We start from the raw sequence: 54482 nt of genomic DNA, 5'->3' as shown, positions 1-54482 counted from the left end.
AGCTCTGAAATGGCGCCGCGCCGGCCCAGCCATGCAGGCGATAGGTTGTTCTGGGCCTGCGGTGGCGTGACGCTTTCATCGAACGGGCGGCCCCCGCCGAAGTTCTCCAGGATGGTGGCGTTGAGCACTCCGCGTACTTTGTCCAGTCCTGTTTCGGCGGTCGGGAGGTTGGGAGCCGGCTTCCTTACCTGGCGCATATCGTCGCCAGCAAAGGGAGAGAAGAGGGGGTTGGGCTTGCCTTTGTAGAGCGGGGCGGTAAATGCAGGCGGGTACGTCCGCTGGGTCGACCAGTCCCAGTAGGGCATGGCGAACCGGGTGTATCCGGTCATCGCGATGACGGCTTTCTCGTACATGTCCAGATACGCCCGGTGCCAGGGCAGGAAGTACCAGTTGCCGTGCTGGCAGTGGTTGAAGCTGAAGGAACCGCCATGGATGTCGGCGAACTTGATCCAACTGGTCGCATTGGACTGGTTGCGGCCACGCATTTGTTCAACAAATGACCTGTATGCGACGAGGTCAGGGTCGTCCAGGGACATGTTCGCGATATTGCGGCGCACCCTGAGGTTCTGTTGTGCCGAGGCACCTTTCGAGCCTGCCAGTCCGCTTGCCACGGCCAGCGCGGAAGCGGTTCCCACCATCATCGATCTTCGGTTAAGCACGTTCTCTCCTTGGAAGGGCCGTAATACCCCCCGCAAGGTCGATTCAAGGTTACGGCACCGGTGGCATCAAGCCGGGATTTACGTCGGACCATGCACGGCCGCGCATGGGGTCGGCGCGCCGCTGCACTCGCTGTCCGGCGGCGACAATCCGCAGGCTCGTTAACGTCTGTCCCTCCACGGCCAGTGGTCTACCAGCGCGCTTCCAGGTGCTTGAACGCGCGTGGCAGCAACACGCCATCGGCATCGAATGCGTCAACGCGGCGTCCGTCCACGCGCACCTCGCGCGGCCGCACGCGGCTGGGCCACCACATCCGCACGGCGGTTCCTGCATGCAGCCCTTCGCCCAGCGTCACCGTCAGCACGCCGTCGCGCTGCCGCGCGTCCAGCTTCAACGTGCCAGAGGCGGTCGGCAGGCGTTCCACCGACAGGCCATCACCCGCAAGCCACGAGGCCGGGGTGCCGGGCAGCAGCGACAGCGCATCGTCGTCCTCGCGCATCAGCATCCCGAACAGGGTGCGGCCATATTCCGCGCCGATCCACGTGTGCGGCATGTCGCCCAGGTAGCGCGGAAAGCGCAACCGCGAGTGCACCACTTCGGCCAGTACCTGCCATTCCAGCGGACGTCGGTCGTGCAGCAGGCCGATCAGCAGTTCGTTGGCCGCCTCGGGCTGGCCGAGGTGCACATAACTGAGCACGTTGCGGATTTCGTAGGGCGTATAGGCATACAGCGCGCCGGGCTGCGCGCGTTTGCGCACATCGTCCAGGTAACGCGCGAAGGTGGTGCGCAGCGCGGCATCGGGCAGCACGTCCTGCGCGCCGGTGGGGTCGAGTGCGATCGAAACACCGGTCGGATCGCCATCACCCAGGTCGGCCGAAGACGGAATGAAGTCGATGCCTTTCCACGCCATCGTGGCGCGGATCGAGGCGGCCACCGCGTCATGCAGCAGGCGGCCCTGTTCGCGCGCCCAGGCGGCGGTTTCCGGGTCACCCAGTGACTCGGCCAGCCATGCACCGTCGTGCCAGCCCTTGATGCCCCAGTAGTCATCCCAGTAACTGTGGGTGGGCGCGGGATAGCCTTCGTGGCTGATCGACGGGGCCAGGATGCCGGCGAAACGCTCCGACGCAGGGTGGCCGGCCATGTAGCCCGGCACCAGCGTGCGCTCGCGCAGCTCCTGCAGGAAACGCATCGCCGCCTTTACCTGGGGCAGGTAGGTGCGCACCGATTCCGGGCCGCCATCCAGTCGCGCCACGTCGGCGACCAGGCTGATGTACTGGCCCTGGCTGTCGTATTCGATATCCGAGCCGAAGCCGGTGTTGACGCTGCCGTCGTTGTTGAGGATCGGCGAGACCAGGCCGTTGGCATGCACGCCATGCGCGCTGTACCAGGCCAGGTAATCGCGTGCCACCGAAGCTTCGCCCATGCGCAGCAGCACCGCCGACGTGGCCATGCCATCGCGGATGAACGAGCGGTTGTAGTTGCGCGGGCCGGGCTGCATCGCCGGGCCGGTCTGGTTGATCAGCATGTACGCAGCCTGCGCGCGCAGCATGTCCACCAGCGAATTGTCCGGCAGCCGCAGGCCGACCTGGCCGAGCCGCGCCTGCCAGTCAGCGGATGCGCGTGCGGCAAGTGCATCGAAGCGGGCGTCGGGCTCCTTGGCGGCGTCGGCGAACTGCAGCGGTGGCGCCTGCGGCAGGCTGCCATCGGCGGCCGCTGGCGCGGTGCCCAATGGGAAGGCGACCACGACGGAACTGGATGCGCCGGGCTTCAACGCCACGCGGTAGGCGAGGGCGGCTGCGGCGAGGCCATCGGCATCCTGCGCGCTCTGCGCGTGGGGCAGCCGGCCGCCGGCAATGGCCGCACTGATTTCGCTGCTGCCATCCGCGCCGAACGGTGCCGCGCCGGCTTCGTCCACCGCGGTGAGGGATTGCAGCAGGCGGCGGCCATTCACGCTGACTGTCCGTCCCTCCACGGCGATCTCGCGGATGGGCGACAGGCCGCCGTTCTGCCACGGTGGGTTCATCTGCATCGGGCGCACGGCGAGTGTCAGCGTGCCGTTGATCGCGCTCGTGCCGGTGTTGTGCAGGCGATGACGCACCAGCGTCACCGGCTGCCCGCCGAGTTCAATGGCGAACGCTTCGCTGCGCAGTTCCAGGCCTGGCTGCGGCAGCCAGGACGCCGAGGGCATCGGCTTCCAGCCATCGCGCAGTGCGTGGCGTACCGGTTGCCCCGTGGCGCCCGTGGCGGCGCCGCCGTCAGCGCGCCAGATCGGTTGCACCAACGGAGCCCCCTTGAACGCTTCGATGTTGCCGTACTCATCGAAGATCGATTTCTGCACGCCTGCGTGCACACCTACTGCCGTCCAGTAGGTCTGCTGCAGTAGCAGCGAGGCCGGGGCCAGCGCACGCTGGGCGCCGCTGGCGGCGACCTGGTAACGCTTCATCGGGGTCATCACCGCAGCCGGTCCGAGCAGGCGGATGCGCTGGACCGACGGTGCGTCGCCCTCCACCCGCAGTCGCAGGCTGTGCGCATCCACCGCGGCGTTGCCAGCCAGCCAGCTCTGCTGTCGGCTGCCCGCCTGCGGGTCGCGGGCCAACAGGGTCCACTTGCCGTCTGCGTCCTGCACCTCCAGCTGGGCGGCGCCGTGCACGCTGTCTGCCCAGTCCACCACCAGGCCAGCGGTGGCCAGTGCGCGGGGCAGGCCGATGGCCAGCACATGCCGGCCTTGGGCGTCGCTGGGAATCGTCACCGCGCTGCCGCCCTGCCAGAGTGCGGCGGACGGGGCGGCCGCAAGCCCCGCCACGCGCGCGCTGTCGCGGGTATCCAGCGGTTCCATTTCAAGAATCGATACGCCCCAGTCCGAGGTGCGTTCGGGGCTCGCCACGCGCAGGTAGCGGGCCCGGCGCGGGCCGAAGAACAGGGTCTCGATGCCGCCCAGCGAATCGCCCATTGTGTAAGCCACGTCCCACTGCTTGCCATCCAGCGAAGTCTGCAGGGTATAGCCCTCCGGATTGGAGACATCCCAGGTGATGCGGACGCCGCCGAGCAGTGCCGGCCGGCCTACATCGATCTGGAACCAGTGTCCTGGGCTGAAGGCGCCGCCAGTGACGGTCTTTGGATCGTTGTCGATCAGGTGGCCGATTGCCATCGTCGCCACCTGCTGCGAGGAACTGCTGGCCTGCCATTGGCTGCGCGGCGCCAGTTCCTGCGCGCTGCAGATCCCGGCCCATGCAAGGGTGGGCAGCAACAGCAGGCGTGCCACGCCCGCCATCACAGCTCGGATCGTCTTCCTGTTACCGGCATGCAGCATCATTTTTCCGCTCCTCGGCGCATTTGAAACCCCACGGGGTGAGCAGACGCTAACAGGCAGTGGAAGCGCTTACACGACGCGCTGCGGTACGCTGCGGTCCCGGCCCAAAGCGGATCAGGAAAGGGGCCGGGGGTGGCAGGCGGTCCGCGTGAGCGGGTGTCGAGAGAAGGCTCGCAGGGGATTGCGCGGACCGCTGGCTGAACGCGCCAGATTGCGCCGTATGTCCACGCGTGCGTGCGAGCGATTTCTGGTAGCCGGGGTGTCGCCGACACCGCATCCTGCGCGGGCTCGGTCGTCCAGCGTTCGGTTGAAGTCAGGCCATAGCCCGCACCTCTCGACGATCCTGAGCCGTGTGTGTCGTAAATGGCTTGTCGGTGAGCCGGTCCATCGGGCCGGGAGCGACCCACGATGTCGCCCGAGGGCTGTTTCTACATCCCGTTTTTCCGCTTCTGGGATAGTGCGGATTCAGACCAGTCCTATGGCGGATTCCTCATGAACCAGGTGCCGATCGTCCACGCAACGGAGATGTTGGCCCGTGCGTTCGGCGTCGTCGCAGCGAGCGTACGGCGACAGTCCAGCGGGAGTGAAGACGTGACGGCGAGGTTCGACGTCGTCGATGTCGCGGGACGACAGTGGCGGCTTGAGGCAGCGCCCGCACGCCGTCAGGCTGGCCACGACGCATGGCCCCCGGGCGCGACCCGCTGGGGTCGGCATTGGATGCTGAGCGAAGTGCCTGCCGCGCAGGACGGGCAGGGCGGCGCAACGCCGCCGCAACCGGATCGGGTTGAGCCGGCCCCCTCCTGCAGACCGCACGCCTGGGAGTGCGCCGACGGACGCGCGCTGGAACGGGTGGGCAGCTGGCTCGCGCAGCCGGCCGGCCTGCCGACGGCAACGGATATCCCGGGACAGGCGTTCGTCGACACGTGGCTGAGCAACCGCCAGCACATCGCCACCATGCACGCGCGTGCCGAAGCGCTGCACGATGCGCTTGCCCGGCATGCGTCGGTAGTGGGCCCGACCCCTGCGGGCGGTGCCGCATCGCGGGTATGCAACGAGGCCTATCGCCACCAGCGCGTGCTGAGGCACCTCGTGGAAACCCAGCAGCTGCTGCTGGGGCCGCAGGCGGCGGTGCACCCGGTTGCGGTACGCCGGCAGGCGCTGCGGCGCCTGAATGGCCTGTTGGAATCCGAGCGGGCCCGGCTGCTGCAGGAAGATACGTTATGGCAGGCCGGGGCCGGCTGATCCATCGCGCGCGGCGGGGGACTATTCGCCCGGCTTGGCCGCTGCGCTGACGGCCTCGCTTTTTGCGCGTCGCGCCAGTACGGCTTCCCGGTGGGCGATGTAGGCGTTGGAACCGAGAATGATCAGCGCACCGATGACTGTCCAACGATCCAGCGCTTCGCCGAACAGCAGCCAGGCCATCACGCTGACCAGCGGCAACTGCATGAAGCTGATCGGGGTCAGGGCGGAGACTTCTCCAAGCCGCAACGCGCGCGTCCACAGCAATTGCCCCAGCGTGCCCATCACGCCGGTCAGCGCCAGCCACACCCACGCGATGCCGGTGGGCCATTGCCAGACGAACAGCGCCGGTACCAGCGACAGCGGTACCCAGAACACGTAGGTGTAGAACACCACCGTGTCGGCGCTGTCCACGCGCGTGAGCTGCTTGATCTGGATGGCGACCACCGAGCTGAGCACGGCCGCGGCCACCGCCATCAGGCTGCCGGCGCTGAAGCTGCCGGTGCCCGGCCGCACGATCACCAGTACGCCGATGAAGCCGATGATCACTGCGGCCCAGCGCCGCACGCGCACCGTTTCACCCAGCCACAGCACCGCGGCGATGGTGACGAACAGCGGTGTTGAGTAGGACAGGGAGACCGCCTGCGCCATCGGCAGATGGCCCAGCGCCCAGAACGCGCACAGCATCGAGGCCAGACCGATCGCGCTGCGCAGGAAATAGCGCGGCAACTGCTGGGTCTTCAGCGGGGCACGGCCCGGGCGCAGCAGCATCGGCAGCAGCGCCACCAGGCCGAACGCATTGCGGAAGAAGGCGACTTCCTGGGTCGGCACGTAGGCGGTGGCGTAGCGGATGGCAAGGGCCATGAAGCCGAATGACAACGTGCTGCCCAGCATCAGCCAGGCCGCGCGCATCGGCGGCGCGCCGGTACTGGACAGCGCGGGGGTCACCACTGCGCGCCGATCAGCCGCGGTTCCGGTTCAATCGCTACCGCGAAGGTTTCCAGCACGGAGGCGGAGATGCGCCTGGCCAGTGCCAGAAGCTCTGCGCCGCTGGCACTGCCGTAGTTCACCAGCACCAGCGCGTGGCTGGGTGCGACACCGGCATCGCCGTCGCGGAAGCCCTTCCAGCCGCAGTGTTCGATCATCCAGGCGGCCGATACCTTGCGCTGGTCCTCGCGCTCTGCCGGATACACCGGAAGCTCCGGGAAGGACTGCAACAGGACCTCGACCTGGTCCACGCCGAGGATCGGATTCTTGAAGAAGCTGCCTGCATTGCCCAGCACCTCCGGATCAGGCAGCTTGCGGCTGCGGATGGCGATCACCGCGTTGGCCACGTCCACCGCGCTTGGCGTTTCCACGCCCTGCGCCTGCAGTTCCTCGGCGATGCCGGCGTAGTCCATGCGCAGTTCGTGCAGCAACGGCAGGCGCAGCTCCACGGCCGTGATCAGGTAACGGTCCGGCTGCTGCTTGAACACGCTGTCGCGGTAGCCGAAGGCGCACTGTTCATTGTCCAGCCGCACCCATTGGCCGATCTGGCGATCCCAGGCTTCGACGGCCTGGATGAACTCACCGACCTGGACGCCGTAGGCGCCGATGTTCTGGATCGGCGATGCCCCCACGGTGCCGGGAATAAGCGCCAGGTTTTCCAGTCCGGACAGGCCGTGCTGCAGTGACCACAGCACCAGCTTGTGCCAGTTCACCCCGGCTGCGGCGTGCACCACGGTGTAATCGGCACGGTGTTCCAGAATATCGATCCCCTGGTTGGCGAACACCAGCACGGTGCCCTCCACGTCGCCGGCCAGCAGCACGTTGCTGCCGCTGCCCAGCACCAGCAACGGGCTTTCGGCAACGGCCGGCAAGGCCAAGGCATCGGGCAGGGTGGCGGAGTCCTGGATTTCCAGCAGCTGCGCGGCCTGCGCCTGCACGTGGAAGGTGTTGAGCGCCAGCAACGAGGCGTTTTCGGTGAGGGTCCAGCCGGTGTTCGCCATCACAGGCCTCCCACCGCACCGCGGCTGGGCGCTTCGCGGCGGCGGCGGATCGCCTCCACGCACTCGGACACCAGCGATGGGCCACGGAACACCAGACCGCTGTAAAGCTGCACCAGCGCGGCACCGGCGGCCATCTTGGCCACCGCGTCGGCACCGGAGCTGATGCCGCCCACGCCAACCAGCGGCATGCTTTCCGGCAGCCGCGCGCGCAGGCGGCGCAGCACCAGCGTGGACTGGTCCAGCAGGGGTGCGCCGGACAGACCGCCGGCTTCGTTGGCCAGCGCGTCGCCCGCGATGTGGCTGCGATCAATGGTGGTGTTGGTGGCGATCACCCCGTCCACCTGCAGCTCGGCGAGCACGCGCGCGGCAGCATCGATATCGCGCTCGTTGAGATCCGGCGCCACCTTGACCAGCATCGGCACGCGCTTGCCGTGCATGCTGGCCAGTTGTTCCTGGCGCTCGCGCAGGCCGGCAACCAGCTGGCGCAGCGCGTTTTCTTCCTGCAGTTCGCGCAGGCCGGCGGTATTGGGCGAAGAGATGTTGACCGTGATGTAGTCTGCCAGCGGGTACACCTTGTCCAGGCAGGCGAGGTAATCGTCCAGCGCCTGCTCGTTGGGGGTGTCCTTGTTCTTGCCGATGTTGATGCCGAGCAGGCCACGGCGGTCACGCGCTGCTTCGACGTTGCGCACCAGTGCATCCACGCCTGCGTTGTTGAAGCCCATGCGGTTGATGATGGCGCCATGGTCCGGCAGCCGGAACAGCCGCGGCTTGGGGTTGCCCGCCTGCGGGCGCGGGGTGATGGTGCCGATCTCCACCGAGCCGAAGCCGAGTGCGAACAGGGCATCTATATGCGCGCCGTTCTTGTCCAGTCCCGCCGCCAGGCCGACCGGGTTGGGGAAGGTCAAGCCGAACGCGGGCGTGGGCAGCGGCGCGATACGCGGCGCCACCAGCGGCGTAGTGCCGAAGCGGTAGGCCGTATCCAGCGCGGCCAGGCCCAGGCCGTGAGCGCGTTCGGCATCGAGGGAGAACAGGAAGGGGCGTGCAAGCGAGTACATGGGCAGATCAGTCCAGCGTGCCGAGGAAGGCACGGGTTTGGTATTCAAAAGCAACGTTGCCGTCGATGGCATGCTGGTCGAACAGCGTGCGCAGCGCCGCCAGCATGGCGTCATGCTTCGGTTGGCCGGCTGTGGGGGCGTATGAAGAGGACAGCAGGCGGCCCTTCAGGGCATCGAAGTCCAGCATCTGCACGTTGGGGAAATAGCCGATGGCCTGCAGGCCGCCGGCGAACCACTCGCGCATCTGCTCATCGGTCTGGTAACGCTCGGCCACGGCGCTGTAGTCGGTGCCGAATTCCAGCAGCAGCTGCTCGTAGCCACGCAGGAACGGGGAGGCGTCCAGCAGGCGCGAGTTCCAGAACACCAGCACGCGCCCGCCCGGGGCCAGGATGCGTTTCCACTCGCCGCGCACGGCGTCCGTATCGAACCAGTGGAAGGCCTGCGCGGCGCTGACCAACCCGATGCTGGCATCGGCCAGGCCGGTCGCCTCGGCGGTGCCGTCGGCGGCGCGGAAGCGGGGGTACTCCGTGCCCAGCCACTGTTCGGCCGCCGCACGCATGGCCGCGTTGGGTTCCACCGCGATCAGCGGATGGCCAGCGGCCAGCAGGATCTGGCTGGAAATGCCGGTGCCGGCACCGATGTCGGCCACCAGCGCCTCGCGCGGCACGCCCTGTTCGTCGTGCAGCCACCGCAGCAGGGCGGGCGGGTAACCGGGGCGGAAGCGCACGTAGTCTTCGACGCGGTTGGAGAAGCGCGAGGCGGATTCCGGAGTGCTCATGCCCACCTCATGACGAAACGTGGGCCAGCCAGGCCAGGCCGCCGAAGAAGGCGAGGAAGGCGCCGATGGCCAGCACCGCGCCCAGCACCATCAGCCAGCCCAGGATCAGGCCGCCGATGGCCAGTCCGTCGCCATCGAGCTCGTGCGGGCGGCGGCGGATCTCGGCGCGGGCCATGTGCCCGGTGATGATCGCCCCGAGGCTGGCGATGAAGGGCAGCACGGTCCAGCTGCAGATCCCCAGGACCAGGCTGGCGACGGCCAGTCCACTGGTATGACGGTTAGGCACGCTCATGCGGGTCCTCCCTAAAGACCCGGTCATGATAGAGGTTGTGCCTCCATTAGCCCATCAATACCTGCCCACCATCGACATTGAGCACGTGACCGGTGATCCAACCCGCCAGCGGCGAGCACAGGAACAGCGCGGCATGGGCGATCTCTTCGGGCCGGCCGAAGCGGCCGAACGGAATCTTCGCCAGGGTGCCGTGGTACAGGTCCGGATCGTCCACGCGGCGTCGATCCCACAGGCCATCTTCGAATTCGATCGAGCCCGGCGCGATGGCGTTGACCCGGATCCGGTGCGGCGCCAGCGCCAGCGCCTGGCTGGTCGTGTAATGCGATAGCGCGGCCTTGGCCGCCGCGTACGGCGCAGCGCCGGGACGCGGTTGCTGGGCGGCGATGGACGACAGGTTGAGGATGCAGGCATCAGTGGATGCGCGCAGCCAGGGCAGGGCCAGCCGCGAGGCCCGCACCGCTGCCATCAGGTCCACCTGCAGGCTGGCGGCCCAGCCGTCTTCGTCGTCGGCCATGCCATAGCCGGTCGCGTTGTTGACCAATACGTCGATGCCGCCGAGGGCTTCGGCGGCGTGCTGCAGCCACCCACCGATCTGCTCCAGATTGGACAGATCGGCAGCGTGGGTGTGCAACGGCGTGCCCTGGTCCAAGGCATCGCGTGCCAGGTCATCCAGGCCCTGCTGGCCACGCGCGCAGACCGACACCGATGCACCTGCGCCGGCGAAGGCCAGCGCGATGCAGCGTCCGATGCCCTTGCTGCCCCCGGCAATGAGGACGCGGCGGCCCGGTAGCGCCGAGCCATGCTCGGCGGGATTGCGGGGTGCGTTCATGGTGCTGCCAAGGCCGCCGGGCCGGTCACCATCACAGGTCGAACTTGATGCCCTGGGCCAGCGGCAACGAATCCGAATAGTTGATGGTGTTGGTCTGCCGGCGCATGTAGACCTTCCAGGCATCCGAACCGGATTCGCGACCACCGCCGGTGTCCTTCTCGCCACCGAAAGCGCCACCGATTTCCGCGCCCGAGGTGCCGATGTTGACGTTGGCAATGCCGCAGTCACTGCCGGCCGCGGACAGGAAGCGCTCGGCCACCTTCAGGTTGGTGGTGAAGATCGATGAGGACAGGCCCTGCGGCACGCCGTTCTGCATCTCGATCGCTTCGTCCAGGGTGCTGTACTTCATCACGTACAGGATCGGGGCGAAGGTTTCGTGCTGCACGACTTCATCGCTGTTCTTCAGGCCGGTGACGATGGCCGGCAGCACGAAGTTGCCGGCGCGGTCGATGCGGGTACCGCCGGTCTGCACGGTGCCGCCGCTGGCCTTGGCCTTTTCGATGGATGCCAGGAACTGCTGCACGGCGCCGTCGCTGTTGAGCGGGCCCATCAGGTTGGCCGGGTCGGTCGGATCGCCGATCTTGCCTTCCACCTGCTTGTACGCCTTGACCAGCGTGGCCAGCACGTCGTCATGGATGGATTCGTGCACGATCAGCCGGCGGGTGGTGGTGCAGCGCTGGCCGGCGGTGCCGACCGCACCGAACACGATGCCCGGGATCGCCAGCTTCAGGTCGGCGGTTTCGTCCAGGATGATCGCGTTGTTGCCGCCCAGTTCCAGCAGGCAGCGGCCCAGGCGGTGGGCGACCTTCTCGGCGACGGTACGGCCGACCTGGGTCGAACCGGTGAAGCTGATCAGCGGCACGCGCTTGTCGGCCACCATCTTTTCCGACAGCGCGGTGCCGGCATCGTTGATCAGGAAGAACAGGTCCGGGAAGCCGGCTTCGCGCAGCGCTTCATTGCAGATGCGCATGGAGGCGATCGCGGTCAGCGGGGTCTTGTTGGACGGCTTCCACAGGCAGATGTCGCCGCAGACGGTGGCCAGGAACGCATTCCACGCCCACACCGCGACCGGGAAGTTGAACGCGCTGATGATGCCGACCAGGCCCAGTGGCTGGTACTGCTCGTACATCCGGTGGCCCGGACGCTCCGAGTGCATGGTGTAGCCATACAGCATGCGGCTCTGGCCCACGGCGAAGTCGGCGATGTCGATCATTTCCTGCACTTCGCCGTCGCCTTCCGGCTTGCTCTTGCCCATTTCCAGGGCGACCAGCGAACCCAGCGCATCCTTGTTGGCGCGCAGGGCTTGGCCGCACAGTCGCACCGCTTCGCCACGGCGCGGGGCCGGGGTGGTGCGCCAGGTCTTGAAGGCTTCCTGCGCCCGCGCGATCACGGTTTCGTATTCGTCGGCGGTGGTGGCGCGGACCTGGGCGATGGCTTCACCGGTGGTCGGGTTGACCGGGGTGATCAGCTCGCCGCCGGTGGCGGTGGACCACTCGCCGTTGCCCAGATAGGTACCGGCGTTGATCGCATCCAGGCCCAAGGCCTTGAGCAGCTTGGCAGACATGCAGACTCCCTCTTTTCGCGTTGTATTGGGGCGGCCGCGGGCCCTGCGGGCAGCGGCGCACTGAGCCGGAGATGGTAGCAGAGGGGCCGGCGAGGGCATGGTGCGCTGCGGTGGGGCGGGGCGTCCCCGGTGGGGCCGAGCCATGCTCGGCGGGCGCCGCTGGGCGTTGGCTGGTGGAGCGCGCGGCTGGTGGGGCCCGGGCCCGGTGGGTGACGACCGTTGGTCGTCACGCTGTTGCCGTCGGCGGTCCTCCCGCCGCTGCGCTCGCCGAACGTGGCTCGGCGCTAGCTGGTGTGGTCTTGCCTGGACCAGTCCGGTTGATCGCGGTGCCAACGCCACGCGCTTTCAATGATCGGCGCCAGCTCGGTCCAGCGCGGTACCCAGCCCAGTTGCGCCCGCGCCTTCTCACTGGATGCCACCAGGCTGGCCGGGTCGCCGTCGCGGCGCGGCGCCACCTCGAACGGCACCGGCTTGCCGGACACCTCGGCCGCCGTCGCGATGACTTCGCGCACAGAGAAGCCCCGGCCGTTACCCAGGTTGAAGGCATGCGCCCCGTCATTGGCTTCCATGAAGCCCAGGGCCAGCGCATGCGCCTGGGCAAGGTCCTGCACGTGCACGTAATCCCGCACACAGGTGCCATCCGGGGTCGGGTAATCGTCGCCGAACACCTTCAGCGCCGGACCATCGCCCAAGGCGGCCTTCAGCACATTCGGGATCAGGTGGGTCTCGCACAGGTGCGCTTCGCCGATGCCCTGGTCGGGCAGGGCGCCGGCGGCGTTGAAGTAGCGCAGCGACACCGAGCGCAGGCCGTAGGCGGTGGCCGCATCGGCAAGAATCCGCTCGGCCATCAGCTTGCTGGCGCCGTAGGGGTTGATGGGGGCCTTGGGATGCTCTTCGTCGATGAGGTCTGCGACGGGGTTGCCGAAAATGGCTGCGGTGGAGGAAAACACGATGCGTTGGACGTCATGCCGCTGCATCGCCTCAAGCAGGTTGATGGTGCCGGTGACATTGTTGCGATAGTAGGCGTTGGGCTGTCGGACCGACTCCCCGACCAGCGAACGTGCGCAGAAATGAATGACCGCATCGAAGCGGCGTCCCTTCAATGCCTGATCCAGTGCGCCGGGGTCGAGCAGATCTGCGTGGATGAACTCGCCCCAGTGCACTGCGCCGCGGTGGCCGGTGGAGAGGTTGTCCAGCACAGTGACTTGGTGGCCCTGATCCTGGAGCCAGTGCGACATATGACTGCCGATGTAGCCGGCTCCGCCGCAGATGAGGACGTTTTTCATGGGTTGCCTATCGAAGTTGCGGGCCACGCCTGGGCCTCCGCGTGCGAGCCGCCCATGCTAGCAGGGGCGGATCGCGAACGATCCGATTCGGCAGGCGGCACGTGACGTGCCGCGTCACTTTAGAGTGATGCGTGTCAATTATCTGGCGCCACGATGGTCGTTTCGATGGTAGATGTGACCCAGTTCACCAATCTGCTGCGATCTGGTACACGCCAAGTCTGGTACATTTACGTCACTTATTGACGCCCAAAGCGATCATCAAACGTAACTGTGCTGGCAGGGGAGGCCGGTGCGCTGGAGTATGTTGTGCGGGCAGACGCCGAAGAAGGAAAGACCGACGTGCTACATGGATCCGTAGAGGGTTTGGCGCCAGCGCATCCGCAGCCGCGCCGGGTCGAGGCGCGCGCTGCACTGGAGCTGGTTCTCCGGCTCGCTGATCTGCTGTCCATTCCGGGCGCAGCGGTCGTCTCCCATCTTGTCCGCTTTGGCTTCGTGGCGCCTTCCGCTTCGCAGCGCGTGGTCTTCGGCGCGGTCCTGCTGAGCACGATGGTGTGTTTCTCCGTGGCGCCGATGTATCGCCAGTGGCGTGCCCGCGGCCTGCTGGCCGACCTTTGGTTCCTGCTGCTGGCCTGGACAGCGGTCTTCGGCCTTTTCTCCACGTATGCCGTGCTGGTGGACATGACCGACTCGGTGCCCACCACATGGTTGGTCGGCTGGTACGCGATGGGGCTGGCGGCGATGACCACCACCCGCGTCGGGTTGCGGGTGCAATTGCATCGTCTGCGGGCACGCGGGCTGGATCGCGAGCGCGTACTACTCGTAGGCCTCCGCGCGCCATCGCTGAAGCTGCACCGACTGCTGCGGGGCAAACCGGAAATGGGCAAGGAGGTCATCGGTTACTTCTCCAGCCCCGGCGATATTCCAACCCGCCGCCGCGCCGACGTTCCGCGCTTCCTCGGGGGGATTGAAGACCTGCCGCAGTACATGGACCTGCATCGCGGCGAATTTGACCAGGTATGGGTGTCCCTGCAGATGGGCAGCGGCCCGCAGATCAAGGACATGCTGAAGAAGATCGAGCGCTTTCCGGTGCCGGTCCGCATCATTCCGGACATCAGTGGTTACGGCACGCTCAACCCGGGTGTCCATCTGGTCGGCAACGTGCCGATGATCGGTGTGCGGCAGGGCTTGCCGGACCAGCATTTCAGGCTGGTGAAGCGGATCGAGGACCTGCTGGTGGCCGGCATCGCGGTGGTGTTGCTGGCGCCTGTGTTCGCGGTGCTGGCGGTCGGCGTGAAGCTGAGTTCGCCGGGCCCGGTCCTGTTCCGCCAGCGCCGGCATGGGCTCGGCGGAAAGGAATTCTGGATGTTGAAATTCCGCTCCATGCGCGTGCATGCCGAGACCCCGGATACCATCACCCAGGCAACCCGCCACGATCCGCGCATCACCCGCTTTGGTTCCTTCCTGCGCCGCAGCAGCCTGGATGAGCTGCCGCAGTTCTTCAATGTGCTCGGCGGCAGCATGTCGGTGGTTGGGCCGCGCCCGCACGCGATCCAGCACAACAACCACTATGAAAAGCTGATCGGGCGTTACATGCACCGTCATTACGTCAAGCCGGGCATTACCGGGTGGGCCCAGGTGCATGGGTTGCGTGGCGAAACGCCGGAGCTGCGCTCGATGAAGAAGCGCGTGCAGTACGACATCGACTACATTCGTCGATGGAGTCCGACGCTGGACGTGCGCATCATCGCGTTGACGGCGTTCAAGGTGTTGGGGCAGAAGTCGGCTTACTAGGCCGGCTTGCTGATGCATCCTGGCCGGCCGCTGCGCTACCCTGTGCGTTGATGGCGACAGGAACCGGTTGTGTTCAAGAATATTCTTTTCGTATGCGTGGGAAACATCTGCCGCAGCCCTTCGGCGGAGGTCATGCTGCGCGACCTGGTGGCCGGCAAGGGCATCGAGGTGTCTTCTGCGGGGCTGGGGGCGCTGGTCGACCATGGCGTCGATCCCACGGCACAGGCATTGCTGCTCGAGCACGGGCTCGATGGCAGCAGCCACCGTGGCCGGCAGATCAGTGGCAGCATCCTCGGGCAGGCTGATCTGGTATTGACGATGGAACGCAAGCACGTCCGCCGCATCACCGAGATCGCACCGGAAGCCTCGGGAAAGACCTTCCTGCTGGGCAAGTGGCAGCAGGACCGTGAGATTCCCGATCCGTATCGTCAGCAGCGCGCCGCCTTCGAGCATGTGTACAAGCTGATGGCCGAAGGCGTGCAGAGCTGGGTCAAGTACCTGTAGCGCGCGTGGGTGTGCCGCGGCAGTGCCGACCCTGCCCGGCACGTCACCCGGTCAGTCGGTGATCGACTTCAGGTTGTCATAGAAGAAGCGCTCGTCGCGCTCGCTGGTTACGTTGTACAGCGAGTACTTGCGTGACAGCATCGCGCCACCGTCGCGGATCAGCGGGTTCCAGTTGATTGCCGCACGCGCGCGGGTGGAGCGGGGCAGGACGTGGTCGAACGGGATGCTGAAGTAGAGCCCCTTGTCGAAGCTGCCTTCGCCGAAGTCCGCGGCCGACACATCGGTCTTGGTCGCGTACGCGCCCATGGTCACGCCGTTGTCGAACACGCGCGCGATGTTCACCGTGGCGCCATAGTCGCCGGCCAGGTAGCGGCCGACCGACATCGAGCCGACGATGCGTTCGCGTGCATCAAAGGCGTAGTACAGCGTGGCATGGCCGGTGGTCATGCGGTAATCGCGCAGGCCCCAGTGCTGGTCGAAGTCGCGCTGCTGCACGCGGTTGATGTTCACCCCGACAGCCCAGGGCTGGTCCATCGGGCGGTACAGCAGCTCACCGCCGACGCCGGCATACATCCATTCCAGGTAGCCGGCGTACGCCATGCCGTAGACATCGCGACCGAAGCGGTGGGCGAGGTTGAGCTGCAGGTTGGGCAGGGTCACGTCATTGTCGACCATGTAGCGACGCAGGTCGGTACGCACGCGCGGCAGCCGGCTGGGCGCGTTGTACTTGAACTTGTCGTAGTTGTTCAACAGGTCCGCGCTCACCGTCCCGGTCAGCCAGATGTCCGGGCGGAAGAAGAAGCTGCCCGAATAGTTCGCCGCGACCTGGTACAGGATGAAGCCGTCCGGGCCACCGAGATTCTGCCGGTAACCCAGGCTGAAGCCGCCGCCGTACGGGCTGTGCGGGGCGCGGTAGAGCACCTCGCGGTCCACTTCGGCAGGTGCCTGCAGATCAGTGCTGCGCCGCAGGACATCGTCCTCGACCGTGCCGTCCAGGTTGCCCAACAGCGCATCACGCTTGACCGACATATCCACGATCGGCATGCCCAGTCGGGTGGTGCGCAGGGTGTACCAATCGTAATCCTCGCCCGTCGTACTGGACAGGATGCGGCCTGCCCGACCGAGGCCCTTGGCCGGACTGAAGTAACGCACCTGGTAGCCGTCGACGAACAGTTCGCTGCCACGGCGGGAAATCTGGTCCACGCGGAAGCCGGCGTTGTCGCGCAGCTGCGATGAAACGGTTGCCCAGTCGGGCTCCACCCCACCGGAAGCGCCGGTTTCAGGCCCGTCGGCGGCCAACGCCAGGGCAGGGGCCTGGGCGGCCTTGGCGCCCTGCGCGGCGGCTGCGGCCGGGTTGATCGGCGGGGGATCAAACGGCTTGGGCGCCGCGGATGCGCCGCCGGGATTGCCGCGCAGCGTAAGCGAGAACATCGCCGCGTCGCCGCGCTCCCACGCCGCCGTCAACTCGACATTGCGGTTGGGAACGTAGACGAGGCCGACATTGATCGGCGTGCGCTGGGTCAGGTTGTTGTTGCGCGGTTCCCGCTTGTAGTCGTTGCCGTCGTATTCCACTTTCACCAGCAAGGCATCCCACGGTGTCTGGTAGGTAAGACCACCAAAGATGCCGACCGGGCCGCGGAACATGTTGCTGACGCCGAACTTGCCGGCCTGGGCAATGGCGCTGGTGGCGATCGGACGACGGTCCTTGAACCGGTCATCGATGATGCCCAGCGGGTTGGAGAAGTCGCCACGGTTGCCCAGGTAGCCGGTCGCCAGGCCCAGCGAGGCGTCGACGGGGCCGAAGTTCTTGCTGGCCACCAGGTATTCACTGGAGAAGAAGCCGGTGCCGCCGATGTCGCGCACGCCGAACGCTACGTCCGGCATCCAGCGCGATTCCTGCCACAGACGCAGCTTGAAATCGATCGACTTGTCCTTGTAGTTCTGGTCGCCGGCAATGTTCGGTCCATAACGGATATTGGACACGTTGATGTAGCGGAACGTTCCTTCAAGCCAGCTGAACGGCTGCAACGTGACGTTGTAGCGGCTGTAGGGAGAGTTGTGCGACGCGGTGAAGGCGATGTCGCCCGCGGTGTTCATGCGCGCAGTGGGGGTCTGCAGCAGCCCGCTGCCACCCCATTCGCTCGCGGTGACCGGTGGAGCCTGCTGCGCGTGAAGCGCGGTGGACAGGCACATCGCCAGCAGGCTCACGGCGAGGGTGGCGGGCCCACGGGCGGGCAGGGGTTTTGCGGAAACGGTCATCAAGGATCGACAGGTTGCGTGGCGATGAACGAAGCAAAGTCTTCGTTGAAGGAGGTGTCGATGTGCTTCATCGCCGACTCGCGCACTGGCACGTAGATCGTGCCGCCGGCGGCCACGGGCTGCGGATCGGCACGGTTCCACGCCGCGATGCCCAAGGCCTGCACCAGCCCGTCCGGCTGCACGACGTACAGCGTGTCCGGATCTGCGGCACCGGAAACAGGGCAGTGCGCCAGGTAGGCCTTTGCATCCTGCAGCGGCTGGTGAGGCAGCGTGCAGGGCTGGATCACGGCGCCGACGACGTGCACGGTCTGCGGGCGCAGCGGGATGATGATGCTGTCTCCCTGCCTGGCGACGGGATTGTTGGGCGGCTGCACCTGCATCAGGCGGCGGTCCAGCACCAGCCGCACGCGGCCGGTTGCCGGATGTGCTTCCAGCCACTCGTGCAGTAGTTCGCCTGCTGCCCGCACATCGAGGTTTTCATGCTGCGGCAACTGACTCAGCGTATGCAGCAGGCCGGCGCGCTGGCGCAGCTGGTCCTGCCTTTCTTGTTCGCGCTGCAGGCTGCTGCCGAGCAGGTAGGCCGCAGCGCTGGGGCGCGCGGCGTTGAGCACGTCGGAGATGCGTCCACCCGCCTGCACTTGGACGGTGCCGGCTGCCTCGACCGCGCCCTGCACGCTGACTTCGGACACACCCGGGATCGGTGATGCGGCCCACAGGCAGGAAGAGCAGGCCAGGAGTACAAGCGTTGCCGCACTGCGAAACATCATCATTCAGTCCTGCGCCGTGCGGTAGGGTTTGAGCTGGGTGAGTTCCACGGCATAGCCGGGCGCCAGGTGCTGGCGACTCTTCCAGATGAAACCGGTCGTCGCATCCGCCCAGTACAGGTTGGTGGAACCGATGCCCCCGCCTTGCAGCTGTTCTTCGAAACGCACCAGCTGCATCTGCCTGCCGAGGATTTCCACCTTGTCCGTGCCGTGGCGGGTGAGTGTCCCGGTGACCGGCACCGACACCGCATAGGCGGGGGTTGCGTCGTACTGGCGCTGCACCTTCACCGGCGTGGTGACCTTCGCGAGGTCGTGGAACGGCGAATCGCCGACGATGCGGCTGGCGATCTGTCGACCGTTGCCGGACGTCGAGGTCACCAGGCCATCGCGGTCCAGGTGGAACACCGCTTCCCTTCCTGCGTACCAGACCTGCTGCCCATCATCGACATAGCCGAGCACCATGACCGCGCTCATGTCCGGGGCGCGCAGCTGGATCTGCGGATAGCGGTTGGCGGCGACCTGCGCAGGTGTGGCTTCAACGTCACGGTTGAAAAGCAGCCGGAACGAATCGCTGGTGGAGCGACTGGCCGATGTACAGGCGGCCAGCGCGAACACCAGCGCAGATCCGGCGACAAGCGGTGGGATGGCGCGCCAGCTGCGCAAGGCAGCGCGCTGCGAGGCCTTACGGGCCATCATGTCAGTTGCTTCCGACTTCGTTTTCCGTCCGCGCGGCGGTGTACAGGATGCTGGTGAAAGGCAGGAGCTGGTTGACGAAGCGGTTCCAACGGGTAACGCCGGCTGCACCGATGAACACGACATCGCCCGGCTGCAGCATGAACTGGCTGCCCACGGCAAAAGCGGTCGGCGAACGTGCCTCCAGCTGGTAGACCATCGACGGTTCGGCGATCAGGTCGTGCGAACCGCGGATCACGTACACGGCGTTGCCGTTGGCAGTGGCCTGGGTCAAGCCGCGTGCCCGGCCCAGGGCCTGGTTGAGCGAGACGTCGCCGGTGCGGAAGCTGTAGGCACCCGGAAGGTTCACTTCGCCAACAACGAAGATTTCCTTGCGGTCCAGGTAAGGCACGAAGATCGAATCGCCGTCCTTCAGGTACAGCTGGCGGCCGCCGTATTGATTGGCCAGTGTTTCCAGGTTGATCGTATAGGTGACCCCTGCGCGGCTAAGACGCACACCGGACAGGTCGGCCTGGGTGGGGTTGAGGCCGCCCTGGCTGATCGCATCGGCAAGTGTCAGCGGTGAGGTGCCCAGTGAGATCGGCGTGGAGCGTTCAGCGGCGCCGGTAACCCAGATGCGCTGGCTGCCGTAGTTGAGCACCGACACGTCAACCTGCGGTGACTCGATGTACTTGGCCAGGCGCTGGGTGATTTCCTCGCGCAATTGCACGGGCGTCCTGTCGCGGGCAACCACCTTGCCGATGTAGGGATAGAAGAACGACCCGTCACTCTGCACCAGGCGCCCGGCAAGATTGCCCTGCTGCTGCGAGCCTGCCGGCACCGTCAGTTCCGGGTGATCCCAGACGGTGACATACAGAACGTCACCAACCCCAACGCGATAATCCTGCGGCTGGTAGTCGAACAGATCGGCCGGCAGTACCTGCTCGGCCTGCGTTGCGCGGTCCATGGCGATCAGCTTCGGCGTGATCGTGACCATTTCCAGGCGGCCGTCGTCGCTGCGCTGCGAGCGCGATACATCGCTCTGCCGCAGGTGCTGCCCGGGGGCCAGCAGGCAGCCGGAGAGAGTGGCGGACGCAAGGAGGGCGACAGCAAGGCAGGAGAGCTTGGTTTTCATGGATCTATCTGGTTCCAGCAGGCAAAAAAAACCCTCGCCAAGCATTGCCCGGCGAGGGCTGGGATTCAAGCGGGCTGCGGATCAGCCGCCAGTGCCACCGGTACCGCCAGTGCCGCCGGTGCCACCCGTACCGCCGGTGCCACCACCGCCGTCGCCGCCACCACCGCCACCGCCGCCGCCAGCATCATTCTCACCGCTGGAGCTGTCGCCGCCGATGCTGTAGAGGACCGCACCGGTTGCGATCGCTGCCACAACGGTGCTGGCGATGGCGACCGTCGAGTAGCCGCCGGCTTCTGCGCCTGCAACTTCGGCGCTGGTGGTGGTCGAGGACTGCTCAACCTGTGCATCCTGAGCCAGGACGGGGGAAGACAGGCCGACGAGGGCCAGTACTGCAAAGATCTTCTTCATAAAACGGGGTCTCCTACTCCGTCTGGGGGGATTTGAACACCCCTATGGTCAGGGCATGCGGGATGCCTGTCAAGGCAATCACGACATGAAAGGCTTATGGCGTCAGCATTTTACGTTGCATTGTGACGGACTTCTCATGCAGCGCGCTTCGCACGTAGGCCTTCTTCGCTCCTGACAGCACGGTGGCCAGACGCACCACGGCCTCGTGCGTAGTCGCCTGGGGAAAGGCAACCGGCATGAACGCGCCTGCGATGAGCGCGGCGGCAAGCCATCTGGGCGATGCGGGGGCGGTCGCGTCAAGCCGTCGCAATGTCCATGCCGAGCCCAACGCGCCGAGCAGCCATCCGCTCGCTACTTCCGACCAGGAATGCGCGTTCAGCGGCAAGCGCGAGTAAGCAATGACCGCTGCGAGCAGCAAGCCGGCCACTGCGACCCAGGGCGCGCTACGCCTTGGCATGCAAACCGCGAGCAGCACCGGCCATATAGAAGCGGAAACGGCTGCGTGGCCGCTGATGCCGGTGAAATCAAGGCGCGCCGAACCGATGCCCCAGCCGAGGAAGGCCAGTTTGGAGGCCAATACCATGGCGCCGATGACGCAGAGCGTGACCGCCCATCGCAGGTGCCAGCGGCTGGCCCGATGCCAGTCCATGACAATCAGGACCAGCGCTGCCGGTACGAGTAAACGGCTGTCGCCCAGGATTGAAAGGAGGTGCCACGTGGACGGCATGCAGGGGAGGCACCGGGTGGGGTGGCACAGAATACGGCGCAGTTGCACCGCCCAGCTGACCATAGCCCTTACGTGGTAGTCCTGCGTGCGCTCAGGCTGTATCCTTCACACCCTCGATCTGGCCCCGTAGCTCAGCTGGATAGAGCGTCCCCCTCCTAAGGAAGAGGGCTTTCGCCATCCTCCTGCAAGTTATTGAATTGTAAAGGCGCGTGGAGTGGGGTTGACGCTCCAATGCATCAAAACACACCTAGAAACATCATGAAACACTGGCGTTCTGCCACAGGATTGCCACAGCCATAGCATGCATTGCTGTGCCGCCGCTCGGCTTCGAAAGCTGGCAATCTAGACCGCTTGTCGAAGAGCCGTGGTGCTATGTCAGAAGCCTCATTGAAGTGGTTGCGGGAGGGCTACCCGGGCCGCTACGGACTAAGCCCCGAAGAAGTCGCTCATGTGCTCCGTGGGCAGTCAACACGCGGGGTGGTGCAGCGAATCAGGGAAGGCATGAAGTCGGGCCGCTACCCGGGTGCCAGGAAGATCGACGGGCACTTGCAACTCCCAATTGAAGCTCTTGCCGAGATCTTGGAACCTTCGCCCAATCCGGCTCCTGTGGTTCCCACCGTTGATCATTCAAAGCCCATTGGTCGGCGGAAGTCAGCGATTGGTCCCCGAATTGCGTTCGTTCGTGCCAGTGACTTCTGGGAACAGGTTCTCCGCTCCATTGGTGAGCCAGAGTTCGCCGATGAGCTTGCCGGTGCCTCAATGCAAGCAATTGCATCCTTAGAGCGAGACTTCGCACTCAGTAAAGCGGAGCGAGAGCGAAAAGAGTTGCAGGGATCGACACTCTCCATCAAATAAACGTTGATCCAATAAAGGTGCGTTGATAGGATCAGATCGGTCTATCACTCTCCAACAAATAGAACACTATGAGCAAAGCACCGGGCACCACTCTTGAAGCTATCGCTTCCGCCAAAGCCAAGCTGGCTGAAGAGCTGAAGAAGCTTGAAGAGCAAGAAGTCAAGTTGATGGAAGAAGAAGCATCGAGCGCTTTCGCAAATGTCTCGGAGCTTCTGAATCGTTTTGGTCACTTCTTCTCTGCCAAGCAGAAGTCTGAAATCGCCAATCACTTCAACGCTACTTCTTCGACTGGTAAAAAGTCGTCTGGTTCCAGGAAGGAAGTTGCGCAGAAATACTGGCTGCCGCATACCCAGGAAACGTGGAGCGGCCGTGGTCGGACTCCGCGCGCCTTCGCCGCTTGGGAAGGCTCCGCTGCTTACAAAGAATGGAAAGCAGCCCATCCGGACGAAAAGTTCCCGAAGTTCCCCGGTTAATTAACGCTCGGAAAGCCGACAGTAATGTCGGCTTTTTTATATGCCAAGAATGACAAACGAGAAAGCTGAGGCAGAAGGCTTCAAGAACGCGTTGGAGTCGCTCTTCGCAGATAAAGAGGAGCGCAAAAGGATAAAGGCGACTCAGGACTATGCATCGGTGCGCAAGAAGCTTCATGAGATGGGCGGTGATGCTTTGTTGACCCTATCCATGACTGCTTTCTTCTTGGGTATCACAAGCAGTGCATTGCGAGAAGCCCGAAAGAAATATGATGATCCTTTCTTCCTGTCCAAAAGCCACACAGCTCGCAAAGATCAGATCTTGCGATGGTGGGCAACGGTCTTAAAGAAAAAGAGCGGGGTAGAAGAGGAAATCGAAGGCAGCGCTGGACTCGATCTTCGTCCCAGCCCAAACCTCTTTATCGTCTTCAAAGACAAGATTACCGGCAGACCGGTTGTTCTTTGCAATAGCCTGATCACCTCTGTCTCAGACGAGCTCTTGTCAGATACCTTACGGACTGGATGTCGTATCGTCGCCCTTACGCCTGAAAGGGCAATTGAGAAGCCCTGGGCGGTGCATGAAGAAAAGGCCGCTTACATTGAGGCCTACCGCAAGCATCTTGAAGCCAAGCATCGGCAGAAGCTCCAATGGCTGGATCGAGAGCAGGCGCAAAGCAAAGCGCTCGCTGATCGGGCAGAGCTTGACGCTTCAACGGTAAGAAGGTGATTGCACCTACCCAAGTTCACTTGGTAGACACCAGGTGTGACGGAATTATAAATACCTAAATTATTGCCAATTCTGGATTTTCTGTTTTGTTGGGTCTACCTCAGCAAATCAGGAGATCCAGTGCGACATAAGCGAGATCAGAAATATCATGCAAGAGAGCGGCATCTATACGCTCTCAAATTTAGAAGTGGGGCAGTCTACATCGGCCAGACGGTTGATATGGAACGCAGGCGCAAGGAGCACGAGTCAATCGCTGGTGGTTGGCCTCGCGCTTTCGAGTTCCAGCACCTATCGACGATTCAGGGCACACAGCTTGAAGCTGAAGATCACGAGAGAGCATGGCGCTATGTTGCTGCCTCCCACGGGCATCAAATCTTTGGCAAGCCACCCGGAATCGTTGTGGATTGCAGGCGTCAGCAGACGCCTAATAGCTTAAAGCTCGCGAAGACCCTTCGTTGGTCCACTGCTAGAAGCCCATTCGGTCAGAGAGTCCGAGAGGCAGTCCGCACTGCCTTGCTTAGATTAGGTCGCTAAAAAGTGTGCTTCGACAATTTGTTGCACGAGCTATAAATAAGCATGTAGTTCAATAATAGAAGGAACACTACATGCAAATCAAACTATCGTTGGGGCAAGAGTATCAAGTAACATTGCAAGACAAGGCTGTCGTTACACTAATTGTTCACGGTGCAAGTCCGGGTGTCGTCCAGTTCACGCTGGATAGCATCTACTGTGAGCATCCGGACATCGAGTTCCTGCACTGGAGCAAAATTGAGGAAGTTAAGGGCATCGCCAGATAACGCCTCGGCCATTAGTGAGCAGACCCAGGCAACCGCCTGGGTCTCCACGGCTCATCGAACTACACTCGCTCGATGACCTGTTGTGTATCGCCATCATATCGATAGTGAACAATTTCACCGTTGATTAAAAGCTGCACCGCCATCTCAATGGCAGGTAACGGTGCAATGAACCACTCCCGCGGAGTGTGCTTCTTGCCCAGGTCATCAACCACCTGCACGTCTAAGCAATACTTGCCAAAAAAGGTATGAAGCAAGCTTTCAAACTTTTGTGGATTGAGGTTGTAGCACTTGTAGGCGGAGATTATCTTGACGCCTGACATCAGATAGGTTGGTTCCCTTTTGGCATTCTTGATCCGCTGAGGCACCGGAACGGTGGAGTAGCCAATTTTGTAGAGGTGATCGATGCCACGAACATCATGCCGGTCGCTAAGCGAGCTGAGGACGTAGATATAACCAGTCTCTACATCATCTTCTTTGATCAGATCCAGCTCTTCTAAGGCCTTGTCGTTGTGATCCAAAATACGACGACCATTTGGGTCTTTGTAAAGTTCCGTTGCGAGAGAGCGAAGCAGCATGTTGCTCTCTGTGCCGTTCTCGAAGATGCAACGCAGGCGCGCGTTAACCTTTTTGTTCTTGATCTCTTTCTCGCCTACTTCCGCCACATAGGCCATCACTCCGTTGAGGACGAAGAAGTGACCTGACTGGATTTGCTGTTCGCCTGTGAAGGAGCGCATTTCCCTGATGCCGGCCTTCAGCTCTTTCTGGCATTCAAGGAAGAGTGATTCAAAGGCGTCGAAGTCCTCACAGGGCCTTCTTGACGCAATGCGATCTGGCATCTGAATGTGCGCGGGCACATTGCGAAGGGTAAAGATGCTCTCTGGGTCGTGATCTAGAAGGCCCATGTCATCGTCATCGAGAACGTCGGTGATGGTCTCCACGGGACGCTTAATGAGCCCCAGGTTGTCGATAGGCCTGAGCGCTTCGGCCTTTGCAGGGCTGTCGTTGATACCGCTTAGACGACTATGGAGCTTGAACTCGTGCATGTCGTGGCTGTTTGGCTCAGGGGTGCGGCCGTTGGCTTTGACGAACTCCTCGATCTCTTTGAAAGCACTCAGGAGGCGTTCGTCCTGAGTCATTGCCTCAGGAACTCGTGACTTAACTTTAAGTAGACCAAGCTCATCGTCTCCGATGAGCTGGATCAGTATCTCACGCTTCATAGGCCTTCTTTGCGCCTCTCGTTACGCAGGAAGATCAAGGCTTGGCCCATGCGAACTTCAAGAGCATCGGTTGAATCGGGGTTTGGTGGTCGCCCGTTGATCCGATTAAACTCTTTGATCTTTGGCCACAACAACACAGCTTCATCATCCGTGATTGCGATGCGTGTTGCTTCGATTGCTTCCTTGATCGTCTTTAACACCCCGACAGTCACCGACTTCGAAAGGATTTCGAACGCGGCTTGGAAGGGGTTGATGCGATCAATCAAGTCGATGTGGAGGTCATCGATGTTGATGAACTTCCCAGCCATTTTGATGAAGCGCTTGTCACCATCTTCCTTGTATTCACCGCTCTTGACGACTGAGTCGACCACCACCTGCTGACGAACTTCCTCGACTTCATCATCTGACAGGTCAGGGTAGGCCATGCGGATGATCTTGGGGATCATGACCTTATTTATGACCTCTGGGTCGATGCCGCCAGGAAGAGCTTTGACGATTTGATCGTCCTGCAAGATCCTGGCTTTGATGTCGTTGAGGTCGGCGTCAATAATGTCTCTGACGCGCTTGGTGGATGGCTCTCTGAAACCACCAATCTTCACTTCACCCGGGCCAGACGTGTCGTCTTCGCTGACCTTTGTTTTAAATTTGAAGACCGGTGCGAGCACTTGCTCCATCAGAAGAGAGCAGGTGATCGCTTTGAGCATGTTGTTGACGGCCAGCTTGACCAAGTCATCCTGGGCATCAGGCTGAGCAATGAGGTTCGTGAACTGGGCGTGCTTCTTGTTGCTGCTATCCCGTGTGCAGCGCCCAATGATCTGAATGATCTCCGTGAGCGATCCCCGATATCCGACCGTCAGGGCATGCTCACAGAAGGACCAATCGAAGCCCTCCTTGGCCATGCCTAGCGCAATGATGAGATCAAGATCTTCGGGCGACTTGATTTCGCGCAGGTAGCCCATGATCCGATCCCGGTCTTTGGAATCATGGACAAGATCAGCGACCTTAATGATCCTACCGTCATGCTTTCGTTTGACATGGATGACGCCAGTGGACGAGTCTTGGAACTCCACCGTGCCAATGGTGTCGATGATCCGATCAACTTCTTGATACTTATCCTGAGTTGACTCGCCGGACCTCGGGGTGGGGATATGGATGATTGTTTTCTTGTCTGTATCTAGAACATCGCCAATCGCCGTCAGATACTTGTTCTGATAGAAGTGATAGCCAATGCCAAGTGATTTCAGATGGGTGTATCCATTCAACTGCTCGTAATAGTTGTAGGTGACCTTAGTGAACTTGGCTTCGTCTTCTGGAAGGAGCACAGGAACGCTGTCACCCCGGAAATACGATCCTGTCATCGCGACAACGTGTGCAGTGGATTTTTGCATCACTGATCGAAGAAGGAAGCCGAGCTTGCTGTCTTCATCGGCTGAGACATGGTGGAACTCATCGATTGCGAGCAAGCAATCGTTGAACATCTCCTCTTGCATGGCCTCGAATGCAAAGCGGAGTGTGGCGTGTGTGCAGACGATGACACGATCTTCGCCTTCCATGAAGCGAATGAAGGCCTGAACCTTGCTTCCATCGCCGCCTGGTGTGCAGAGGTTGTTGTGAGGCTCAACAACCCAGTCTGCAAAAAAACCGTCCTCGGACAATTTTTTGCTTGAGAAGGACGAGCCAATGGACCGCTCTGGAACGGCAATAATTGCCTTGCGGATGTTCTGCTTGTAGAGCTTGTCGAGCGCCAAGAACATTAGCGCCCGACTCTTGCCGGAGGCGGGTGGGGCCTTCAATAGCAAGTATTGGCTATCTCGAGCATTGTATGCCCGAACTTGCATCTCACGCATACCTTGCGAGTTGGTGGTTGTGCTTTCGCCTGTCTGACCGTAACTGACTTCAACAATATTAGGCATCTGACCTTCCTGTCATTAGTGCGTATGTTGCCAATAGATGTTCAAGCCGTTCTTCCTCATTAAGGAAAGGCTTCGATCGATAGGCGGCATCAACTGATTTATCCAGCAATTCATGAGCCCGAACAAGTTCAGGAGGCATGGTTTCTGGGTCATACAGGAACTCAATGCTTTTGTCTGAGTAAAATTCCCTGACAGACAAGAGTTTCAAAGCGCATTCCGTGATTGCTTTGATCTTGGTGGTATCGGAGGTTTCAAAGGGGAAAGTGTTATAGCAAAGTGCAACCGAGTAGCGGTAATCGGTCTTCATTCTTCCGGCAACAGCTCTCACCCAAACCATGTGCATTAGAGATGAGATTAGCCCAAATACGAATGGAGAAGCATCATAAATTGCATTGGCAGAGTTCGTGATTACAACGCCAGGCCCCATGTAGCCTATAGGGATGTATTTTCTTCGCTCAGAAGTTGTCGACGGAACAACAATGGAGTCGCGCTCTTCATAAAGCCGCTGCGCAAATTTATGTGGAATTTTCGCGTATTCATTTGTGGTCTTCGCCTTTGATTCGAATCGGAAGGCTCTTACCGCTGCAATTCGATCTCTGATTGGCTTTATGGATTCGGCTAAGATGCGATTTTCATCTTCGATCCACAAGCACCAACGATTTGTCCCTTTGATGAATTCAGTGGTTCCAGTAAGCTTTTTGAATAGCGGAAGAGAATTGGGGTGGGCGTCAGTGATGGACCTCATCTCTTCATCGCTCATGATGAGGTTCCCGCCATCTCTAGCCATGCTTCCTATCATCATTGCCGGAAGATTGGAAATCCTCTCTTTTGTTTTCGCAACAGTTATGTTCTTGCCATCGGTGAGATAGCCGTTGATATTCTGGACTCGCGTGATGAGCCCATTTGTGTGGATATATTTCGGTTCTTTGCTGAAATTTCTTATGCCCGCTATGACGCAAACAACGCCGGCGTTTCTCTTTGCGCTATTGCCCCACTTGAAACTCTGCTGGGCAAAGAATATTTCCAGCCCCTTTCGCCATATCCTAGGCCACAGATATGAAACCTGCTCACCCTGAGAAATGGAGTTGGTCGTTACAAAGGCGAATCGAGCATTTCGGCCTTCGATATATTCGGCAGCTTTAAGCATCCAGCCAGTTACGTAGTCCGAATCCTTGTAGTCATCGCTGCCGTTGAACACTAGGGCTAGGTCGGCCTTGTGGCTTTCATCTTGGTTTCGAGCGCCCAAGTAGGGTGGGTTGCCAACGATGTATACCTCAGAATCAGCGGGGTCGCACACTTCCTTCCACTCTGTTCTCAGGGCGTTTTCGCAGATAAATTTTCCGCTTGGTTTAAGCGGAAGCGTCGGCATAAACTTCCCAAACCTCTTCACGTAGACCAAGTTCATTTGATGTTCTGCTAGCCACATAGCCAGCGTAGCGATTTCGTGCGCAAAATCGTCGAGCTCTATTCCATAGAACTGGGAAAGTTTGATGCCTGATAGCCCCAAATCACTTTGCTTGCTATGAACTGCAATTTGGTTAAAAATTTCCATTTCTAACTTTCTTATTTCTTTGTAAGCGATAATCAGGAAGTTGCCTGAACCGCATGCCGGGTCGAATATTTTAATATTTCTAATTCGAGCGAGCAGCTCATGAAGCTTCTTGGGGTTTTGTTTATTCGCTTCGAAGTTGGCGTAGAGGTCGTTAAGAAAGAGGGGCTCGATCACCTTCATAATGTTGTCAAAAGATGTGTAGTGCATGCCCATGTTGCTGCGATGCTCCACATCCACGACAGCCTGGATCATTGAGCCGAAAATGTCTGGATTGATTTCCGACCAGTCGAGCTCTGCCCCGCATTCGATTAGAATTGCGCGTGACTTAGCTCGGAAGGCGGGGGATGGATGTTTGTCGGCGAATAGTCCGCCATTGACATAGGGGAACTCAAGTAAGAAATCAGGAACTGACTTCCTGTCCTCCGTGTTCAATGCTTCAAACAGCTTGTCCAAATACTCTTGAACATCGCTTCCATCTTTCGATGTTTGCGACTGGATTTTATTGGTGAAAAGCTTGTCTTTGAATATTCCGGTATCTTCTGCAAAATAGCAGAACAGGAGGCGGGAGAGAAAAACATTTAGGCTATGATTTGACTTGGCATCAGGCGTGGGGTTGTCCGACTTTATAAGGTCGAACAGCTTCGCCATCTTTTCGGCTGCTTTTACATCGGCCGGGTTGTCAGGTGTAACGGTGGCCTTCTCCATATTTGCCCAGGGCAGGAAGAAGTCAAAATGCTTAGGAAGTTCAACAAAGAAAATATCTAGCTCTTCACCAGTCTTTGTATCACGAGCGTAGAGGCGCGCAAAATTGGTAACGATGACAAATCGCGGTGCATGCTTTTCTGTGGCCTGAGAAGAAATGAGCACCTTTGCGTAGCTCTCGACATCATCAAGCGGCGTGGTCGCATAGAGGACCTTCTTCTTCCATAGCACGGCACCGTCGATGGTGGAGAGGTTGTAGCTCCCCTTGTCCTTACTCTCGAGCCGAGTGATCGAGGCTTTTGGCTGTCCATATGCGGCCAGTAGTTCGTATAGGAATCGATCCTGATTCGGCGCAAGCACCAGCTGCCGGACAGACTCTCCAATCTCTGCAATTTTCATACTTCCCCCTGTCCGCCAGGTCCTCTGGCGGCCAAAATAGTTGTGTGGCGTGTCTGCTATGTCGCCAATTATGCCGCTTGGGGTGGTCCTGTGGCAGGCTCATCAGGCCGTCCTACCAGGACTGTCAGGGAGCATCAGGCTCTGGAGCCAGGCTCACTGTCCAATGTCCACCCTCCTCAAGGTGCGGAGTGAGCAGATCGTAGGTCTTTAACATGTCTACAAGCCCGGAATGCCCGTAGGCACTGGGCGAAAAGGCTGAGTCGGCACGCTTCAAATACTGGCTCAAGGCACTCACGCTGACCCTCCCGTCAGGCGTGCCTGCGGCCAGGAGGGAGACAGCTTCCACGACGAATCGTGGCCTACGCTTGATCTTGGCAGACGGGGTGGGCGCAGCGACAGATTTGGGTTGTGTAGGGGCCCGAGGTTTGGCTTCCGGAGTCTCTGCGTCAGGTGCTTGTGCAGCAGCTTGTTCGGGGCTCCATTCGAAGAACCGGTCGCACGCATTGCGCAGTGCATCTGGGGTCTTTGCTTCGCCCACAATGAAAACCGTAGCGCCGCGTTCTCTCAGTCTGCGGCTGAGATATGCAAAGTCCGAGTCGCTCGTTACCAAGCAAAAGACCTCTGCACGCCTGTCGAACAGTGCTTCTTGAGCATCAAGAGCAAGCGCAATGTCAGCTGTATTCTTCTTTGAAGCGTATTGGTATTGAAGGCATGGGGTGAACGCCTGACGGACCAACGCTTGTTCCCAGGAATTGCTGAGCGTAGCTTTGTTGCCATACCCACGGCGAAGGATCACACGACCCGCCTGAGCTGCCATCAAAAGCGCGAAATCGATGATCGCTGGGGCCACGTTGTCGCAGTCGATCATGACCGCGACGGTTGCATCTTGCTGTTGCTGTGCCATGCCTGCTCTTCCTTGTCTGGGTCCAGGCATCCTGCCGATGCCGGACCAGCACTATCTCACGCGGATGAGCTGGTTCCAATCGATCCTCTGGCGTCCAATACGGCCCTCTGTAATAGGTGTATAACTCCCCAGCGGCTATGGCGTCTGGCGTTTGTTTGAAGTGGAGTTCTGAAGGCCGAACATTTGAGTAGGATAGCCTGACCGGCCCCCTCATTCGCCGTTCTATAGAGTGCTAATTGGCCCTAAACCTGGAGCATGGATCTGCATGACAAACCATAATGGACACGCCCCCGGTGCAGCCGGGCCAAGAATAATCATCACCGAGGCATACTGGAAGAGCAAAAATTCTGAATCCATCGATTGGCCGGCTGTGCGTAATGCCATGGTCCAAGCGAAGAAGTATGGGTGTGCGACCGCTACTGACGTGGGCGCCGCAAAGAACGGTGACGTGTCCACAAAACGGCTGGGCGAAATTGCGGCATGCTTAGACGGCGCATTTAGCGGTGCGGTCGGGCGACATCCAGACGAACAGGGTCGCGGGACAAGGGTGATGTAGAACTCACCAGTTGATGCTGGTCGAGATGGTGACTGGTAAGCCGTAACTTGCCATTAGGGGGAAGTGTGAGTTCATTGGACGAAGAATATTTCAATTTTTTAGAGCATCTCGGTGCGTCGAATGCTGACCTCGAGGTGCGCCGTGTAGCGCATGTCATCCACGTGCACCTCCAACGCATCGCTGACGCCCCAAGTGCCGGTGGCCGTAGGTCACAAAACGTTGCAGAATTGCTCCGGGGAAGCCTGCATCGAGTTGAACAGCTGCCTGAGCTCGGAGCTCGCGCTGATCAGGATGCCCTCACTTGGTCTGACTTGAAGTCACTCAAAATTGGGCCGTTTCGTGGATTCAGAAGAGAGGAGATCTTCGACCTAAGCAAGCGAGTGACCCTCTTCTACGGTCCTAACGGAAGTGGCAAAACAAGTCTTTGTGAGGCTATCGAGTATGCGCTGACTGGTGACGTCGAAGAAGCTTCACTCAAGCGAGCAGGAGCTTTGGGGAGCTATTTCGCCAACATCCATGAAGGTCGATACTTGGCACCTGTGCTCTTCTCTCAAGGTGACGATGAGGGCGTTCCGGTTGCACCTGTTCCGGGTCTGCTGCGCTTTGCAATCATCGAGAAGAACCGGATCGAGAGCTTCGCCAGGATCGCTGCACGCACGCCAGCCCAGGCTGGGGAGCTCATTGCATCGCTCTTTGGGCTTGAGGAATTTAGCGATTTCGTCAAGCAATTTCCCTCTGAAATCGATATCGGATTGTTGCTTGAAACGCCGAAGAAACTGCTCCTTGAAGGCAAGGCATCTGCCCTTGCCGCTGCTCAAGCGCGTCTCCGAGACGCAGATGTAACGTCAAAAGCGTTCGTTGACGAGCTAAGCGCACTCGCTGCGGAGCTTGAATGCAACATTGACCACGTCCGTGAACTCATCGACCCAGATGATCGCCAGAGCCGACTCCAAGGGCTCATCACCGCAGCAGATGAGATCATTCCCGCTCAGTCTGGTCTCAAAGAAAGTGGTGTTCGACCGTCCTTTCTTGCACTAAGGAGGAACCAGCGACAGCTGCATAACGTAAGAAGGCAACTAGCCGACTTGGCTGGGCAAGTCTCGTTCAAGAAGCTCTTTCAATCCATCCAGGAGCTCCGAGCTGAGGCTGGTGAAGCGTGTCCAGCCTGCTTGACGCCCCTGGCTCATGCAGTCGCCAATCCGTTTGAACGTGCAGACCATGAGCTGCGGAATCTTCAAGAATTGGCAGTGCTAGAAGATCAGGCAAGCACGCTCACAGAAGGCTGCAACGAGCTATTGCGCCAGATCCGAGCGTATCTTGCCCCAGTTAAAGATCAAGCAGGATACGAAGCTGTAGCAAACAACGCCGTAGTCCGTTGGGCCGTAAGTGGTCAAGGCGCTGACTGGAACATAGACGGATTGAGGGCGCACCATGTGCGTGACGTCTCTAAGGCGCTTGCTGCTTTGGAAGCTGCTGATTTGGAACTGAGCACGCGTGCTGAGTCTCGCCAACAGGTGATCTCGGAGAGGGACAAGCTGAGTGACATCGCTCAACGTCTTGCGGTCATTGATGCCAAGATAGTTCAGCACGAAGCTGGCTTGGTGGCTGATAAAGCGCTGGTCGAAGGCTTCGATCTGGCGAACTCAGATCTCATTGAGAGCGCGCGTCACGAGGCTGAGTCTTACGCGTTCGAAACGCGTATCCGGACGGGCTATGCGGCATTCAGAGCTGCCATCAGAGCCTATCTTGATGGTCTGCCCAGGAAGTTCTTGGCGGACCTCAATGATCTAACGCTAGACCTCTACAACGCGTTCAATGAGGATGATCACGAAAGGGACAAGCTCACCTCACTATCTCTCCCCCTCAAAGGTGGAGAGAAAATTATGGTTGCGTTCGGTGCAGATCCAGCCCGGATGCATGATGCGCTTCATGTGCTCAGCGAGGGGCATCTCAGGTGCCTTGGTCTAGCCATTCTTCTTGCTAAGAACATCAAGCTGGAACTACCGCTGCTCGTCTTTGACGATGCTGTCAACGCGATTGATTCCGACCATCGAGCCGGCATACGAAAGACCCTGTTTGGCGACGAGCGGCTCAACATCAAGCAGATCATCATCACCTGTCACGGCAATGAGTTCATCAAGGATATCCAGAATCAGCTTGGCAACGATGTCTCTACTTTGTATGTGCTGAGTCATCATGATGGCGACCATCAACCGCGTGTCCAAGGGGGCACGAGTAGGAACTACCTCCTGCGTGCACGGCAGTTCCTCGACGAAGGTGATCAAAGACAGTGCCTAGCCTTCTGTCGCCAAGCCCTCGAGAACGTGACCGCCAAGACTTGGAAGAAGATCAGCGGTAAATCCAGGGAACTCGCCCAATTGAAGCTTCCCATCGCGCCGCCAATTTTCAAGCCAGAGCTCGGTGCGCTTACCCAAGCTCTAAACAAGGCTTTGACTGAGGGAATACAGCGAGGACAGCTGACGGGGCAGGCGATGACAGATCTAAGTGCGGGATTTCAAGAAATCCTGAACGTCCCGAATAGCCAGTCTGTCTGGTCTCGTTTCAACAAGGGCACTCATGACGAAGAGGATCGTGAGGAATTTGAAATTCAAACAGTTCACCAAATCTACGCTGCGCTCGACAAGATCGCTAGGGCGTTACAGGAGTAGCCGATAATCTTATCAGCCCAAGAAGGGGCTACCACATTAGGGTGCGGGGCTGCGTTCTAGCTCTACGCTTTTCAATGATCAGCATGCACAGAGTGCAACGCGCCAACTAGTTGAGCATAAATAATGGAAGCGACAACAAGAAATCTTAGGAAGCTCCTGGAACCTTCGGTCCAGTATCAAGTCCCGCTCTTCCAGCGCCCCTATGTGTGGAAGCAGGATGAGAACTGGATGCCTCTTTGGGAGGACATCGAAGCGCTGTTGGACAAGCATCTCTACCAGGGCAGTGCCCACCCGCACTTCCTCGGGGCAGCAGTGTTTGAGCTGGCAACCAGCCAGTCCGGCGCTGTGCAGACCCGCTTGGTGATTGACGGCCAGCAGCGTTTCACCACGTTGCAGCTCTTCTTGATGGCTGCACGCAACCTCTCCCGGAAGGTGGGGAGTGAGAAGCAGACTCATAGACTTGGCGCATTGGTTGAGAACGGTGCTCTCGATATCGACGAAGAGGTAGAGAAATACAAGCTTCTCCCCACAAATGCGGATCGAGCTGCGTTCATGGCTATCCATGCCTGCTCGTCTGACGATGAGGTCAGAGCTCTGGTCAAGGCTGACAAGACCCTGACTGAGAACCGACTGGTGGAGGCTTATCTCTTCTTCGCTACGAACATTGCTGCTTGGGTGAATGGCGATGATGTGGATGTGGATCGTGCCGATGAATTTTCGACGACTAAGCCGGAAGACCGTATCGAGTGCATCTGGAAGGTCGTAACCGAAGGGTTGCTCCTAGTAGTCATCGACCTCACTGCTGGGGACGAGAGTCAGCTGATCTTTGAGACGCTCAACCACCGGGGGGAACCGCTCCTTCCTGCCGACCTGATCAAGAACCTCCTGTTCCGTAAGGCGATCCAGCAGCCAGGGGCTAAGGAGGGAGACGTTGAAAAGCTCCACGAGAAGCACTGGCGTCGGATCGATTCCGATTACTGGCGTGAGGAGGTGACACAGGGCCGGTTGAAGCGGCCACGAATCGATCTCTTCATCAACCACTATCTGAGCATGATGCTCAGAGAAGAGGTGCGAGCAACGCACCTGTTCAACGAATACAAGCGCTTCTTTGAGAACTCGGCCGATGTGTCGGTGGTCGGTATTGATACGCCAAAGACTCCGTCAGAGCACATCATCCAGCTGGCGAAGTTTGGCGACATCTTCCAGGAGTTCTACAGCCCAGATCATCATCCAGAGCTTGCACTGTTCCTGCGTCGCTTGAGTGCCATCAACACCGCAACTGTCTACCCCTTCCTGCTCTATAGCTATGCGCGGTTGATGCCGGACAACCGAGCTGAGTTCAACAAGATCCTGGTAGTCCTCGAATCGTTCCTGATGCGTCGATGGATCGTCAACCTCACACCGAAGAACTACAACCGATTCTTTGTTGACCTCATCAAGGCAGTAGAACGGTCGGGCGAACTCACGGCAAGGTCTGTGAGCGAGCAGCTGATCCGTGGTGTCGGCGACAGTAGCAAGTTCCCCACAGACGATGAGCTACGTGTGGCGGTGTTTGAGAAGCCGCTCTATACCAGTCGCACTGTCACGAAGTCTAGGACGGTCCTGGAAGCGCTGGACGACCGTTTCCGGTCGGGCAAAAGCGAAGCGCTCACCATGCCTACAAATCTCACGGTTGAGCATGTCATGCCTCAGTCGTGGGACAAGCACTGGCCGCTTCCTTCTTCATTGACTGATGATGTCGAGAGGATCAAGTTCGCTGCGCGGCGCAACATGCTCATTCACACCCTGGGCAACCTGACCCTCATCACGGGCGAGTTCAACAGTGGTCTCCAGCACAAGGCCTGGGGCGAGAAGAAGCCGGAGCTGCTGACGTATTCGAAGCTCAACCTCACCCAGTATTTCCACAAGATGGAGTCCTGGGGCGAAGACGAAGTCCGTGCTCGCGGTGAAGTGCTCTTCGCTGAGATGGTGAAGATGTGGCCTGTGCCGGAGGGCACCCCATGACGGCTGCAAATCGTGTCTGCGCCAAGCATATCGGTGAAACATATCTAGCGGGCCTCATTGCCAAAAGCGTGGCGTCAGTCTTGCCGTGCAGCTACTGTGGTTCGGTTGCACCGACACTGACTCTTGAAGAGATTGCAGCTCGGTGTGGCACTGTCCTTGAGAACTTCTACGAGCCAACTGGCCTGGCTGAGAAGGTTGTGGAATACGGTGCCGATCCGGACGGAGATCCGCTAAACGTCTGTTTGGAAGAACTGCTCCAATCCACTGATCCTGTTGTCAACGACCTATCGGAGCTGATCCTGGACGGTTATGAGTGTGATCCTGGTGAGAACGCCGATCCATTCTTTATTCGGCGACATGAGCTCGGCGACAGGATTAGTGTGCAGTGGCGACGGATGTCGGAAAGCCTTAAGAATGAAGCTCGGATGTTCAACCCTGATGCCGTGGAGACCTTGGAGATGGTTTTCGGAACGGTAGGTGATGACCACACCTACTATGGACAAGGTGTGATCCAGCTTGCAGGTCCAGGGATGCCACTTCACAGGTTGCACCGTGCGAGAGTCCTGCAAAGCGACGAGTCACTCGAACATGCCCTAGAGCATCCCGCACGGGAGTTGGGCCCGCCCCCAAAAGGGAAGGGCAGAGCGGGGCGGATGAACGTGGCCGGCGTATCGGTGTTCTACGGTGCAACCACCGCTAGCATTGCATTGGCAGAGGTGCGCCCGCCGGTAGGAAGCAAAGTGCTAAGCGGTGAGTTCGAGATCACCCGCGAGCTGCGTCTGCTTGATCTTGATGAGCTGAGTATGGTGGACACTGGCACTGACATGAGCTTATTTGACCCCAGCGCACTTGAGCAGATTGCACGTTGCCACTTCCTTTCTGATTTGACGAATCGGGTGACCATGCCTGTCATGCCGGAGGATGAGGGTATGGGCTACATCGTCACTCAGGCCATTGCTGACTACCTTGCTACGAACAAAGATCTCAACCTCGACGGCATCTACTTTAAGTCCGCCCAAGTTCCTGCCCACGGTCACCAGAGTCAAGGCAGGAACGTGGTGCTGTTTCACAAGTCCTCACGAGTTGCAAGAGCAGAGTCAATCTATCGAGAAGGAATGACCGCGTATTTGATGGAAGAAGACGAGGATGGGAGCAGGATTGAGCCCTGTATTCAGTGGAATGGGAAGGAGCCTGCTAGAGCAGTGGATTGGCGCGAGCATGATGCGCGTGAAGTCACTCTTGAGGTTGACCTGGCGTCGTTGGTGGTGCGCGAGGTTCAGGCAGTCAACTTCGGCGTGCTAGATCACGACGTCGCCTACGTAAAAACAGCATAGTGGTAGAGCATTCACCCGCTTATCTTCTCGCGCTTACGCAGTGCCCGGTCTGATACTTGTGTTTCATCATCAGGTGCTGTGCATCGTGATCACCGCGCTCTATAGCCGCTTGCATGGGTGTGTTGCCATAGTTATCGACAATGTCTTGCTTCGCACCAAAGCGGAGTAGGGCATCGATCACGCCAAGGTCGTCAGCGAGATGCAAGGCTGTCTGTCCAAGCGTGTTGGTGGCATTGACGTCGACATGTGAGCGGATAAGGCCCCGGGCTTCGTTCCAGCGCCCGTTCTCGACAGCGTCCAGGAGGGCGGTGCCGGGGAGCGTGTCATCCGCCTCAGAGGCGTAGACAAGCTGTTCTTTGTCACCCCGAATGCGGGCAAGGAGTAGTGCGTGGTCGATGAGGTGATCGAACCGCGATCCGGCTCGGCTCGCTTCATAGATTGCCTGGGATTCAGGGCTGAGGTTGCCAAAGTCGAAGAGCTCGGGGCGGGGTTCCTTCCCGGGCTGTGTGTAGCATTGCCGACTCTCTTCTCGGTCCGAGTTATGGATTTGTGGCAGTCGTTCGGTCATAGCGCTACCGCGAGTTCTTTGGCTCTGCGCCGCGCCTTCATATCTTTGATCTGATCGTCGAGCAACTCAGGTGCAAGGGGATCGACAGGTTTCGGCCTTGCTTTACGCACCGGCCGTTCTTGACGGGGCTCTTGGCCCGTTAGCTCTTGGTCCTGCACATGGCTCTGTTGGAGTTCCTCGTAGCGCTCGATCTTCAAGAAAATGCACATCTTATCTGCATCCCCAGAAGCACGAACAATTTCCCTAGGGTCATTGTTCAAGACTTTGATCCATGGTTTGATGTAAGCCGTGCTTTGCCCTGGATCGTGGCCGATACCCAAGCGTTCGGCGCACATGAAAGAGAAGATCTCAGCTCGCAGCTCTTCGATAGCGTAGCTCTCACTACCAAACTTGCCCGATAGATCACGCCCCAACCGATCTTTGTGGCCGGTGCTGTGTCCGAGCTCATGAAGGGCTGTTGCATAGAAGCCGTCTGGGCTGCTAAACGCTGCTTTCGAGGGCATGAAAATCTGATCGATGTCCGGACGGTAGTAAGCCCGATCACCGCCATTGAAGTTGAACGGCACGCCCGAGTCAGTCATCAGCTGCTCGCACTTCTCATGTCGCCATTGCTCCGGAACTTGGAGCTGAGCTTTCGGCTCAGGCAAGCCATCGCATTGATCGCGGTTAAAGACTGTGAAGTAGAAGACTTGCATGATCTTCTTTGCTGTTGGATCCTCTTCGAGCTGCTCGGCAGTCGGCTCCGACGTCTTCCAGAATTGGATCAAAGTGCCTTTCTGTCCCTTGCGGACCTTGCCACCAGCTTCCCCAATCTGCTTGAACGTCAGCCACTCCGCAGACTGATAGCCCCGTTCTTGCTGCGTCAGGAGCAAGTTCATGAAATTGCTGCCCCGGTAGCTACGATTGGTGACGCCGTTGTGGGGCCCTGCCGGGACTTCGCCGGGCTTCCAAGGCTTTGTCCATGGCGCTGTGTGGTTCTCCAGGCTGCGGATCACGAGATCAGCAAATTGGCGCGCGTAGTCGTCTGTCTTGCTCATGCGCCAATCCAAATGCTGCGGTGTTGCATGAGAGCCAGATCGACAAGATCGATGATCTCGAAGTCGTTGAAATGGCCTTCGGCCTCAGTCTGATCAGTTGCTACGCTGAACAGCAGGCCGTCCCCGTGCCGTTCTGCGACGAATCGCTTGAAGGGCAGGTAGATATCCTCTGGCGTTAGCGCCGTTTCTTCGAAATACAGATCTTCATCAGTCATAAGTGCCTCCTCTTGACCAAGCTAAGGCAACTGACTCGTTTGGCAAGGGCTTCTAGCGCAATTAATTTGGTCCAATTCGCAAATAGCCAGCGACAAAGATTGGTCGCTGAACACATTGCAAGCGCTAGCGCTCCTCCACCTTGTTCCGGCTTTCAGTGCAATGCGTTCTTGCCGCTTCCCTTGCTCTTATCGCGAGCAATTGGCTCAATTGGAGCAAGATGATGAGCACGAAATTCTTCAAAGAAGCAAACGAGCACTTCACCAACATGTTTGGCATCAGCATCGACGAAGCGGGCTTCTCAGAAGCCGAGTTCAAACAGCGCTATGGCGATCTTTCAGCTCTCGAAGCAGCTCACCAAATTGGTCGCGACTACGACCTGGATCGAGTCGATCACGGCTGGAGCTGAGCAATAAAAAAGCCCCGAATTTCCGGGGCTTTCTTCGTCTGCAGCGCGGCAGGTTCTACCAGAACTTCTGCAGGACAGTCTTGCCTTCAAGATCAGTCTGGACGACCTTGTATGTCACCTTCAAGCCTTTGACGGCAGTGTCAACAGTGTATTCAACCTTGCCGACCACTTCGCCTTCGGCGCTCAGGATTGAATAATTGTCGACGTCTACGTTTCCCATAAAACCTGTCTCGCGCGAGCTGTCTAGGCGAAGCGTCTCGCCGTCCTTCAATTGCAAGTGTTCTGAAAAAGACATCGGCGTTCTTCTTGAGTGAGTGCGTCGTTGGGGTCAGTCAATCGGCGGATCAAACGAAGCAAGCTTCGGTGGGATCTTGACGCCAGCTTCTTCCATACACACGAAATTGCAACCTTCCTTCTCGCTGATTGGGGCGAGACTCCGCGCGTCGTAAGCCTTGAAGAATCGCTTGGAAGGTGCCTTGTCTTCGATGACCACCAGGATCGGCCGAGACTCTCCCAGGCACACGGCAGTGACTCTTCCGACACCCAAAGGCGGGGTGATGATCTTCTGCCCGGACGTGACCTTCATCGTCACCTCTCCATCGTAGTTCCATCCGCCAACGCGGCCATCAGTTCGGTTTTGATTGACCCCCGTGTATTCGATGATGCTTGGGCCGCACAGGCCCTTGGCCGTGTTGTTGAACCTGTCGAAAGCCAAGTTACCAAGGTCCTGAGAGTAGGACGACTGCGTAATGCTCAGCAGGAAAAGTCCCGCGAATACGGTGTGTGATTTCATCCTTGATCCCCTTGTTGCTCAAAGCGAGCAAGCAGATCACAACGTAGATCACCCCCGACTTCAACCCCCCCTGCGCCAACGCCCCCCAGGGGGCTGGCTGTGGAACGGGCTATCGCCCATCATCAGGCCGAGCCAAGCGGCCCTCATAGCTCATGCGGGCGAAGCCGCAGCGCAGCTGCCGGGTGGAGCGATAGCCCCAGCTTACCCGCCGCCCCCTTGCAGGGGGCAAAGGCGGAAGGGGTGAAAAGTGCTGACGAGCTTGCTCTTTCCTTGATCCAAAAAAAAGCGCGACAGCGCCCTTCTTTCCTTTAGCTTTAAACCTAAAAGCCTTAAGGGGCTGGAAACCACTGTGCCACAAGCGATTTCGGCTGTTTCGGTTCTAGATATATCGCATAAAGTTCTTGAAATATCGCAGTGATGGTTCTCGATATATCGCAGTGCGGTTCTAGCTATATCGCGCAAAGTTCTCGATATATCGCAGGAGAATTTAACCTAAGCGTTTAACAGTTTGCCGTTTGAAGTTGACAAAAGTTGATATTGGCCTATTCCTTAATTGATGTCATTTTAAGGAGATGGTTTCGTGTGTAAAGAAGATATTTATTCTAAAATTCCATTGGGGCTGGCGCGATCCGCCCTTTTTGGAACGTCTATGGCAGTGAAGAGTGAGCGCGTAGAAATTCATCTCGAAGACACCAGCTTAGCCGTTCAAAATCTACGCGCCACCAAGGTGAGCTACACAGGGCCTGTGCTCAATCAGCATCACTCTTTGCTGTGGCAGAGCATCATTTCTGCATATGTCGAGCAGGAGACCGACACCGTTGAAATCAGTGGGAACGAGTTGCTGCGAAGGATGGGTAATAAATCGACCTGCTCGCAGATGCACAGTCGCCTGGTCAACATGCTCAGAGATCTACGAAGCGGGGAGATCAGCTATCAAACGGCAACACACGACTACATCGGAGGGTTGGTCTCTGGAGTGAAGATTGCCAGAGTCAACGTTGGGACGAGGGTTCGGAAAGGGAACATCACGATCACGATCAACAACGAATTATCCAAGCTCTTTGATGATGAAGTTCTGGTCAATGATCTGACTCGCAAAGTGTCGCTTGGGAATAATCAGCTTGTATTGTGGCTTCACGACTTCATTGCTACTCACAAAGTTGTTCCTCCAATTTCGCTTTTGGAGTTAAAACGCCTGGCGCGTTCCGGGTTCGAGTTGAAGAAATTTAAATTTGAAGTCAAGAGGGCGTTGGTAGTTTTGTCTGCCCCGGAGTGTGGACTAGTTACCGGTTTCTCGATTAATAAGCACAACGTGCTTTCTGTCAGCAAATCTCGCACCAACGTCGTCATCCTTGATCAATTCCGAGCGGCAAAGGCTTCCGGTGACGCCTCAGCGTCCTCCGAAAAGAAGGGGTCAGTCTTGGCGCGTCATCAACGCGCAATGCGAGCGAAGGTCGCTTTATGACTATGAGACGGCTAAGCGTAAAGGAGAGGGCTCGATTGGTGCGAAAGCTCAAGCGGGGCGACGAGAAGCATTCGTCCCTCGCCCGTGAGTTCGGTCTGACCAGGCAACGGATCGGTAGCATCTGCATCCAGGTCGGCGCACCTCGTAGAACTGAAATGCTAGAGAAGAAGCGTCTCGAAATCGCGGCGTTGCTTGTTAGAGATCCTGGGCACTGTCTCGCCCAGCTTGCACGAGAGCAGCAGGTCTCAGGTTCTCTTGTTCAGAGCGCTAGAAAGATGGTCGGCCATGAGCCAGTTTCGATAAAGAGACTTAAGAAGCGTGAGGAAATAAAAGCTCTGCTGCGCCATGCTCTCAAAAAAGGTATGACACGGAGTGATGTTTCCGGTGTATTTCCTAACTCTCGAAAAATAATTTCCGATGTCGCAAGAGAGATGGGTATATCTCTTGGTCCGTCCGGACCATTGATCAAACGGCTAAGACCAAGCGGCGATGATTTGATTTGACAAAGGCCACTTAGAGTGGCCTTTAGTTTATCTGGATCCAATTCTCGCAAGAGATGACTCAATCGTTCGAATGCTTCCGATAGCCTTCGCCGCGAAGCAGTCAAGTCCGATCATCAAGCAAGCGATAAGAACTAGCCATGTGATCAGGCGTCTCATGCGCCCGTTCCCAGGGCACTACTGATCAAGCGGCCAATTCCGGACAGCGCTGCGTAGCATCCAAGCAAGGCAAAGACCGTAAGCGTTGCCATCGAGCCTAATGAAATTAAAAGGCTTTCGTGGTTGAAAAGATATTTGAACATGATGATCTCCTTTAGATGATGGGGCTTTGAGTGCCTTTCATTGATTAAGAGGCCGATTGAACTTTTGTCAAGTATTTGGAGTAAAAACTATTGACAAAAGTTTGAACTGCCTTTTCTTCAATCTAGGGAATAACCCTAATTGGAGATCAGCATGAAAATCAAATATGACATCGACACAACGGTCAAGTTTTATCAAGTTCATTTGAACCAAAAAGAAGAGCGAGCATCGCGTTTAAAGAACCGAGCTAAAGATCGAGATAGACGAATGATGGGTCATTGGAACCGTCAGCGCGCATCACAAGTCCAAGCGGTGCTCTCATGAAGATATGCATGTTGAACGGTAAAGGGGGAGTAGGGCGCACGACTCTCACGCTCAATCTCGCTCATTGCTTGCAGTGCACCTACCCAAGTTCCAGCGTCTATGTCGCTGACTTGGACGTCCAAGGTTCATCCCTCGCCTGGTCAAGGCTGGCCGGGGAGACGGCCTTCACGGTGGGTGTCGTGAAGTCACGGGCACAGCATGACTTCCATATCTTCGACACCGCCCCAAAGCTTCCTGAGAATGGTCTCCTGCCTGACGCTGACGTCTACATCATCCCAACGCTCTTGGATGCAGTGAGCTTTGTCGTGTTCTTGAAAACGATGGAGCTCGTGCGAAAGAAAAGCTTGCCTCACATCGTGGTGGCAAACCGCTTCAATCCCGACCGCTCAGAGCATCGGCAGCGCTTCGCACAGCTTCCTCCCGGGGCGCTGATCGTGAGGGATCGGGCAATCTTTGCCTCGTGTTATGGCTACGGGGAGACTGTCTTTGATCGGGCGGGGGTGAGAGCCAGCCACGCTCAGCAGGACGTCAAAGCGATTGCGCGAACAGTGAGAGGCTTTGATAGCCGAGCCTGGGGCGATTTATGAGAAAGGTCCCAAACCTCGACACCGCGCTAGACGTCATTCATCAGCCCGGGCATCGCAGCGAGAAGCGGGTCAACGTCGAGCTGAGGTCCGCGCCCGAGCTAGGTGACCACGAGTGCCGGCGGTCCTACTTTGACCTGGAAGACCGGCCCAGAGAGGGGAGTGAAGCCCTTTTGCAGCTCCATCGCACAGCTCGGCTCCGCGACTACCGCACTCCTGAGGGCGTTCGCACAAATCGTTCAATGATTACCGTGCCGCCGCGCCTCAGAGACACAATCCAAGAGTTCTTGGATGACCCTAGCGAGCCTTGGACAACAGGGCTGATAGCCCTTGCGGAATACGGGGCGCAAGTGCTGAGGAGCGAGCGGAAGGTCTTGAAGGTCACTCGTGCTCGATCAGCGGGTGACGCATCTGAGTAGCTCAACGGAAGACCAGTTCATCGAAGCTGCCAGAACGGGTGACCTGGTCACGTTGCGTGAGCTGCTGGACCAGGTGGACCCAAAGGTCCAGGACTCGAAAGCTCTGGCGGTCGCAGCAATGAACGCTCGACTCCAAGCCGCCCTAGTTCTCTATCCACTCTCTGACCCGCTGGCCATCGAGCATTGGTGTCACCTGCGCCAAGGCACAGACCCTGATCTGATCCTGCGGATGATCGAGTGGGCGAGGGCAGGGAGCGTTGGGCTAGGTAGCCCCAGCGAATACAGCAAAGCCATGGCGATTGCTGCGGAGGAGCAGCATCAGGGCCTCATGGAGCTTCTCTATCTGCACTGCTGTCCTGGGGAAGCTGTGAGCTATTGCTGGGAGAGAGCTTGGTTTGCGGCATCTAAACGCCTGGAAGCCTATTTCCTGCATCGGGCGACACCAGCTCTAGATGCGCGTGCTGAGGTGCGGCGGTTGTGAGGGCAGTCTTTGCTCTCTTGGTTATTTGTTGAAGTTTTTATATTAAGGGGTATTGACAAAAATGCGATTGGCCTTTTACTGGAGAAAAGGAGATCACTATGACTAATGAAGAACAACTAATTCGAGCTGCGCAAAAAGGCGAGGAGGGCGATGTAAGTCGACTAATTCGAGTGGCTGACGCAAAATATCATAATTCACTGGCACTAAGGGAGGCGTCACGGCAGGGGCACAAAAAGATCGTTGAAGTGCTCCTCCCTTATTCAGACCCAAAGGCCGAAGACTCAGAGGCATTGAGGAATGCCGCAGAAAACGGGCATAAAGAAATTGTTGAATTACTGTTTCCTTTTCCAGATTCAGAGGCTCGTGACTCACTTGCACTGAGATATGCCGCAAATAATGGGCATAAAGAAATTGTTGAATTCCTGCTTCCTTTTTCAGATCTAAAAGCAGATGACTCACTTGCACTGAGATATGCCGCATATAATGGGCATAAAGAAATTGTTGAATTACTGCTTCCTTTTTCAGATCCAAAAGAAGATGGCTCAGATGCGTTGAGGTGTGCTGCAGAAAGCGGGCATCAGAAAATTGTTGAATTACTGCTTCCTTTTTCAGATCCAAAAGCAGATGACTCAGATGCACTGAGATGTGCTGCAGAAAACGGGCATAAGAAAATTGTTGAATTACTGCTTCCTTTTTCAGATCCAAAGGCGGGTGGCTCAGCTGCACTGAGATACGCCGCATTTAAAGGAAATAAGGAAATTGTTGAAATGCTTTTGCCGGTATCAGATCCGAGCGCAGAAGGCTCAGATGCCTTAGCAAGCGCGGCATTTAAAGGGCATAAGGAAATTGTTGCATTGTTAATTCCCGTGTCTGATGTAGACACCGCTTGTAAAGACCTTGATGAAAAGAGGGTAGCGATGGTAAGAGCCGTAGAGGCAAAGTTAAAGATGGCAGAGCTTCAGGCCTCAACTGTCCAAATACCACAAAGCTTCATTCAATGCGTTGATCAAGCAAGGACTGACAGCCAGGGAACGGTGGCAACCCAAAGAGCCAAAGCTCGAAGATTGTGATGCCCCAACTTAAACATCAAAAGGCCCCCAGCAGGGCCTTTTTTTATGGCCAAATTCCGTCCCCTGCACCGACGCCCAATGGACTGGCACCAACTGAGGCAAGCCCCAGCCCGCCCAGTTTAGGACGCTAATTTGATCTTAAAAGCTTGACAAACGTTCGATCTGCCTTTTGCTTGATTTATCCACTCAATAAAGGAGATCACATGAAAATCAATGCAATTCAACGGCTCATCTGCAAGGCTCGTGAGGCCGGAGTTATTTCGATCAAAGAGGGTGTCTTTCTTTCAACTGGAGCAAGCATCAAGGAGAAATTGCTTGTCTGGGATGAGGCAGCGTCTGCAAATGTCGTAGACGAAGAGCTTTGGATCTACACAGATAAAGGGCTGTTTATGCCGCTGGGTCAAACGCCAGAGCGCGAGCTCAATTGCTATGTATAAGAAAAAACCGCCGAAAGGCGGTTTTTTAATGGCTGCATCTATTGACAAAAGTGCCATCTGCCTTTTACTGAATTCATCCACTCAAAAGTAAAGGCATTCACACATGAATACTCAATCAAAGAAAAAGCATTCAGTAACAGCGTCTCAATTCAGTGCGGCATTTCAAGCGCTGGCTCGATACGAAAAACGCCAAGCGCGATTAGAGCACCCGGAGGGATCATTTGACAGAGCGGCGCGCTGGTATCCTTCGGGAAGAGATAGCCAAGTGATCTCTTTCGTGCGTGAGCCGTCGAGGTCCTTCCCCAACTCTTACAACCTCTCCTGCCGTAGTCTTGCTCACTGCGAACGCTATGAAGATGCCGATCATGATGTCGTTCTACTTATGAGGCGAGCGCTTAAAAAAAACGACATGACCGCGTCAGATGACGGGGCGAGAGAATACTTACAAGACTTGCTTACCTGAAATTGCAATCATTAAGGCAAACATTCAATAGGCCGCCGAAAGGCGGCTTTTTACTGCTTTGGGTGTTGACAAAAATGCGACTGGCCTTTTACTGAGGAAAAGGAGATCACTATGACTAATGAAGAGAAACTAATCCAGGCGGCGATGTATGGGCAGCTAGAAATCGTTAAAGGCCTTATCCCAGTCTCAAATGCTAAGGCGAATGACTCTGAGGCGTTGAGAAGAGCTGCGGAAAAAGGCAATAGGGAAATCGTCAAGATGCTGATTGCAGTTTCTCAGCCGACAGATTTAAATTCCAGGGCCTTAACTGAGTCTGCAAGACATGGCCATAAAGAAATTGTTGAGATGCTGCTGCCCGTATCGGAGCCGCTTGCAAACAACTCCGACGCGTTGCGAGTAGCTGCATTGAACGGAAAAAAAGACATTGTCGAATTGCTGCTCCCTGTCTCCGATCCAAAGAAGCATATATCCATTTTAGTGGGGGCTTCAAAAAACGGCCATAAAGAAATTGTCGCCGAGTTACTTTTGCCAATTTTTTCAAGTAACAATAGAGATGAAAACGCTACGGCACTGAGCGAGGCTGCTCGCAACGGACATAAGGACATTGTTGAAATGTTACTTCCGTTCTCCAATGCTAAGTTTTCAGATTCAGGTGCGTTGAGAGAGGCTTTCAGAAAGGGGCACAAAGAGATCGCTGAGCTGCTCATCCCGGTATCAAATCTAAGATCTGACTTCACGAGTGGTTATCGTCGAGCTGTTCACTGCGGAGATAGAGAAATTCTGGAATTGCTTTTATCGATTTCCGAGCCGGGCATGGTTCGCGCCGAAGACTTGAATTGTTCAATTAAGCATGGAAATAGTGAAATAGTTGAAATGCTCATTCCGTTCGCCGGTCCAAAATTTGACTTCATAGAAGCATTGAATTACTCAATTAAGCATGGAAATAGTGAAATAGTTGAAATGCTCATTCCGTTCGTTGGTCAAAAATATGACTTCATAGAAGCGCTTGATTATTCAATCTATCGCGGCTTTGGTGAAATTACTGAAATTCTGATACCGTTTACTAATTGCGATCAATTATTAGATAGTTTGTATGAGAGGGGTGATTTTAAAGCTGCTAGATTTTTGAATGTGGCGCAGTCAAAATTATGTAAGGAGGAGCTTAATGCAACAACCGTGCAAGTTCTGCCGTCATTCAAACAATGCGTTGAGCAAGCTAAGTCTGACAGCGAGGGCGCGGTAGCGGTTCAAAAAATCCAGGTCCGAAGGCTCTGATGCACTTATCTAATCGTCCAAAAGCCCCTTAGCTGGGGCTTTTTGTTTTGTCTGCCATTCGTCGCCTTGCGCTGCGCCCTCAGATGCCAGGTAGCTTGGGCAGGCCTAATGCGCCGAAATAAATTCTCCAATCTTGATCTTAAAAGCTTGACAAAAGTTGGATCTGCCTTTCAATGAATTTACAAAGGGAGATCACTCATGAACACTCAAATTAAGCTCAAAGACATCACGACCGCTGAGCAGCTGAGAGAGCGCATAGGCAAAGACGGTCTGGGACTGCCCAAGCTTTCGCTGGGGATCTATTGGAAGCGCTTCAACGGCTTGATGACCACCAATCGAACCAGCCAGCAGCAAATTGAGACTCGTGTCGAGTTCTGTTGCTTTGACGGCACCAAATCCGTCCGCCGATTCGTCTAACCGAGGAGACCAAATGAATGCTTATATCTCAGATGTCCAAGTTTGCCTTGCAGCTAAAGAGAGCTTTGGCCTTTGCTCTCCAGCTGAATTCCTTCACCAATTAACGGGCTATGCTCAGTCTGATTTTGATCATGCTTTTGACAGAGCGGCACGCAAGGGCCTAGTCAACGTCTACGGACGAGACACGGTTCTGATTTCGGGCAAAGGCTCACTTTTCTTGCAGAGCCAAGCCATCGAGGATCATAAATGGCGTGCTGTTGAACGGGTCAAGCAAAGGCTGGTAGAGAGAGAAGAGCGTCGGCGTTGGGAAGTCCAGCAGCTCATCAAATCAAAGATGGACTTCGCTCGAGAGCTTCGAGCGGCTTGACCAGGATCATGGGCCGCTGGCCCACCGCGCCTTGGGTGCTTCGCACGCGATCAATGATCGCCCCAGACGGGCCCGAGTCGCTTGCTCACGAACCAGGCCTCTTCCGCTCAATGGCATCCCATCGATCTGCTGCCGCACGGTAGATGAAGCCTAAGGCAGGAAACGTCAGCAGCATTGCTGCCGCAACCGCGAAGTAGGATCTAAGTGGCTGCACATCTCCGTCTTCGTCTGTCCAGCCCCAATCGTCCGGCATCCAGAAGAGTGCGCTCCGGGTGCCTCCATATATCATGATCGCAAGTCCCAGCCACGCCAGGCCAAAGTAGGTCCACTTTAGGGGTGACATGCCCGACTGGATGTGGGCGCGGCGAACGAACGCTTGTGGCTGGAAGTAGGCACTCCAAACGTAGTGGATCAAGGCAATAAGCGAAGCGGTGCTGACAGCACCCGCGATCATTGTAATGACAGACATCTGCCCTCCTGGGCGGACTGAATTAGGTGCGTAGATCACTCATTGCATGTGCAGCAGTCTACCGCCGTGAGCGCTCATTGCGATGCCACCTATGGCGAGCGAATTCTTGAGAGAAAGCGCTAAAAACCATTGCTAAAGAATAGTTTTGCGTTTTAATGAGGTTGTTCAAATAATTAGGAGATCTCATGTTTTTATATCACTGCACTGACAATGAAAATCTTTGCAAAATTCCATTAGATGATTTTACGAAGGATAACGTCATTCGTGGACTGTGCTTTTCTGATAACGCTCTAGATCACTTTGGTGACGTAACGTATCGAATAGAGCTTAAAGATGAGTGGAATATGCTCACTACCGATATGCTTCATAACCTGGATGAATCACCAACCAATTCTATTGACTACATGTCTGACAGGCATGGAAACCCGTTAATTGTTAGAGAGGAAGATATTAGGTCTGCGTTCGAAAAAGCCTGCCTTGAATTCGATTACGATAAAGAACAGTGGGAGAACCTGTGGACATGCGCGATTGAGTTTGACGACTGTAGTGGCAACGATGAGCTTATTGAATATGCCAATGGAGAAGATCCAGCCTGGGATTTGCAGAGCATACGCGGCCGAACCGCCTATCATCTTGGTCTGGCCGGAGCTGTGATTTCAGATGAGAACGGAACTTCATACATCATCTCAGATAGCAGCCTTCGGCTTGATCGAGTCGAATACGATGACGAGAACATGGAGGATGGGTGGTGTGTCGTGGAAAGGTGCTCCCATACCAAAGGCGCTGATGAGTCTACGTTGACCCAAAAAGAGTTCCAGACAAACTCAGTGGAAATTCCCCCGAGCTTCAAGGAATGCGTTGCAAGCCGGCATAGTCTTGGTCCGGCATCTGTAACGCGAGTTACCAGTTCCCGTCGTCTTTGAGCTAGCGCACACGGTGCATCGGCCCAGTGTCAGATTTTTCTGACACCCCTCGTCTTCACGTAGCGCTTACAATGCGGTTGTCGTCAAGGGAACAGGGGAAGTTCGTGCGCCCATCGTGTCGTCTATCGGCAGGTGTTCCAGATGCCACACTCTAAAATTCGCAGGCGAACGCGGGTCGTGCACGGGCTAGCTCTTCTGTGCTTGGGGCCTCTCGTGTCTTGGCTCGCCTTCGGGCTACTTGTGGAGTTCCAGGAGTCGCCAAGTTCAGTGAGCACGATTCCGTCAACTTGGGGCTACTACCTCGGGATCACGGCGATCCCGATGATCTTGGGGTTGATTCTTGTCGCATTTGTGCGCCCAGCATATGGATGGCTGATCTATGCGCTCGGCGCTGCATTTATGCTCTACGGACAGGCTGCATTGTCGGCCATGCCAACTCCTTACTGACCGGACCAAGCCATGCTGAAAGAGTTCCCCAAGCCGTTGGCTGCCACCATTGGTGATGTCGTTGGCTCCTACTACTACAGTCACCGACGCTTGGAGACGATGCTCTACGAAGCAGGCGCTTCTGGCGATGTTCCTGAGGGAAATTGCGTTGACAAGGTTCAAAATTGGCTTGTGAGAGAAGGGAAGGAGGATGTCTCTAAGGCCTTCACGATCCTTGGCAAGCTCATTGAAACGCTGATGGATGGTGAGGTCTCGACCTGGGATCCCGACAAAGAGCTCACCGCTCGCAAGCGAATCAACGAAATTCTTGCTCGCTATCAACTGTCCTATGGATTTGGCGGCCGCATTCTGGGCGCTCACTCTGTCACTGCTCCAAGCAAGGCCTTCGGCGAGGCTTTGAAGGACTTCTCAGTTGCAGAAGTGGAAGAGGAATTTGAGCGAGCGGTTAGGTTCATCGATAGTGATCCGGCTGCTGCTGTGACGGCAGCATGCGCAATCGTTGAAGCTCTTTGCAAACACTACATCGCCACTGAGCGCCTGGACCTACCCACGAGTCAGACAGTGAAGCCCCTGTGGGTTGTCGTTGCTAAGCATTTGAAGCTGTCGCCTGAGCAGCTGGAAGACGATGACTTGAAGCGTGTGCTGTCGGGGCTAAGTTCCATCATTGATGGCCTCGGTGCTTATCGAACGCATGCGGGCAGTGCCCACGGCCAGCACAAACGCGCCTACAAGGTCGCTCCAAGGCACGCCCGTCTTGTTGTCCACTCAGCTCATTCTTTGTGCCTGTTTGTGGTGGAAACTTGGCAGGCCCGGAAAGCCCTGGCCAAGGGGAGATAGGGACATGATCGAACCAGACCGAAAAGCAGTATTAGCGGCGTTGCCCGAGCTCAGCTCAGTCATCCTAAGCCCCAGTTTTGCAGTGCTGACGACAGATCACGAGTGCTGGACATGCGTGGCAGCGACATCGGTCAGCGCTCTCTGGGTGCCAAGCTTCGTTGAGCGATTTGATGATGGCGAAGAACTCACCATCTCAGATCCAGCGGTCTTGAGGTATGTGGAGTCGATCAATCTTCCCGCCTCACAGCACATCTCAGCAGCTGCACCATGGATGCTGATGGCGACGACGAAGGGATCGGGCACGCGCTATCTGGCCAACCGTTGCCAAGCGTGTGGTGCTATCCAGGGCGATTTTCACCTGTTTGGGGTAGACGGTCCGTTTGGGTTGGTCACATTGGAGAAGCGAGGCACAGATCACATCAAAGTTCACACTTTCGATTGCCCAATAGAAGCAGTTGCTGGGATTGCCCAAGCAACTTGGATTGATCAGATCTCTGCAAAAGCTTTTCAGCCATGTTAGTTTTTCAGCCTTCCAGCTGAGCTGATAGCCTCGCTTTTGCGGGGCTTTTTTATGCCGGGTGCCGATGCTGAACAAGCATTTATGGAAAGGGACGCCTTTCACGTGGACCAAAACCTCCAATGAAAATACAGTTCTCATCGAAGTCTGGCATGGCGTCAGATAAGTGGAGAGCTTAATGAGTTACATCAATTTGAGTGAACTGGATTCAACTGGCAGGAATAACATCCTGATGGACGTGGAACTTGCACATGTGGTCCAGAACTATTCTTATGGAGACGATATTCAGTTTGAGTATTCGCAGGTTTTCATCATTGTCAGTATGAAAGTTCTTGAGCAGCTTCGATGCACATCGGATGAGAGTGCGGACCTTTCATTCTCCTTCTATACCCAAATTGGGACTGCACTTGTGAAAATCAATGTGACGGTAGTTGATAACGATGCTTTGGGGGAGTCGATCACCACAACTATCGAGTTGGAGGAGGTCATGTATGTTGAGTAATTCGACCGCTGCTCTTCTGCAAGGGCGAACTAAAGCTTATTTTGACTCTGAAAAAAGGGGGGAAGCATGAATGAGTTGCTCCCAGGGCTTGATTTTTCCGGCTACATCCAAGGCAGGGCCGAGATCTGCAACAAGATTAGGAGAGGCTTTGATGAAATTGAAGATGCGATAAAAATGGCCAAGGATGGCAAGCTTTTTGATCGGAGATTGCACGAGGGCAAACGATATCTCAGTCGCACAGAGAGCGAGCTGATCGACACTATTGATCGGTCAGCATGGCGCTACTTGATGGAACAAAGTGGACTTTGGTCGTTTCTTAATGATGCAAGGCGCAATGAATGGACGCGAGGATTGGGTGGGTATGATCCAGTTCCTGAGTTCAGTTCAGATAATGTTGAGGCTACTTTTCGCGAATACTATGAATCGCGGGAGCAAATGCGAGACGACGGATTAAGGGATATTTTTTTGGAACTTAGTCGTAATTATAAGTGCAATGAGCATCACTATCTCGCGGAAAAGTGCATTGTTAAGTTGTCTGACTGGACTGGTGGCTTTGATCAATCAAGTGTCAATGTTATCGATGATTTGGCAAGGGTCATGTGCTCACTTGATGGAAAGCCGGAGTTCGATCATCGAATCACTACATTTAGGATGCTTACACAGAATTGCTGGGAGGACGCACCTTGGAATGATTACTTCTCATTGAAGGTATTCAAAAACAAGAACGGACATATCAAGTTTAAGCGACTGGATCTATTAGAAAGATTGAATAATGAGATTGGAAGGGTATTTTCCAATGCACTGCCTCCCGAAATTAAGTTATGAGGTCTTGAAGTGCTACTAGCCGAGCCTCCAGGACGGCGCAAGCGCCGTCTTGGAGAGCATCCTTGATCCGATTTTGGTGATAGAGAGCGAGCCGCTGGCTGCGGTTGGTCTCAACTTTTGCGGCACTTTTCCGACGCTTCCGCAGTGCGTCAGGCTTGTTAGATAGCGCGCGTGTTGCATCAGGGCAGCGGGCGAGCTCACCGAACTTGCTGGCATGACCAGGCCTCAGGCGGGACCTGAGTGCAGCGACTGACCGAACATGGTCCGGCCAGAAGTCTTGCCACTCGCTACCGGGAGCTACCGCGTCTTTGCTTGGGAGGGGCACAGGCACGACGAGTGCGTTGAGCTCGATGAGTGACCAGATCAAGGGTAGGAAGCGCCCTGGATCTACCTGGTAGACGCTCACGGCTTCTCCCACCAGCGCTAGGCGGGCACCCTGAAACTTGGTCAGCACACGAGCAGCACCCAAGCTCTGAGCGTCACCTGAGCGCGCCCCGAAGCCGATCAGGGCCAGGTCAGAAGAGTGGTGTGCGAAGACACGAAAGCGCGGCTCAGCCCACCGCTTAGCCAGGTGCCTCAGCACAGTGCACTTCATCGAATTGCGGGTGTGAGGCGTCCAGTGGTTGGCAGAGCGTGCTAACAGCTCCAAGCGGCTATGCATCAGGTCCGTTGGGGAAAAGCCCAGGACGCGGCCGTGCGATGGAAGGGGTGGGGCAGCAGCTGGGCTGCAGAACGGTTCGCCAAGGCTGAGCAGATCTGAAGTGCCGCGCCTTCGATTGCAGCGCTCACAGCACAGGAAGCAGTTGGAGAAGTTGTCTGGTCCGCCAAGCTCAACGGGAACGATCTGAGCAACGACGATTGATGATTGCTGGGAGAAGTCACATGCGCAGATGGGGCAGGAGGCCTGCATCGATCTCAACTGCTGGCGAAGCTTTGCTGGCAGATTGAATGACTGTCGAGCTGATAGTTCAGAGATGGCTTGGCTGAAAATCGCAATCGGATCATCAAGAGAACTTTGCTTCGCTTCGTTCACTTGCTCGATCCTACTTTTGTCTGTCGTCTCCATAAAATTTGTCGTCTCCCGTTCTTGCTTGATCTCATTTCAGTGAAGCAGAAATTGAGATCGGCGCAAGAGTCAGCATCGAAAAGAACGACCAGGAGCGAAAAGAAAAGGCAGAAGCGTCGGCTGGCGGAACGGCAAAGGCATCGTCATTTTCACAAGTCTAGATCATACACATGACGCACCTTTGGGTGTTCCGCGCTGATCCCCGCGCGCCCTGTGTAGAGACTCTGAGAGCTTTGCATCGCAAGGATTTAAAGAATCCCCCGACGAGGGGCTTTTTTAATGCCTTCAATCACCCTTATCAACTTTCTCTAAGTATTTATCAGCAGCCCCCTTGCCATTTCACCGAATCGCCTTACGGTCAATTTATGTCAAACGGAGAATTTATGAAGCTGATCAAAAGAAATGTATTGCTTGAGA

At 57.5% G+C, this 54482-nt stretch carries 57 protein-coding genes (2 of these 57 running past the window's edge); 29 read left to right on the top strand and 28 right to left on the bottom strand.

Annotated features, from left to right (window positions below):
• On the bottom strand, nucleotides 1-641 hold the 5' end (the start) of the coding sequence (locus tag ACI2JH_RS02115) for a tyrosinase family protein (protein ID WP_404735285.1). Its footprint begins 802 nt before the window's first position; 641 of the gene's 1443 nt are visible here — the first part of the coding sequence; its start codon is at nucleotides 639-641; its stop codon lies beyond the left edge, outside the window.
• Nucleotides 642-847: 206 nt separating this feature from the next.
• Nucleotides 848-3970 (bottom strand): discoidin domain-containing protein, encoded by a 3123-nt coding sequence (locus tag ACI2JH_RS02110; RefSeq protein ID WP_404735284.1) that lies wholly within the window; start codon nucleotides 3968-3970, stop codon nucleotides 848-850.
• Nucleotides 3971-4375: 405 nt separating this feature from the next.
• Between ACI2JH_RS02110 and ACI2JH_RS02105 the strand changes: the two genes are divergently transcribed.
• Nucleotides 4376-5209 (top strand): hypothetical protein, encoded by an 834-nt coding sequence (locus tag ACI2JH_RS02105; RefSeq protein ID WP_404735283.1) that lies wholly within the window; start codon nucleotides 4376-4378, stop codon nucleotides 5207-5209.
• Between the two features lie 21 nt (nucleotides 5210-5230).
• Here the strand turns inward: ACI2JH_RS02105 and ACI2JH_RS02100 are convergent, their stop codons facing one another.
• From ACI2JH_RS02100 to galE, 8 genes are all read right to left on the bottom strand, one after another.
• Nucleotides 5231-6118 carry a DMT family transporter gene (locus ACI2JH_RS02100; protein WP_182655810.1) on the bottom strand — a complete coding sequence of 296 codons (888 nt, stop codon included), beginning with the start codon at nucleotides 6116-6118 and terminating at the stop codon, nucleotides 5231-5233.
• 32 nt (nucleotides 6119-6150) lie between these two features.
• Entirely contained in the window at nucleotides 6151-7194 is a 1044-nt protein-coding gene (murB, locus tag ACI2JH_RS02095; protein ID WP_404735282.1) for a UDP-N-acetylmuramate dehydrogenase, read from the bottom strand.
• Complete coding sequence (locus tag ACI2JH_RS02090) at nucleotides 7194-8249, bottom strand: quinone-dependent dihydroorotate dehydrogenase (protein ID WP_101099061.1); 1056 nt, start codon at nucleotides 8247-8249, stop codon at nucleotides 7194-7196. Before ACI2JH_RS02090 ends, murB begins: the two co-directional genes overlap by 1 nt.
• Nucleotides 8250-8256: 7 nt before the next feature.
• Nucleotides 8257-9027 carry a class I SAM-dependent methyltransferase gene (locus ACI2JH_RS02085; RefSeq protein ID WP_191768049.1) on the bottom strand — a complete coding sequence of 257 codons (771 nt, stop codon included), beginning with the start codon at nucleotides 9025-9027 and terminating at the stop codon, nucleotides 8257-8259.
• Nucleotides 9028-9034: 7 nt separating this feature from the next.
• Nucleotides 9035-9319: a DUF4190 domain-containing protein gene (locus ACI2JH_RS02080; protein ID WP_042612490.1), complete on the bottom strand. Its 285-nt coding sequence runs from the start codon at nucleotides 9317-9319 to the stop codon at nucleotides 9035-9037.
• Nucleotides 9320-9365: 46 nt separating this feature from the next.
• Nucleotides 9366-10148 (bottom strand): SDR family NAD(P)-dependent oxidoreductase, encoded by a 783-nt coding sequence (locus ACI2JH_RS02075; protein ID WP_404735281.1) that lies wholly within the window; start codon nucleotides 10146-10148, stop codon nucleotides 9366-9368.
• Nucleotides 10149-10179: 31 nt separating this feature from the next.
• Nucleotides 10180-11712, bottom strand: a complete 1533-nt coding sequence (locus ACI2JH_RS02070; protein ID WP_191768053.1) for an aldehyde dehydrogenase family protein — start codon at nucleotides 11710-11712, stop codon at nucleotides 10180-10182.
• 284 nt (nucleotides 11713-11996) lie between these two features.
• Complete coding sequence (gene galE, locus ACI2JH_RS02065) at nucleotides 11997-12998, bottom strand: UDP-glucose 4-epimerase GalE (protein ID WP_404735280.1); 1002 nt, start codon at nucleotides 12996-12998, stop codon at nucleotides 11997-11999.
• A 363-nt stretch (nucleotides 12999-13361) separates the two neighbouring features.
• Here galE and ACI2JH_RS02060 point away from each other — a divergent pair, with 363 nt between their 5' ends.
• On the top strand, nucleotides 13362-14789 hold the full coding sequence (locus tag ACI2JH_RS02060; RefSeq protein ID WP_404735279.1) for an undecaprenyl-phosphate glucose phosphotransferase: 1428 nt from the start codon (nucleotides 13362-13364) through the stop codon (nucleotides 14787-14789).
• 69 nt (nucleotides 14790-14858) lie between these two features.
• Nucleotides 14859-15293, top strand: coding sequence for a low molecular weight protein-tyrosine-phosphatase (locus ACI2JH_RS02055; RefSeq protein WP_182655657.1), 435 nt, complete (start codon nucleotides 14859-14861; stop codon nucleotides 15291-15293).
• Between the two features lie 51 nt (nucleotides 15294-15344).
• Here ACI2JH_RS02055 and ACI2JH_RS02050 read toward each other — a convergent pair whose 3' ends face one another.
• The 6 genes from ACI2JH_RS02050 to ACI2JH_RS02025 form a co-directional block, all read right to left on the bottom strand.
• Nucleotides 15345-17552, bottom strand: a complete 2208-nt coding sequence (locus tag ACI2JH_RS02050) for a YjbH domain-containing protein (protein WP_404735278.1) — start codon at nucleotides 17550-17552, stop codon at nucleotides 15345-15347.
• Nucleotides 17552-18241, bottom strand: coding sequence for a capsule biosynthesis GfcC family protein (locus ACI2JH_RS02045; protein ID WP_404735277.1), 690 nt, complete (start codon nucleotides 18239-18241; stop codon nucleotides 17552-17554). Before ACI2JH_RS02045 ends, ACI2JH_RS02050 begins: the two co-directional genes overlap by 1 nt.
• Nucleotides 18242-18322: 81 nt before the next feature.
• Nucleotides 18323-19012, bottom strand: a complete 690-nt coding sequence (locus ACI2JH_RS02040) for a YjbF family lipoprotein (RefSeq protein WP_223181626.1) — start codon at nucleotides 19010-19012, stop codon at nucleotides 18323-18325.
• A 1-nt stretch (nucleotide 19013) separates the two neighbouring features.
• Nucleotides 19014-20123, bottom strand: a complete 1110-nt coding sequence (locus ACI2JH_RS02035) for a polysaccharide biosynthesis/export family protein (protein WP_101099069.1) — start codon at nucleotides 20121-20123, stop codon at nucleotides 19014-19016.
• Nucleotides 20124-20204: 81 nt separating this feature from the next.
• A complete protein-coding gene (locus ACI2JH_RS02030; RefSeq protein ID WP_192083724.1) occupies nucleotides 20205-20531 on the bottom strand; it encodes a hypothetical protein in 327 nt (108 codons plus the stop codon).
• A 94-nt stretch (nucleotides 20532-20625) separates the two neighbouring features.
• The gene (locus ACI2JH_RS02025; RefSeq protein WP_404735276.1) at nucleotides 20626-21258 is read right to left on the bottom strand and encodes a phosphatase PAP2 family protein; all 633 of its coding nucleotides are present in this window, start codon (nucleotides 21256-21258) and stop codon (nucleotides 20626-20628) included.
• A 501-nt stretch (nucleotides 21259-21759) separates the two neighbouring features.
• Between ACI2JH_RS02025 and ACI2JH_RS02020 the strand changes: the two genes are divergently transcribed.
• From ACI2JH_RS02020 to ACI2JH_RS02005, 4 genes are all read left to right on the top strand, one after another.
• Nucleotides 21760-22113 (top strand): hypothetical protein, encoded by a 354-nt coding sequence (locus ACI2JH_RS02020; protein ID WP_204304842.1) that lies wholly within the window; start codon nucleotides 21760-21762, stop codon nucleotides 22111-22113.
• A gap of 68 nt (nucleotides 22114-22181) precedes the next feature.
• Complete coding sequence (locus ACI2JH_RS02015; protein WP_180846062.1) at nucleotides 22182-22586, top strand: H-NS family nucleoid-associated regulatory protein; 405 nt, start codon at nucleotides 22182-22184, stop codon at nucleotides 22584-22586.
• A 49-nt stretch (nucleotides 22587-22635) separates the two neighbouring features.
• Entirely contained in the window at nucleotides 22636-23310 is a 675-nt protein-coding gene (locus tag ACI2JH_RS02010) for a hypothetical protein (RefSeq protein WP_404735275.1), read from the top strand.
• Between the two features lie 605 nt (nucleotides 23311-23915).
• Nucleotides 23916-24107: a hypothetical protein gene (locus ACI2JH_RS02005; RefSeq protein ID WP_404735274.1), complete on the top strand. Its 192-nt coding sequence runs from the start codon at nucleotides 23916-23918 to the stop codon at nucleotides 24105-24107.
• Between the two features lie 59 nt (nucleotides 24108-24166).
• Here ACI2JH_RS02005 and ACI2JH_RS02000 read toward each other — a convergent pair whose 3' ends face one another.
• The 4 genes from ACI2JH_RS02000 to ACI2JH_RS01985 all read right to left on the bottom strand — a co-directional run bounded on the left by ACI2JH_RS02000 (nucleotide 24167) and on the right by ACI2JH_RS01985 (nucleotide 30794).
• Nucleotides 24167-25324, bottom strand: coding sequence for a GIY-YIG nuclease family protein (locus ACI2JH_RS02000; RefSeq protein ID WP_404735273.1), 1158 nt, complete (start codon nucleotides 25322-25324; stop codon nucleotides 24167-24169).
• A complete protein-coding gene (locus ACI2JH_RS01995; RefSeq protein ID WP_404735272.1) occupies nucleotides 25321-27237 on the bottom strand; it encodes a DEAD/DEAH box helicase in 1917 nt (638 codons plus the stop codon). Before ACI2JH_RS01995 ends, ACI2JH_RS02000 begins: the two co-directional genes overlap by 4 nt.
• On the bottom strand, nucleotides 27230-29890 hold the full coding sequence (locus tag ACI2JH_RS01990) for a class I SAM-dependent DNA methyltransferase (protein WP_404735271.1): 2661 nt from the start codon (nucleotides 29888-29890) through the stop codon (nucleotides 27230-27232). Before ACI2JH_RS01990 ends, ACI2JH_RS01995 begins: the two co-directional genes overlap by 8 nt.
• Before the next feature lie 124 nt (nucleotides 29891-30014).
• Nucleotides 30015-30794, bottom strand: a complete 780-nt coding sequence (locus tag ACI2JH_RS01985) for an NYN domain-containing protein (protein ID WP_404735270.1) — start codon at nucleotides 30792-30794, stop codon at nucleotides 30015-30017.
• Between the two features lie 630 nt (nucleotides 30795-31424).
• On the opposite strand from ACI2JH_RS01985, the gene ACI2JH_RS01980 reads away from it, so the two are divergent.
• The 3 genes from ACI2JH_RS01980 (at nucleotide 31425) to ACI2JH_RS01970 (ending at nucleotide 37357) form a co-directional block, all read left to right on the top strand.
• Nucleotides 31425-34019, top strand: a complete 2595-nt coding sequence (locus tag ACI2JH_RS01980; protein WP_404735269.1) for an AAA family ATPase — start codon at nucleotides 31425-31427, stop codon at nucleotides 34017-34019.
• 123 nt (nucleotides 34020-34142) lie between these two features.
• Nucleotides 34143-36023: a DUF262 domain-containing protein gene (locus ACI2JH_RS01975; RefSeq protein WP_404735268.1), complete on the top strand. Its 1881-nt coding sequence runs from the start codon at nucleotides 34143-34145 to the stop codon at nucleotides 36021-36023.
• Nucleotides 36020-37357, top strand: a complete 1338-nt coding sequence (locus tag ACI2JH_RS01970) for an RES domain-containing protein (RefSeq protein WP_404735267.1) — start codon at nucleotides 36020-36022, stop codon at nucleotides 37355-37357. The genes ACI2JH_RS01975 and ACI2JH_RS01970 overlap by 4 nt, the downstream gene beginning before the upstream one ends.
• A gap of 19 nt (nucleotides 37358-37376) precedes the next feature.
• On the opposite strand, the gene ACI2JH_RS01965 is transcribed toward ACI2JH_RS01970, so the two are convergent.
• Genes ACI2JH_RS01965 through ACI2JH_RS01955 form a run of 3 tightly spaced genes read right to left on the bottom strand, consistent with a single transcriptional unit; the run spans nucleotide 37377 to nucleotide 39177 of the window.
• A complete protein-coding gene (locus ACI2JH_RS01965; protein WP_404735266.1) occupies nucleotides 37377-37925 on the bottom strand; it encodes an ankyrin repeat domain-containing protein in 549 nt (182 codons plus the stop codon).
• On the bottom strand, nucleotides 37922-38962 hold the full coding sequence (locus ACI2JH_RS01960) for an ArdC family protein (RefSeq protein WP_284129461.1): 1041 nt from the start codon (nucleotides 38960-38962) through the stop codon (nucleotides 37922-37924). Before ACI2JH_RS01960 ends, ACI2JH_RS01965 begins: the two co-directional genes overlap by 4 nt.
• A complete protein-coding gene (locus ACI2JH_RS01955) occupies nucleotides 38959-39177 on the bottom strand; it encodes a hypothetical protein (RefSeq protein ID WP_284129459.1) in 219 nt (72 codons plus the stop codon). Before ACI2JH_RS01955 ends, ACI2JH_RS01960 begins: the two co-directional genes overlap by 4 nt.
• Nucleotides 39178-39398: 221 nt before the next feature.
• On the opposite strand from ACI2JH_RS01955, the gene ACI2JH_RS01950 reads away from it, so the two are divergent.
• Nucleotides 39399-39584 carry a hypothetical protein gene (locus ACI2JH_RS01950; RefSeq protein WP_180846042.1) on the top strand — a complete coding sequence of 62 codons (186 nt, stop codon included), beginning with the start codon at nucleotides 39399-39401 and terminating at the stop codon, nucleotides 39582-39584.
• Nucleotides 39585-39639: 55 nt separating this feature from the next.
• Here the strand turns inward: ACI2JH_RS01950 and ACI2JH_RS01945 are convergent, their stop codons facing one another.
• Both ACI2JH_RS01945 and ACI2JH_RS01940 read right to left on the bottom strand, forming a co-directional pair.
• Complete coding sequence (locus ACI2JH_RS01945) at nucleotides 39640-39879, bottom strand: hypothetical protein (protein ID WP_180846041.1); 240 nt, start codon at nucleotides 39877-39879, stop codon at nucleotides 39640-39642.
• Between the two features lie 33 nt (nucleotides 39880-39912).
• A complete protein-coding gene (locus ACI2JH_RS01940; protein ID WP_180846040.1) occupies nucleotides 39913-40377 on the bottom strand; it encodes a hypothetical protein in 465 nt (154 codons plus the stop codon).
• Nucleotides 40378-40957: 580 nt separating this feature from the next.
• Between ACI2JH_RS01940 and ACI2JH_RS01935 the strand changes: the two genes are divergently transcribed.
• Both ACI2JH_RS01935 and ACI2JH_RS01930 read left to right on the top strand, forming a co-directional pair.
• Nucleotides 40958-41842 (top strand): hypothetical protein, encoded by an 885-nt coding sequence (locus ACI2JH_RS01935; RefSeq protein WP_284129458.1) that lies wholly within the window; start codon nucleotides 40958-40960, stop codon nucleotides 41840-41842.
• A 155-nt stretch (nucleotides 41843-41997) separates the two neighbouring features.
• A complete protein-coding gene (locus ACI2JH_RS01930) occupies nucleotides 41998-42345 on the top strand; it encodes a hypothetical protein (protein ID WP_404735265.1) in 348 nt (115 codons plus the stop codon).
• A 152-nt stretch (nucleotides 42346-42497) separates the two neighbouring features.
• On the opposite strand, the gene ACI2JH_RS01925 is transcribed toward ACI2JH_RS01930, so the two are convergent.
• Complete coding sequence (locus ACI2JH_RS01925; RefSeq protein ID WP_156455827.1) at nucleotides 42498-42644, bottom strand: hypothetical protein; 147 nt, start codon at nucleotides 42642-42644, stop codon at nucleotides 42498-42500.
• A gap of 151 nt (nucleotides 42645-42795) precedes the next feature.
• Here ACI2JH_RS01925 and ACI2JH_RS01920 point away from each other — a divergent pair, with 151 nt between their 5' ends.
• From ACI2JH_RS01920 to ACI2JH_RS01880, 9 genes are all read left to right on the top strand, one after another.
• Nucleotides 42796-42966 (top strand): hypothetical protein, encoded by a 171-nt coding sequence (locus tag ACI2JH_RS01920; RefSeq protein WP_156455826.1) that lies wholly within the window; start codon nucleotides 42796-42798, stop codon nucleotides 42964-42966.
• 8 nt (nucleotides 42967-42974) lie between these two features.
• Nucleotides 42975-43553, top strand: coding sequence for a ParA family protein (locus tag ACI2JH_RS01915; protein WP_284129456.1), 579 nt, complete (start codon nucleotides 42975-42977; stop codon nucleotides 43551-43553).
• A 384-nt stretch (nucleotides 43554-43937) separates the two neighbouring features.
• A complete protein-coding gene (locus ACI2JH_RS01910) occupies nucleotides 43938-44450 on the top strand; it encodes a hypothetical protein (RefSeq protein WP_404735264.1) in 513 nt (170 codons plus the stop codon).
• 98 nt (nucleotides 44451-44548) lie between these two features.
• On the top strand, nucleotides 44549-45520 hold the full coding sequence (locus ACI2JH_RS01905) for an ankyrin repeat domain-containing protein (RefSeq protein ID WP_404735263.1): 972 nt from the start codon (nucleotides 44549-44551) through the stop codon (nucleotides 45518-45520).
• Nucleotides 45521-45723: 203 nt separating this feature from the next.
• The gene (locus tag ACI2JH_RS01900; protein ID WP_164084997.1) at nucleotides 45724-45957 is read left to right on the top strand and encodes a hypothetical protein; all 234 of its coding nucleotides are present in this window, start codon (nucleotides 45724-45726) and stop codon (nucleotides 45955-45957) included.
• A 103-nt stretch (nucleotides 45958-46060) separates the two neighbouring features.
• A complete protein-coding gene (locus ACI2JH_RS01895) occupies nucleotides 46061-46420 on the top strand; it encodes a hypothetical protein (protein ID WP_164084998.1) in 360 nt (119 codons plus the stop codon).
• A gap of 111 nt (nucleotides 46421-46531) precedes the next feature.
• The gene (locus ACI2JH_RS01890; RefSeq protein ID WP_180845974.1) at nucleotides 46532-47695 is read left to right on the top strand and encodes an ankyrin repeat domain-containing protein; all 1164 of its coding nucleotides are present in this window, start codon (nucleotides 46532-46534) and stop codon (nucleotides 47693-47695) included.
• 198 nt (nucleotides 47696-47893) lie between these two features.
• A complete protein-coding gene (locus ACI2JH_RS01885; RefSeq protein ID WP_164085001.1) occupies nucleotides 47894-48112 on the top strand; it encodes a hypothetical protein in 219 nt (72 codons plus the stop codon).
• A gap of 13 nt (nucleotides 48113-48125) precedes the next feature.
• On the top strand, nucleotides 48126-48479 hold the full coding sequence (locus ACI2JH_RS01880) for a hypothetical protein (RefSeq protein WP_180845975.1): 354 nt from the start codon (nucleotides 48126-48128) through the stop codon (nucleotides 48477-48479).
• Between the two features lie 85 nt (nucleotides 48480-48564).
• On the opposite strand, the gene ACI2JH_RS01875 is transcribed toward ACI2JH_RS01880, so the two are convergent.
• On the bottom strand, nucleotides 48565-48948 hold the full coding sequence (locus ACI2JH_RS01875; RefSeq protein ID WP_180845976.1) for a hypothetical protein: 384 nt from the start codon (nucleotides 48946-48948) through the stop codon (nucleotides 48565-48567).
• A gap of 185 nt (nucleotides 48949-49133) precedes the next feature.
• Between ACI2JH_RS01875 and ACI2JH_RS01870 the strand changes: the two genes are divergently transcribed.
• The 6 genes from ACI2JH_RS01870 (at nucleotide 49134) to ACI2JH_RS01845 (ending at nucleotide 52999) form a co-directional block, all read left to right on the top strand.
• Entirely contained in the window at nucleotides 49134-49871 is a 738-nt protein-coding gene (locus tag ACI2JH_RS01870; RefSeq protein WP_293982768.1) for a hypothetical protein, read from the top strand.
• Nucleotides 49872-50138: 267 nt separating this feature from the next.
• Nucleotides 50139-50318 carry a hypothetical protein gene (locus tag ACI2JH_RS01865; protein WP_180845978.1) on the top strand — a complete coding sequence of 60 codons (180 nt, stop codon included), beginning with the start codon at nucleotides 50139-50141 and terminating at the stop codon, nucleotides 50316-50318.
• Nucleotides 50319-50330: 12 nt separating this feature from the next.
• Nucleotides 50331-51155, top strand: a complete 825-nt coding sequence (locus ACI2JH_RS01860; RefSeq protein ID WP_293982773.1) for an abortive infection family protein — start codon at nucleotides 50331-50333, stop codon at nucleotides 51153-51155.
• Nucleotides 51156-51159: 4 nt separating this feature from the next.
• Nucleotides 51160-51675 carry a hypothetical protein gene (locus tag ACI2JH_RS01855; RefSeq protein WP_293982775.1) on the top strand — a complete coding sequence of 172 codons (516 nt, stop codon included), beginning with the start codon at nucleotides 51160-51162 and terminating at the stop codon, nucleotides 51673-51675.
• Nucleotides 51676-51850: 175 nt separating this feature from the next.
• Nucleotides 51851-52174 carry a hypothetical protein gene (locus ACI2JH_RS01850; protein WP_293982777.1) on the top strand — a complete coding sequence of 108 codons (324 nt, stop codon included), beginning with the start codon at nucleotides 51851-51853 and terminating at the stop codon, nucleotides 52172-52174.
• 66 nt (nucleotides 52175-52240) lie between these two features.
• Nucleotides 52241-52999 (top strand): DUF4942 domain-containing protein, encoded by a 759-nt coding sequence (locus ACI2JH_RS01845; RefSeq protein ID WP_366559360.1) that lies wholly within the window; start codon nucleotides 52241-52243, stop codon nucleotides 52997-52999.
• Here ACI2JH_RS01845 and ACI2JH_RS01840 read toward each other — a convergent pair.
• Nucleotides 52989-53909 carry an HNH endonuclease signature motif containing protein gene (locus ACI2JH_RS01840; RefSeq protein WP_366559374.1) on the bottom strand — a complete coding sequence of 307 codons (921 nt, stop codon included), beginning with the start codon at nucleotides 53907-53909 and terminating at the stop codon, nucleotides 52989-52991. The two genes, ACI2JH_RS01845 and ACI2JH_RS01840, sit on opposite strands and share 11 nt — an antisense overlap.
• 539 nt (nucleotides 53910-54448) lie before the next feature.
• On the opposite strand from ACI2JH_RS01840, the gene ACI2JH_RS01835 reads away from it, so the two are divergent.
• Nucleotides 54449-54482 carry the 5' end (the start) of a hypothetical protein gene (locus ACI2JH_RS01835; protein WP_404735262.1) on the top strand. 392 nt of this gene lie beyond the right edge of the window, so only the first 34 of its 426 coding nucleotides appear in the window; it begins with the start codon at nucleotides 54449-54451; the stop codon falls past the right edge of the window.

This window comes from Stenotrophomonas sp. NPDC078853, assembly GCF_044901215.1.
GTDB classification, from domain to species: Bacteria; Pseudomonadota; Gammaproteobacteria; order Xanthomonadales; family Xanthomonadaceae; genus Stenotrophomonas; species Stenotrophomonas lacuserhaii.
The sequence above is the reverse complement of the archived record's forward strand: the minus strand, read 5'-3'. Positions and strand labels throughout refer to the sequence as shown.

What these genes read in the sequence shown, in the direction of transcription:
- ACI2JH_RS02075 (WP_404735281.1), bottom strand. Translation starts at nt 10,148, where the DNA reads ATGAACGCACCCCGCAATCCCGCCGAGCATGGCTCGGCGCTACCGGGC.
- ACI2JH_RS01855 (WP_293982775.1), top strand. Translation starts at nt 51,160, where the DNA reads ATGATCGAACCAGACCGAAAAGCAGTATTAGCGGCGTTGCCCGAGCTC.
- ACI2JH_RS02090 (WP_101099061.1), bottom strand. Translation starts at nt 8,249, where the DNA reads ATGTACTCGCTTGCACGCCCCTTCCTGTTCTCCCTCGATGCCGAACGC.
- ACI2JH_RS01880 (WP_180845975.1), top strand. Translation starts at nt 48,126, where the DNA reads ATGAATGCTTATATCTCAGATGTCCAAGTTTGCCTTGCAGCTAAAGAG.
- ACI2JH_RS02080 (WP_042612490.1), bottom strand. Translation starts at nt 9,319, where the DNA reads ATGAGCGTGCCTAACCGTCATACCAGTGGACTGGCCGTCGCCAGCCTG.
- ACI2JH_RS01925 (WP_156455827.1), bottom strand. Translation starts at nt 42,644, where the DNA reads ATGTTCAAATATCTTTTCAACCACGAAAGCCTTTTAATTTCATTAGGC.
- ACI2JH_RS01950 (WP_180846042.1), top strand. Translation starts at nt 39,399, where the DNA reads ATGAGCACGAAATTCTTCAAAGAAGCAAACGAGCACTTCACCAACATG.
- ACI2JH_RS02105 (WP_404735283.1), top strand. Translation starts at nt 4,376, where the DNA reads ATGTCGCCCGAGGGCTGTTTCTACATCCCGTTTTTCCGCTTCTGGGAT.
- ACI2JH_RS01885 (WP_164085001.1), top strand. Translation starts at nt 47,894, where the DNA reads ATGAACACTCAAATTAAGCTCAAAGACATCACGACCGCTGAGCAGCTG.
- ACI2JH_RS02000 (WP_404735273.1), bottom strand. Translation starts at nt 25,324, where the DNA reads ATGAAGCGTGAGATACTGATCCAGCTCATCGGAGACGATGAGCTTGGT.
- ACI2JH_RS01960 (WP_284129461.1), bottom strand. Translation starts at nt 38,962, where the DNA reads ATGAGCAAGACAGACGACTACGCGCGCCAATTTGCTGATCTCGTGATC.
- ACI2JH_RS01840 (WP_366559374.1), bottom strand. Translation starts at nt 53,909, where the DNA reads ATGCAGGCCTCCTGCCCCATCTGCGCATGTGACTTCTCCCAGCAATCA.
- ACI2JH_RS01915 (WP_284129456.1), top strand. Translation starts at nt 42,975, where the DNA reads ATGTTGAACGGTAAAGGGGGAGTAGGGCGCACGACTCTCACGCTCAAT.
- ACI2JH_RS01890 (WP_180845974.1), top strand. Translation starts at nt 46,532, where the DNA reads ATGACTAATGAAGAGAAACTAATCCAGGCGGCGATGTATGGGCAGCTA.
- ACI2JH_RS02050 (WP_404735278.1), bottom strand. Translation starts at nt 17,552, where the DNA reads ATGACCGTTTCCGCAAAACCCCTGCCCGCCCGTGGGCCCGCCACCCTC.
- ACI2JH_RS02100 (WP_182655810.1), bottom strand. Translation starts at nt 6,118, where the DNA reads ATGCGCGCGGCCTGGCTGATGCTGGGCAGCACGTTGTCATTCGGCTTC.
- ACI2JH_RS01990 (WP_404735271.1), bottom strand. Translation starts at nt 29,890, where the DNA reads ATGAAAATTGCAGAGATTGGAGAGTCTGTCCGGCAGCTGGTGCTTGCG.
- ACI2JH_RS01920 (WP_156455826.1), top strand. Translation starts at nt 42,796, where the DNA reads ATGAAAATCAAATATGACATCGACACAACGGTCAAGTTTTATCAAGTT.
- ACI2JH_RS02110 (WP_404735284.1), bottom strand. Translation starts at nt 3,970, where the DNA reads ATGATGCTGCATGCCGGTAACAGGAAGACGATCCGAGCTGTGATGGCG.
- ACI2JH_RS01900 (WP_164084997.1), top strand. Translation starts at nt 45,724, where the DNA reads ATGAAAATCAATGCAATTCAACGGCTCATCTGCAAGGCTCGTGAGGCC.
- ACI2JH_RS02010 (WP_404735275.1), top strand. Translation starts at nt 22,636, where the DNA reads ATGACAAACGAGAAAGCTGAGGCAGAAGGCTTCAAGAACGCGTTGGAG.
- murB (WP_404735282.1), bottom strand. Translation starts at nt 7,194, where the DNA reads ATGGCGAACACCGGCTGGACCCTCACCGAAAACGCCTCGTTGCTGGCG.
- ACI2JH_RS02035 (WP_101099069.1), bottom strand. Translation starts at nt 20,123, where the DNA reads ATGAAAACCAAGCTCTCCTGCCTTGCTGTCGCCCTCCTTGCGTCCGCC.
- ACI2JH_RS01945 (WP_180846041.1), bottom strand. Translation starts at nt 39,879, where the DNA reads ATGTCTTTTTCAGAACACTTGCAATTGAAGGACGGCGAGACGCTTCGC.
- ACI2JH_RS01850 (WP_293982777.1), top strand. Translation starts at nt 51,851, where the DNA reads ATGAGTTACATCAATTTGAGTGAACTGGATTCAACTGGCAGGAATAAC.
- ACI2JH_RS01940 (WP_180846040.1), bottom strand. Translation starts at nt 40,377, where the DNA reads ATGAAATCACACACCGTATTCGCGGGACTTTTCCTGCTGAGCATTACG.
- ACI2JH_RS02070 (WP_191768053.1), bottom strand. Translation starts at nt 11,712, where the DNA reads ATGTCTGCCAAGCTGCTCAAGGCCTTGGGCCTGGATGCGATCAACGCC.
- galE (WP_404735280.1), bottom strand. Translation starts at nt 12,998, where the DNA reads ATGAAAAACGTCCTCATCTGCGGCGGAGCCGGCTACATCGGCAGTCAT.
- ACI2JH_RS01975 (WP_404735268.1), top strand. Translation starts at nt 34,143, where the DNA reads ATGGAAGCGACAACAAGAAATCTTAGGAAGCTCCTGGAACCTTCGGTC.
- ACI2JH_RS01955 (WP_284129459.1), bottom strand. Translation starts at nt 39,177, where the DNA reads ATGACTGATGAAGATCTGTATTTCGAAGAAACGGCGCTAACGCCAGAG.
- ACI2JH_RS01895 (WP_164084998.1), top strand. Translation starts at nt 46,061, where the DNA reads ATGAATACTCAATCAAAGAAAAAGCATTCAGTAACAGCGTCTCAATTC.
- ACI2JH_RS01870 (WP_293982768.1), top strand. Translation starts at nt 49,134, where the DNA reads ATGTTTTTATATCACTGCACTGACAATGAAAATCTTTGCAAAATTCCA.
- ACI2JH_RS01930 (WP_404735265.1), top strand. Translation starts at nt 41,998, where the DNA reads ATGCTAGAGAAGAAGCGTCTCGAAATCGCGGCGTTGCTTGTTAGAGAT.
- ACI2JH_RS01965 (WP_404735266.1), bottom strand. Translation starts at nt 37,925, where the DNA reads ATGACCGAACGACTGCCACAAATCCATAACTCGGACCGAGAAGAGAGT.
- ACI2JH_RS02040 (WP_223181626.1), bottom strand. Translation starts at nt 19,012, where the DNA reads ATGATGGCCCGTAAGGCCTCGCAGCGCGCTGCCTTGCGCAGCTGGCGC.
- ACI2JH_RS01970 (WP_404735267.1), top strand. Translation starts at nt 36,020, where the DNA reads ATGACGGCTGCAAATCGTGTCTGCGCCAAGCATATCGGTGAAACATAT.
- ACI2JH_RS01845 (WP_366559360.1), top strand. Translation starts at nt 52,241, where the DNA reads ATGAATGAGTTGCTCCCAGGGCTTGATTTTTCCGGCTACATCCAAGGC.
- ACI2JH_RS02085 (WP_191768049.1), bottom strand. Translation starts at nt 9,027, where the DNA reads ATGAGCACTCCGGAATCCGCCTCGCGCTTCTCCAACCGCGTCGAAGAC.
- ACI2JH_RS02025 (WP_404735276.1), bottom strand. Translation starts at nt 21,258, where the DNA reads ATGCCGTCCACGTGGCACCTCCTTTCAATCCTGGGCGACAGCCGTTTA.
- ACI2JH_RS01985 (WP_404735270.1), bottom strand. Translation starts at nt 30,794, where the DNA reads ATGGCACAGCAACAGCAAGATGCAACCGTCGCGGTCATGATCGACTGC.
- ACI2JH_RS02030 (WP_192083724.1), bottom strand. Translation starts at nt 20,531, where the DNA reads ATGAAGAAGATCTTTGCAGTACTGGCCCTCGTCGGCCTGTCTTCCCCC.
- ACI2JH_RS02015 (WP_180846062.1), top strand. Translation starts at nt 22,182, where the DNA reads ATGAGCAAAGCACCGGGCACCACTCTTGAAGCTATCGCTTCCGCCAAA.
- ACI2JH_RS01860 (WP_293982773.1), top strand. Translation starts at nt 50,331, where the DNA reads ATGCTGAAAGAGTTCCCCAAGCCGTTGGCTGCCACCATTGGTGATGTC.
- ACI2JH_RS02020 (WP_204304842.1), top strand. Translation starts at nt 21,760, where the DNA reads ATGAAGTCGGGCCGCTACCCGGGTGCCAGGAAGATCGACGGGCACTTG.
- ACI2JH_RS01875 (WP_180845976.1), bottom strand. Translation starts at nt 48,948, where the DNA reads ATGTCTGTCATTACAATGATCGCGGGTGCTGTCAGCACCGCTTCGCTT.
- ACI2JH_RS02005 (WP_404735274.1), top strand. Translation starts at nt 23,916, where the DNA reads ATGCAAATCAAACTATCGTTGGGGCAAGAGTATCAAGTAACATTGCAA.
- ACI2JH_RS01905 (WP_404735263.1), top strand. Translation starts at nt 44,549, where the DNA reads ATGACTAATGAAGAACAACTAATTCGAGCTGCGCAAAAAGGCGAGGAG.
- ACI2JH_RS01995 (WP_404735272.1), bottom strand. Translation starts at nt 27,237, where the DNA reads ATGCCTAATATTGTTGAAGTCAGTTACGGTCAGACAGGCGAAAGCACA.